This is a genomic window from Bradyrhizobium sp. CAR08 (genome assembly GCF_052871955.1).
This window is the reverse complement of record NZ_JBIXJX010000019.1, coordinates 1-53,186: the sequence shown is the minus strand read 5'-3', so window position 1 is coordinate 53,186 and position 53,186 is coordinate 1. Positions and strand designations below refer to the sequence as shown.

General features: G+C 64.3%; 58 protein-coding genes, 2 tRNA genes and 2 pseudogenes (1 of these 62 running past the window's edge). 45 read left to right on the top strand and 17 right to left on the bottom strand.

Translation table 11 applies throughout. The features are described 5' to 3' along the window. Positions 1–80, top strand: a pseudogene (locus ACIPUD_RS31580) (hypothetical protein); it begins 123 nt to the left of the window's first position. Here ACIPUD_RS31580 and ACIPUD_RS31575 read toward each other — a convergent pair. From ACIPUD_RS31575 to ACIPUD_RS31560, 4 genes are all read right to left on the bottom strand, one after another. Then, on the bottom strand, positions 81–584 hold the full coding sequence (locus ACIPUD_RS31575; protein WP_446482212.1) for a DUF6496 domain-containing protein: 504 nt from the start codon (positions 582–584) through the stop codon (positions 81–83). Between the two features lie 67 nt (positions 585–651). Continuing rightward, complete coding sequence (locus ACIPUD_RS31570) at positions 652–1,434, bottom strand: alpha/beta fold hydrolase (RefSeq protein WP_446482211.1); 783 nt, start codon at positions 1,432–1,434, stop codon at positions 652–654. A 4-nt stretch (positions 1,435–1,438) separates the two neighbouring features. Then, entirely contained in the window at positions 1,439–2,734 is a 1,296-nt protein-coding gene (locus ACIPUD_RS31565) for an O-acetylhomoserine aminocarboxypropyltransferase (protein ID WP_085351542.1), read from the bottom strand. 81 nt (positions 2,735–2,815) lie between these two features. Further along, on the bottom strand, positions 2,816–3,616 hold the full coding sequence (locus ACIPUD_RS31560) for an IclR family transcriptional regulator (RefSeq protein ID WP_446482210.1): 801 nt from the start codon (positions 3,614–3,616) through the stop codon (positions 2,816–2,818). 131 nt (positions 3,617–3,747) lie between these two features. Between ACIPUD_RS31560 and ACIPUD_RS31555 the strand changes: the two genes are divergently transcribed. The 6 genes from ACIPUD_RS31555 to ACIPUD_RS31530 are packed head-to-tail and all read left to right on the top strand — an operon-like array spanning position 3,748 to position 8,353. Next, the gene (locus ACIPUD_RS31555; protein ID WP_446482209.1) at positions 3,748–4,713 is read left to right on the top strand and encodes a Bug family tripartite tricarboxylate transporter substrate binding protein; all 966 of its coding nucleotides are present in this window, start codon (positions 3,748–3,750) and stop codon (positions 4,711–4,713) included. Positions 4,714–4,716: 3 nt separating this feature from the next. Next, the gene (locus ACIPUD_RS31550; RefSeq protein ID WP_018453091.1) at positions 4,717–5,334 is read left to right on the top strand and encodes a flavin reductase family protein; all 618 of its coding nucleotides are present in this window, start codon (positions 4,717–4,719) and stop codon (positions 5,332–5,334) included. Between the two features lie 44 nt (positions 5,335–5,378). After that, entirely contained in the window at positions 5,379–6,239 is an 861-nt protein-coding gene (locus tag ACIPUD_RS31545) for a fumarylacetoacetate hydrolase family protein (protein WP_446482208.1), read from the top strand. 3 nt (positions 6,240–6,242) lie between these two features. Beyond that, a complete protein-coding gene (gene hpaH / locus ACIPUD_RS31540) occupies positions 6,243–7,046 on the top strand; it encodes a 2-oxo-hept-4-ene-1,7-dioate hydratase (RefSeq protein WP_368506955.1) in 804 nt (267 codons plus the stop codon). Between the two features lie 25 nt (positions 7,047–7,071). Beyond that, a complete protein-coding gene (locus ACIPUD_RS31535; protein WP_018453094.1) occupies positions 7,072–7,464 on the top strand; it encodes a RidA family protein in 393 nt (130 codons plus the stop codon). A gap of 13 nt (positions 7,465–7,477) precedes the next feature. Next, positions 7,478–8,353, top strand: a complete 876-nt coding sequence (locus tag ACIPUD_RS31530; protein WP_018453095.1) for an amidohydrolase family protein — start codon at positions 7,478–7,480, stop codon at positions 8,351–8,353. A 54-nt stretch (positions 8,354–8,407) separates the two neighbouring features. On the opposite strand, the gene ACIPUD_RS31525 is transcribed toward ACIPUD_RS31530, so the two are convergent. Continuing rightward, complete coding sequence (locus ACIPUD_RS31525; RefSeq protein ID WP_026232460.1) at positions 8,408–9,403, bottom strand: LLM class flavin-dependent oxidoreductase; 996 nt, start codon at positions 9,401–9,403, stop codon at positions 8,408–8,410. Between the two features lie 232 nt (positions 9,404–9,635). Between ACIPUD_RS31525 and ACIPUD_RS31520 the strand changes: the two genes are divergently transcribed. The 5 genes from ACIPUD_RS31520 to ACIPUD_RS31500 all read left to right on the top strand — a co-directional run bounded on the left by ACIPUD_RS31520 (position 9,636) and on the right by ACIPUD_RS31500 (position 12,472). Further along, positions 9,636–10,058 carry an MgtC/SapB family protein gene (locus ACIPUD_RS31520; protein ID WP_018453097.1) on the top strand — a complete coding sequence of 141 codons (423 nt, stop codon included), beginning with the start codon at positions 9,636–9,638 and terminating at the stop codon, positions 10,056–10,058. Positions 10,059–10,193: 135 nt separating this feature from the next. Continuing rightward, the gene (locus ACIPUD_RS31515) at positions 10,194–10,697 is read left to right on the top strand and encodes a twin-arginine translocation pathway signal (RefSeq protein ID WP_018453098.1); all 504 of its coding nucleotides are present in this window, start codon (positions 10,194–10,196) and stop codon (positions 10,695–10,697) included. An 11-nt stretch (positions 10,698–10,708) separates the two neighbouring features. Next, positions 10,709–11,338: a ferric reductase-like transmembrane domain-containing protein gene (locus ACIPUD_RS31510; protein WP_446482207.1), complete on the top strand. Its 630-nt coding sequence runs from the start codon at positions 10,709–10,711 to the stop codon at positions 11,336–11,338. 195 nt (positions 11,339–11,533) lie between these two features. Further along, positions 11,534–12,010, top strand: coding sequence for a Crp/Fnr family transcriptional regulator (locus tag ACIPUD_RS31505; RefSeq protein ID WP_018453100.1), 477 nt, complete (start codon positions 11,534–11,536; stop codon positions 12,008–12,010). A gap of 132 nt (positions 12,011–12,142) precedes the next feature. Further along, a complete protein-coding gene (locus ACIPUD_RS31500) occupies positions 12,143–12,472 on the top strand; it encodes a hypothetical protein (RefSeq protein WP_377828930.1) in 330 nt (109 codons plus the stop codon). Between the two features lie 212 nt (positions 12,473–12,684). Here the strand turns inward: ACIPUD_RS31500 and ACIPUD_RS31495 are convergent, their stop codons facing one another. Continuing rightward, positions 12,685–13,596, bottom strand: coding sequence for a LysR family transcriptional regulator (locus ACIPUD_RS31495; RefSeq protein WP_317245511.1), 912 nt, complete (start codon positions 13,594–13,596; stop codon positions 12,685–12,687). Positions 13,597–13,711: 115 nt separating this feature from the next. Here ACIPUD_RS31495 and ACIPUD_RS31490 point away from each other — a divergent pair, with 115 nt between their 5' ends. Beyond that, positions 13,712–14,266, top strand: coding sequence for a YybH family protein (locus ACIPUD_RS31490; protein WP_240543314.1), 555 nt, complete (start codon positions 13,712–13,714; stop codon positions 14,264–14,266). 823 nt (positions 14,267–15,089) lie between these two features. Here ACIPUD_RS31490 and ACIPUD_RS31485 read toward each other — a convergent pair. Further along, positions 15,090–15,164, bottom strand: a tRNA-Thr gene (locus tag ACIPUD_RS31485). Between the two features lie 316 nt (positions 15,165–15,480). Between ACIPUD_RS31485 and ACIPUD_RS31480 the strand changes: the two genes are divergently transcribed. From ACIPUD_RS31480 to ACIPUD_RS31415, 14 genes are all read left to right on the top strand, one after another. Next, positions 15,481–15,693 carry a hypothetical protein gene (locus ACIPUD_RS31480; RefSeq protein ID WP_377828931.1) on the top strand — a complete coding sequence of 71 codons (213 nt, stop codon included), beginning with the start codon at positions 15,481–15,483 and terminating at the stop codon, positions 15,691–15,693. 26 nt (positions 15,694–15,719) lie between these two features. Then, entirely contained in the window at positions 15,720–17,426 is a 1,707-nt protein-coding gene (locus tag ACIPUD_RS31475; RefSeq protein WP_143273400.1) for an FAD-dependent oxidoreductase, read from the top strand. 237 nt (positions 17,427–17,663) lie between these two features. Next, complete coding sequence (locus ACIPUD_RS31470) at positions 17,664–17,972, top strand: EthD family reductase (RefSeq protein WP_007615494.1); 309 nt, start codon at positions 17,664–17,666, stop codon at positions 17,970–17,972. A gap of 269 nt (positions 17,973–18,241) precedes the next feature. Further along, positions 18,242–18,751: a hypothetical protein gene (locus tag ACIPUD_RS31465; protein WP_446482206.1), complete on the top strand. Its 510-nt coding sequence runs from the start codon at positions 18,242–18,244 to the stop codon at positions 18,749–18,751. Positions 18,752–18,770: 19 nt separating this feature from the next. Next, complete coding sequence (locus ACIPUD_RS31460) at positions 18,771–19,595, top strand: alpha/beta fold hydrolase (RefSeq protein WP_446482205.1); 825 nt, start codon at positions 18,771–18,773, stop codon at positions 19,593–19,595. 136 nt (positions 19,596–19,731) lie between these two features. Then, complete coding sequence (locus tag ACIPUD_RS31455) at positions 19,732–20,391, top strand: NAD(P)H-binding protein (RefSeq protein ID WP_018453108.1); 660 nt, start codon at positions 19,732–19,734, stop codon at positions 20,389–20,391. Between the two features lie 81 nt (positions 20,392–20,472). After that, complete coding sequence (locus ACIPUD_RS31450) at positions 20,473–20,910, top strand: DUF2948 family protein (protein ID WP_026232464.1); 438 nt, start codon at positions 20,473–20,475, stop codon at positions 20,908–20,910. A 152-nt stretch (positions 20,911–21,062) separates the two neighbouring features. Continuing rightward, positions 21,063–22,358, top strand: coding sequence for a histidinol dehydrogenase (gene hisD / locus ACIPUD_RS31445; protein WP_446482204.1), 1,296 nt, complete (start codon positions 21,063–21,065; stop codon positions 22,356–22,358). After that, positions 22,355–22,852 (top strand): UPF0262 family protein, encoded by a 498-nt coding sequence (locus tag ACIPUD_RS31440; protein WP_018453111.1) that lies wholly within the window; start codon positions 22,355–22,357, stop codon positions 22,850–22,852. The genes hisD and ACIPUD_RS31440 overlap by 4 nt, the downstream gene beginning before the upstream one ends. A gap of 5 nt (positions 22,853–22,857) precedes the next feature. Further along, positions 22,858–23,325 (top strand): arsenate-mycothiol transferase ArsC, encoded by a 468-nt coding sequence (locus ACIPUD_RS31435; protein WP_446482203.1) that lies wholly within the window; start codon positions 22,858–22,860, stop codon positions 23,323–23,325. A 156-nt stretch (positions 23,326–23,481) separates the two neighbouring features. Then, on the top strand, positions 23,482–24,111 hold the full coding sequence (locus tag ACIPUD_RS31430; protein ID WP_007597557.1) for a Maf-like protein: 630 nt from the start codon (positions 23,482–23,484) through the stop codon (positions 24,109–24,111). A gap of 155 nt (positions 24,112–24,266) precedes the next feature. Continuing rightward, positions 24,267–24,449, top strand: coding sequence for a DNA gyrase inhibitor YacG (yacG, locus tag ACIPUD_RS31425; RefSeq protein ID WP_446482202.1), 183 nt, complete (start codon positions 24,267–24,269; stop codon positions 24,447–24,449). A 185-nt stretch (positions 24,450–24,634) separates the two neighbouring features. Then, a tRNA-Phe gene (locus ACIPUD_RS31420) sits at positions 24,635–24,710 on the top strand. Between the two features lie 185 nt (positions 24,711–24,895). Beyond that, positions 24,896–25,144 carry a hypothetical protein gene (locus ACIPUD_RS31415; RefSeq protein WP_007615460.1) on the top strand — a complete coding sequence of 83 codons (249 nt, stop codon included), beginning with the start codon at positions 24,896–24,898 and terminating at the stop codon, positions 25,142–25,144. A 13-nt stretch (positions 25,145–25,157) separates the two neighbouring features. Here the strand turns inward: ACIPUD_RS31415 and ACIPUD_RS31410 are convergent, their stop codons facing one another. Further along, complete coding sequence (locus ACIPUD_RS31410) at positions 25,158–26,102, bottom strand: helix-turn-helix transcriptional regulator (RefSeq protein WP_446482201.1); 945 nt, start codon at positions 26,100–26,102, stop codon at positions 25,158–25,160. Between the two features lie 848 nt (positions 26,103–26,950). Here ACIPUD_RS31410 and ACIPUD_RS31405 point away from each other — a divergent pair. The 3 genes from ACIPUD_RS31405 to ACIPUD_RS31395 are packed head-to-tail and all read left to right on the top strand — an operon-like array spanning position 26,951 to position 29,637. Further along, positions 26,951–27,625: an FABP family protein gene (locus ACIPUD_RS31405; RefSeq protein ID WP_368506964.1), complete on the top strand. Its 675-nt coding sequence runs from the start codon at positions 26,951–26,953 to the stop codon at positions 27,623–27,625. Positions 27,626–27,644: 19 nt separating this feature from the next. After that, positions 27,645–28,355, top strand: coding sequence for a RibD family protein (locus ACIPUD_RS31400; RefSeq protein ID WP_377788602.1), 711 nt, complete (start codon positions 27,645–27,647; stop codon positions 28,353–28,355). Positions 28,356–28,365: 10 nt separating this feature from the next. Continuing rightward, positions 28,366–29,637 (top strand): flavin monoamine oxidase family protein, encoded by a 1,272-nt coding sequence (locus tag ACIPUD_RS31395; RefSeq protein WP_085348314.1) that lies wholly within the window; start codon positions 28,366–28,368, stop codon positions 29,635–29,637. 73 nt (positions 29,638–29,710) lie between these two features. On the opposite strand, the gene ACIPUD_RS31390 is transcribed toward ACIPUD_RS31395, so the two are convergent. Then, on the bottom strand, positions 29,711–30,031 hold the full coding sequence (locus ACIPUD_RS31390) for a hypothetical protein (RefSeq protein ID WP_018453118.1): 321 nt from the start codon (positions 30,029–30,031) through the stop codon (positions 29,711–29,713). 270 nt (positions 30,032–30,301) lie between these two features. On the opposite strand from ACIPUD_RS31390, the pseudogene ACIPUD_RS31385 reads away from it, so the two are divergent. Further along, positions 30,302–30,429: pseudogene (locus tag ACIPUD_RS31385) on the top strand (oleate hydratase); the annotation flags it as partial. 38 nt (positions 30,430–30,467) lie between these two features. On the opposite strand, the gene ACIPUD_RS31380 reads toward ACIPUD_RS31385, so the two are convergent. The 4 genes from ACIPUD_RS31380 to ACIPUD_RS31365 all read right to left on the bottom strand — a co-directional run bounded on the left by ACIPUD_RS31380 (position 30,468) and on the right by ACIPUD_RS31365 (position 34,299). Continuing rightward, positions 30,468–31,058 carry a hypothetical protein gene (locus ACIPUD_RS31380; RefSeq protein ID WP_204512526.1) on the bottom strand — a complete coding sequence of 197 codons (591 nt, stop codon included), beginning with the start codon at positions 31,056–31,058 and terminating at the stop codon, positions 30,468–30,470. A 197-nt stretch (positions 31,059–31,255) separates the two neighbouring features. Continuing rightward, positions 31,256–32,569, bottom strand: coding sequence for a tetratricopeptide repeat protein (locus ACIPUD_RS31375; RefSeq protein WP_446482200.1), 1,314 nt, complete (start codon positions 32,567–32,569; stop codon positions 31,256–31,258). Between the two features lie 13 nt (positions 32,570–32,582). Then, on the bottom strand, positions 32,583–33,593 hold the full coding sequence (locus ACIPUD_RS31370) for an aldo/keto reductase (RefSeq protein WP_018453120.1): 1,011 nt from the start codon (positions 33,591–33,593) through the stop codon (positions 32,583–32,585). A gap of 280 nt (positions 33,594–33,873) precedes the next feature. Beyond that, the gene (locus ACIPUD_RS31365; RefSeq protein WP_026232466.1) at positions 33,874–34,299 is read right to left on the bottom strand and encodes a PaaI family thioesterase; all 426 of its coding nucleotides are present in this window, start codon (positions 34,297–34,299) and stop codon (positions 33,874–33,876) included. A 66-nt stretch (positions 34,300–34,365) separates the two neighbouring features. Here ACIPUD_RS31365 and ACIPUD_RS31360 point away from each other — a divergent pair, with 66 nt between their 5' ends. Together ACIPUD_RS31360 and ACIPUD_RS31355 are read left to right on the top strand one after the other, a co-directional pair. After that, positions 34,366–34,995, top strand: a complete 630-nt coding sequence (locus tag ACIPUD_RS31360; protein ID WP_018453122.1) for an NUDIX hydrolase — start codon at positions 34,366–34,368, stop codon at positions 34,993–34,995. Positions 34,996–35,065: 70 nt separating this feature from the next. After that, a complete protein-coding gene (locus tag ACIPUD_RS31355; protein WP_018453123.1) occupies positions 35,066–36,280 on the top strand; it encodes a hypothetical protein in 1,215 nt (404 codons plus the stop codon). 159 nt (positions 36,281–36,439) lie between these two features. Here the strand turns inward: ACIPUD_RS31355 and ACIPUD_RS31350 are convergent, their stop codons facing one another. Beyond that, positions 36,440–36,742 carry a hypothetical protein gene (locus ACIPUD_RS31350; RefSeq protein WP_026232467.1) on the bottom strand — a complete coding sequence of 101 codons (303 nt, stop codon included), beginning with the start codon at positions 36,740–36,742 and terminating at the stop codon, positions 36,440–36,442. A gap of 194 nt (positions 36,743–36,936) precedes the next feature. On the opposite strand from ACIPUD_RS31350, the gene ACIPUD_RS31345 reads away from it, so the two are divergent. The 5 genes from ACIPUD_RS31345 to ACIPUD_RS31325 all read left to right on the top strand — a co-directional run bounded on the left by ACIPUD_RS31345 (position 36,937) and on the right by ACIPUD_RS31325 (position 41,995). Then, the gene (locus ACIPUD_RS31345) at positions 36,937–37,416 is read left to right on the top strand and encodes a hypothetical protein (RefSeq protein WP_018453125.1); all 480 of its coding nucleotides are present in this window, start codon (positions 36,937–36,939) and stop codon (positions 37,414–37,416) included. A 162-nt stretch (positions 37,417–37,578) separates the two neighbouring features. Continuing rightward, positions 37,579–38,526 (top strand): TAXI family TRAP transporter solute-binding subunit, encoded by a 948-nt coding sequence (locus tag ACIPUD_RS31340; protein ID WP_018453126.1) that lies wholly within the window; start codon positions 37,579–37,581, stop codon positions 38,524–38,526. Positions 38,527–38,687: 161 nt separating this feature from the next. Continuing rightward, on the top strand, positions 38,688–40,799 hold the full coding sequence (locus tag ACIPUD_RS31335) for a TRAP transporter permease (protein WP_018453127.1): 2,112 nt from the start codon (positions 38,688–38,690) through the stop codon (positions 40,797–40,799). After that, positions 40,796–41,173, top strand: a complete 378-nt coding sequence (locus ACIPUD_RS31330) for a DUF1850 domain-containing protein (RefSeq protein WP_198293337.1) — start codon at positions 40,796–40,798, stop codon at positions 41,171–41,173. Before ACIPUD_RS31335 ends, ACIPUD_RS31330 begins: the two co-directional genes overlap by 4 nt. Positions 41,174–41,188: 15 nt before the next feature. Beyond that, the gene (locus ACIPUD_RS31325; protein WP_446482199.1) at positions 41,189–41,995 is read left to right on the top strand and encodes an SDR family NAD(P)-dependent oxidoreductase; all 807 of its coding nucleotides are present in this window, start codon (positions 41,189–41,191) and stop codon (positions 41,993–41,995) included. Between the two features lie 159 nt (positions 41,996–42,154). Here ACIPUD_RS31325 and ACIPUD_RS31320 read toward each other — a convergent pair whose 3' ends face one another. After that, positions 42,155–42,925 (bottom strand): hypothetical protein, encoded by a 771-nt coding sequence (locus ACIPUD_RS31320; RefSeq protein WP_204512521.1) that lies wholly within the window; start codon positions 42,923–42,925, stop codon positions 42,155–42,157. A 78-nt stretch (positions 42,926–43,003) separates the two neighbouring features. Continuing rightward, positions 43,004–44,581: a cation:proton antiporter gene (locus ACIPUD_RS31315; RefSeq protein WP_446482198.1), complete on the bottom strand. Its 1,578-nt coding sequence runs from the start codon at positions 44,579–44,581 to the stop codon at positions 43,004–43,006. A gap of 94 nt (positions 44,582–44,675) precedes the next feature. On the opposite strand from ACIPUD_RS31315, the gene ACIPUD_RS31310 reads away from it, so the two are divergent. The 4 genes from ACIPUD_RS31310 to ACIPUD_RS31295 all read left to right on the top strand — a co-directional run bounded on the left by ACIPUD_RS31310 (position 44,676) and on the right by ACIPUD_RS31295 (position 49,449). Further along, the gene (locus ACIPUD_RS31310) at positions 44,676–45,434 is read left to right on the top strand and encodes a tetratricopeptide repeat protein (protein WP_204512519.1); all 759 of its coding nucleotides are present in this window, start codon (positions 44,676–44,678) and stop codon (positions 45,432–45,434) included. A 133-nt stretch (positions 45,435–45,567) separates the two neighbouring features. After that, a complete protein-coding gene (locus tag ACIPUD_RS31305) occupies positions 45,568–46,953 on the top strand; it encodes a tetratricopeptide repeat protein (RefSeq protein ID WP_446482197.1) in 1,386 nt (461 codons plus the stop codon). Positions 46,954–47,096: 143 nt separating this feature from the next. Then, the gene (locus tag ACIPUD_RS31300) at positions 47,097–49,019 is read left to right on the top strand and encodes a propionyl-CoA synthetase (protein ID WP_446482196.1); all 1,923 of its coding nucleotides are present in this window, start codon (positions 47,097–47,099) and stop codon (positions 49,017–49,019) included. A 169-nt stretch (positions 49,020–49,188) separates the two neighbouring features. Then, complete coding sequence (locus ACIPUD_RS31295) at positions 49,189–49,449, top strand: hypothetical protein (RefSeq protein WP_018453135.1); 261 nt, start codon at positions 49,189–49,191, stop codon at positions 49,447–49,449. Positions 49,450–49,571: 122 nt separating this feature from the next. On the opposite strand, the gene ACIPUD_RS31290 is transcribed toward ACIPUD_RS31295, so the two are convergent. After that, on the bottom strand, positions 49,572–50,267 hold the full coding sequence (locus tag ACIPUD_RS31290; RefSeq protein ID WP_027565675.1) for a DUF1013 domain-containing protein: 696 nt from the start codon (positions 50,265–50,267) through the stop codon (positions 49,572–49,574). A gap of 253 nt (positions 50,268–50,520) precedes the next feature. Between ACIPUD_RS31290 and ispH the strand changes: the two genes are divergently transcribed. From ispH to rnhA, 3 genes are read left to right on the top strand one after another with little or no spacing between them, the layout of a single operon-like run. Further along, positions 50,521–51,489, top strand: coding sequence for a 4-hydroxy-3-methylbut-2-enyl diphosphate reductase (gene ispH, locus ACIPUD_RS31285; protein WP_007597506.1), 969 nt, complete (start codon positions 50,521–50,523; stop codon positions 51,487–51,489). A gap of 6 nt (positions 51,490–51,495) precedes the next feature. Further along, a complete protein-coding gene (locus tag ACIPUD_RS31280) occupies positions 51,496–52,479 on the top strand; it encodes a homoserine kinase (protein WP_085350802.1) in 984 nt (327 codons plus the stop codon). Next, a complete protein-coding gene (gene rnhA, locus ACIPUD_RS31275; RefSeq protein WP_007597503.1) occupies positions 52,476–52,940 on the top strand; it encodes a ribonuclease HI in 465 nt (154 codons plus the stop codon). Before ACIPUD_RS31280 ends, rnhA begins: the two co-directional genes overlap by 4 nt. Positions 52,941–53,186: the final 246 nt, after the last annotated feature.

Here is a 53,186-nt window from a genome sequence, read left to right as displayed (position 1 = left end):
GGCCGCCAGTCCGCTCGGCGCACGAGGCGGAGCGCGCCGCCCGTGCGGTATTCTCCGAGCGGGGCCGGCGCGCGAACTGATCAGCTCCGGCGGCGCGCCCTGGTGCGTGCCGCCTTCTTTGCGGCGGTAGAGCGGGCCTTGGCGCCCTTGGTGCGGCTCGCCTTGCGCGCGGCGGCTGAACGCGACGCGGCCGTTCGCCGGCTCGCGGCACGTTTGCCCTGCTTCGACAGTGCACTGCGCGAGGCGGTCGAGCGCGGCTCCTTCTTCAAAACCTTTTCGACTGCTTGCGACACGCGCGGCCGGCGCTTCGGGGTGCGCTTGCCCTGACCGACCTCGTAGGCATATTTGGCGCTGCGTCGCGTCGATTTCTTGACGCTTCCCTTGCGCGGTGGCGGCAGATCGATGCCGGCGCGGCGCGCTTCGGAGAGACCGATGGCAATGGCCTGCTTCGTCGAGCGGGCGCCATGCTTGCCCTTGCGGATCTTGTCGATCTGGTCCTTGACGAATTCGCCGGCCTGCGTGCTTGCCGATTTACCGGCACGCTTGTCTTGCTTGGCTTTGCGAATGACTTCCTGTCTTGGCATGGGTCCTGTTCCCTCGATCTTCACAGGGATATCTGACCGCAACGCGCAAGATGGATGATTGATCCTGTCAGTTCCGGAGCGCAGCCAACAACTCATCCGGGCGTTCGGCCATGATCATGTGGCCCGCGCCGGGCACCACGACGGTCTTCGCATGCGGGATCGCGGCGGCAAGTGCCTTGCCGGCCTTCACCGGCGTCATCATGTCCCGTTCGCCGAGGATGAGCGTCGTGGGCACCTTCACGCTTGCGGCTGCTTGCAGCGCATTCGCGTAAGCATTGCAGGCCGACAAATCCCGGAACAGCACGCCCGGCTCGCAGTGTTTCAATACGGCCTGCGCGCCGCCATGCATCCACAGGCCCGGTGCGAGGCTGCCGCCGAGCTCGGCGTTGAAGCCGAGGCCCCAGATCGAGACCATGTCGTTGGCATCCTGCGAATTGGCTTCGGCCGCCTTCAGCAGATCCGGGCCGACCGTCATGGTCGCGGCCGTGCCGATCAGGCTGAGCGCGGAAACCTTGTCGGGGTGACGTGCGGCCGTCTCCAGCGAGATCAGCGATCCCATGGAATGGCCGATCAGATGCGCTTTCGTCGCTCCGGCCGCATCGAGCAGGGCCGCCGTCCAGTCGGCCATTTCGGCGATGCTGCCGAGCGAAGGTCCGGGCGAGCGGCCGTGGCCGGGCAGATCCGGCGCCAGCACGCCAAAGCCGTGATGCGCGAACCAGCGGGTGTGCAGTGCCCAGGTCGAACGGTCGAAACCGGCGCCGTGGAGGAAGACGACGGCGGGCAGGGATCTGTCGAAGTCGCGGCCGCCGGTTGCGACCAGCACCTCGGCGCCGTTGACGGAGAGCTTCATGGTGTCAGACCTTTTGCGAGATGCGCAGCGCTTGGGTGAGATCGTCGATGATGTCGCTTGCGGTCTCGATGCCGACCGAGAGTCGCACCAGCTCCTCGCCGATGCCCGAGGCCTTGAGCTGCTCGGCGTCCATCTGCTGGTGCGTGGTCGAGGCGGGGTGGATCACCAGCGTCTTGGCGTCGCCGACATTGGCGAGATGACTGATCATGCGCAGCGATTCGATGAATTTGCGGCCCGCGGGCCGGCCCCCCTTGATGCCGAAGGAGACGATCGAGCCGGCGCCGCGCGGCAGTAATTGTGTTGCGAGCTGGTAGTCCGCATGATCTTCGAGCGAGGGATGCAGCACCCAATCGACCGCCTTGTTGGCTTTCAGTGCTTCCAGCACGAGGTGCGTGTTCTGCATGTGGCGGTCCATGCGCACGCCGAGCGTCTCGACGCCCTGCAACAGCTGGAAGGCGTTGGTCGGCGATAGACAAGCGCCGAAATCGCGCAGGCCTTCGGTGCGCGCGCGCATGATGAAGGCGGCGGTGCCGAACTGCTCGTCGAAGACGATCCCGTGATAGCCGCCATAGGGCTCGGTCAGCACGCCGAATTTTCCGGATGAACGCCAGTCGAAACGACCGCCGTCGACGATGGCGCCGCCGATCGCGATGCCGTGGCCGCCGATCCATTTGGTCGCCGAATGCATGACGATGTCGGCGCCGAGCTCGATCGGACGGCTGAGATAGGGCGTGGCAAAGGTGTTGTCGATCAGCAGCGGAATCTTCGCGTCATGCGCGATCGAAGCGACGTTCGGAATGTCCAGCACCTCGAGCCCGGGATTGCCGATGGTCTCGCCGATCATCAGCTTCGTGTTCGGCTTGATCGCCGCGCGGAACGCGTCGAGATCGCGCGGCTTGACGAACGTTGTGGTGATGCCGAAGCGCGGCAGCGTGTGCGCCAGCAAATTGATGGTGCCGCCATAGAGCGAGCTCGATGCCACGATATGGTCGCCGGCGTTCAGAAGCGTGGCGATGGCCAGATGCAGCGCCGCCATGCCGCTCGCGGTGCAGATCGCGCCGACGCCGCCTTCCAGCGCCGCAAGCCGTTCTTCCAGCACGCCGGTGGTCGGATTGGAGATGCGCGTATAGATGTGGCCGGCGCGTTCGAGATTGAACAGCGCGGCGGCGTGATCGGAATCCTGGAACACGTAGGACGTGGTCTGGTAGATCGGCACCGCGCGGGCGCCGGTCGCGGGATCCGGATGCTGGCCCGCATGCAGGCTCAGGGTCTCGAAGGCAGGCGGTTTTGGCGCGGGCATGCGGGGCCTCGTTGCTCGGTCGGCGGAGGCGGCTCTTGTGCCATAAAATGGCGCGCGGCGTTAGCCCATTGACAGCGTTGTCTAACCCCGGATCGCCTGCTCGATGATCCGCGCCTCCCGCAGCAGGATCTCCGCGACCTCCTGTTCGCGTCGTGGGCCGAGCCTGGTGCGAACGGCGGAGACGGTCATGGCGGCAGCGGGACGGCCGTCCGGGGTCTTGATCCAGGTCGAGATCGACTTCGTGCCCTGCACGAGACCAATTTCCCTCATGCCGTATCCCAGCCGTCTTGCGGCGGTGACCTGGCCCAGCACCGTCGCAACATCGGTCCGGTAGGCCTCCAGTCTCTTCTCGTTGGCTGCGACGATTTTTCGCGCGTCCTGCGCCGGCATCGCGGCGAGGATGGCGACGCCTGCGCTGGAGACGCCGAGCGGTCGGCGCGCGCCGACCTCAATCGACAGCACCTGGATCGGATAGACGCCAATCCGGCGATCGACGCACAGCGTGTCATTGCCGGTCCGCACCGTCAGGAACAGCGTGTCGCCGATCTCGGCCGAGGCACGTTGCAGCGACGGATTTGCCGCGATCAGCAGCCGCGACGGCCGAGGCCGTGCGAGCGCGAGCTCCGGCACCTGGTTGCCGACCGCGTAGCGGCCGGTCCGGTCATGCCGTTCGACGATGCCTTCCTCGATCAGCACGTGGACGATGCGGTGCACGGTCGGGCGGGTGAGGCCGGTCGCCCGCACCACCTCGGCCAGCAGCACGCCGTCTTCGCGGCCTGCGGCAAGGATGCGCAGCACCGCGAGGGCGCGCCGGATCGCCTGCGCGCCCTGTCGCGGTCCCGTGATGCGGCGGGTGGATTTCGCGGAAGTCGTCTTGTCCATAATATGGACGAGAACGCCACAATTCACTCGACAGGTAAAGCGCCCATCTGGAGATTGCGCTCCGAATCGACATGCCGTGTACGACGTCAGGCAAATCGACGTAAAATTGGAAGCGCCGCCGGGAGGTTAACATGCGATTAATCTGGATTGCCCTAGCTGCCGCAGCGGCGATGTTGACGGGACCGGCGTCGGGCCAGCAATGGCCGGCGCGCAACGTCAAGCTGATCGTGCCCTATCCGGCCGGCGGCAATGTCGATAGCGCCGCGCGCATCATCGCGGACAAGCTCCAGGAAAAGCTCGGCCAGCCCTTCATCATCGAGAACAAGGCGGGCGCCGGCGGCATGATCGCGGGCGAGGCGTTCGCGAAATCCGCGCCCGACGGCTACACGCTGTTCGTCGGCGCCAACGGCCCGGTGCTGTTCGCGACCGAAATCAACAAGCGCGACGCCTACAATTGGAAGAAGGACTTCCTGCCGATCACGACGATCTCGATGACGCCGTTGGTGCTCGAGGTGTATCCGTCGGTGCAGGCGACCACCTTCAAGGAATTCATCGACCTCGCCAAGCGCGAGCCGGGCAAGCTGACGATGGCCTCGCCCGGCCCCGGCACCACCAATCATCTGCTCAGCGAGCTGATGCAGTCCAGCCTCGACCTGCAATGGGTCACCGCGCATTATCGCGGCAATGCGCCTGCCGTCAACGATCTCTTGGGCGGGCAGGTGCAGTTCGCGTTCGACCAGCTCACGGTCAGCCTGCAGCACATCAAGGCCGGTCTGTTCCGGGCGCTGGCCGTCACCAGCCCGCACCGCCTGAAGTCGCTGCCCGACGTGCCGACCTTCGCCGAGCTTGGTTACAAGGATTTTGACGGCCAGACCTTCACCGGCCTGTTCGCACCGGCAGGCACGCCGGCGCCCGTGATCGACAAGCTGCACGAGGCACTGACCGCGATCCTGAAGGACCCCGCCGTGGTCGACAAGTTCGAGAAGCTCGGCGGTGAAGCCGTCGCGATGACGCCCGACGAATTCAAGGCCTATCTCGCGCGCGAGGACGCCAAATGGATTCCGATCGTGCGCAAGGCCAACATCAAGGCGGATTGATCGATGCGGATCGACCCCAGCGAGCTCGGCGCCGAGCGCATCTACCGGCTGATGACCGGCATCGTGGTGCCGCGTCCGATCGCCTGGGTGACGAGCCTGTCGCGCGCAGGCGTGCTCAACCTCGCGCCGTTCAGCGCCTTCACCTTCGTCTCGCAGAAGCCGCCGATGCTTGCCATCAGCGTCGGCCGCAAGGGCGCGGACTACAAGGACACCGCGCATAACATCCTCGATACCGAGGAATACGTGATCCACATCGCCGATACCCCGCTGATGCAGGCGGTGCACGACTCATCGGTCGAGCATCCGCCCGAGATCAGCGAGGTCGCGGAGCTCGGCCTTGAGACGCTCCCGAGCGAGCGCATCAAGGTGCCGCGGCTCAGCGTTGCACCCGTTGCGATGGAGTGCCGCTTTCGGCAGTGCCTCGAATTCGGCGACGCCCGCAGCCGTCTCATCGTGGGCGAAGTCGTGATGTTCCACCTCCGCGACGGCCTCGTGAACGACGGCAAGGTCGAAACCGTCGCGCTCGATCCGATCGCGCGCATCGGCGGGCCGCGCTACGCCCGGCTCGGCGAGATCGTGACGCTGCACGGCGTGTTCCAGACTCCCAAATCGAAAGACTGAGCGCGCCGCCCCCGCGCGCGCCCCAAAACCATTGGAGAACGACCATGCGACTCCTAAGCTATCTCGTGGACGGAGAGCCGCGCTACGGTGCCGTCATGGAAGGCGGTGTCGTCGATCTGACCCGGCGGATCGGCCGCGACTTCTCCGACGTCAGGGCGCTGATCGCAGCCAACGCGCTGGCCGACGCGCAGGAAGCCGTCGCCGGACAAAAGCCGGACTACGCGCTGGAAGAGCTCGTGCTGCTTCCGCCGGTGCTGGCGCCGGAAAAGCTCTGGTGCATCGGAGTCAATTACGCCGAGCGCAATGCGGAGTATAAGGACAGCTCTGACCTGCCCAAATATCCCAGTCTGTTCGTGCGCAGCATGTCCTCGATGACGGGCTCAGGCCAGCCGCTGGAGAAGCCTCACGTCTCCGAGCAGCTCGACTATGAAGGCGAGCTCGTCATCGTGATTGGCCAGGGCGGCCGCCACATTCCGCGCGAAAAGGCCTGGGCGCACATCTTCGGCATGACGCTGTGCAACGAGGGCACGATCCGCGACTGGCTCCGCCACGGCAAGTTCAACGTCACGCAGGGCAAGAATTTCGACCGCTCCGGCAGCGTCGGTCCGTGGATCGTCACCGCGGACGAGCTCGACCCGCGCGGGACTCACGACATCGTCACCCGCGTCAACGGCGAGGTGCGGCAGCAGGACACCACCGAACGGCTGATGTTTCCGTTCGATTTCCTGATCTCCTATCTCTCGACCTTCGCAACCCTCAAGCCCGGCGACATGATCGTGACGGGCACGCCGACCGGCGCCGGCGCGCGCTTCGACCCACCGCGCTGGCTCAAAGTCGGTGATGTCGTCGAGGTCGAATCCAGCCGCATCGGCGTGCTGTGCAACACCGTCGCGGCGGAGCAGTAGGTCATGCTGGACACTGCCACGATCGAACGCCTTGCCGCGCGGCTGGACGAAGCCGAGCGCACCAAGTCGCTGATCACGATGTTCACCAAAGACTATCCCGATTTCAGCATCGAGGATGCCTATGCCGTTCAGCGCGCCTGGACCAAGCTCCAGCTCGGTCGCGGCCGGGTCATCAAGGGCCACAAGATCGGCCTGACCTCGAAAGCGATGCAGAACGCGGTCGGCATTTCCGAACCCGATTACGGCGTGCTGTTCGCCGACATGTTCTATGCCGACGCCACGCCGATTGCGTTCGACCGCTTCCAGGCGCCGCGGATCGAGGTCGAGCTCGCCTTCGTGCTGAAGGCGCCGCTGCGCGGGCCCGATTGCACCATCTTCGACGTGCTCAACGCCACCGACTACGTCACCCCGGCGCTGGAGATCCTGGAGACGCGCATGCACCGCGTCGATCCCGAAACGGGCAAGGCGCGAAAGGTCATGGACACGATCTCGGACAACGCGGCGAACGCCGCGCTGGTGCTTGGCGGCCGGCCTTTCCGTCCGATGGACGCGGACATGCGCTGGATAGGCGCGCTGTTGTTCCGCAACGGCGAGGTCGAGGAAACCGGGCTTGCCGCCGGCGTGCTCAACCATCCCGCCAACGGCATTGCCTGGCTCGCCAACCGCCTCGCGCCGCATGACGAGCATCTGGCCGCCGGCGAGGTGGTGCTGGCGGGATCGTTCACGCGTCCGGTCGACATTCGCCGCGGCGACACGTTTCATGCCGATTATGGCGCGTTCGGCTCGGTGTCGTGCCAGTTCGTCTGAATCAACACATGAAAGGGAGCGCATCATGACCGGTCACACGCGGCGCAAGAGCATCCATATCGGCGGCTTCAAGCATGCCAACCCGATTCCGAACGCCTGCCGCATCGGCAATCTCGTGATGTCGGGCGTCATTCTCGGCCGCGATGCGACTGGTGCGATGCCCGAGAGCCTGGAGGCGCAATGTGCCAACATGTTCGCGCATATGAAGGCGACGGTCGAGGCTGCCGGCGGCACCACCGACGACATCATCAAGATGACGGTGTGGCTGAAGGACCGTACGCAGCGCGGCCCGGTCAATGTCGAGTGGCTGAAGATGTTTCCGGACGAGCATTCGCGCCCGGCGCGCCACGCGCTGCCGATGGACAACATGGACGGCGGCGCGCTGGTGCAGTGCGACTTCACCGCCGTAATCGACTGAGGGAGTTTTGCGCATGCCGACCTATCTTCCGTTCGACCCGAACCCGCGCCGCCCGGTCAAGGGGCCGCCGCCCAAATCCCTCGACAGCCAGTTTCACGTGCTCGGCCCCCTCGACAAATATCCGGAGCGTCCCGGTGCTGCCTATCGGATGCCGACCGCGACCTGGGAGGCGGCGCTGCGCGTGCACAAGACGCTCGGCATCGAGCGCGGCATCATCGTGCAGACCACGACGTATGGCGCCGACCATGCCGTCGTGCTCGACGGTCTCGCCGCGATGGGCCCGAACTATCGCGGCTGCGCCAACGCGCTGGTGTTCGCCGAGGCGAACGATTCGTATCTTGCCAAGCTGCATGATGCTGGGGTCCGCGGCGCGCGCTTCAGCTTCCGCCAGGAGCTCGGCGCTGTGCTGTCGGATGCCGATTTTGCCCGCGCGATTGCGCGCATCCGCGAGCTCGGCTGGTACGTCAAGATCCAGCCCGAGAAGGACGGCATCGTCTCCAGCGTCGCCAAATACGAGAATCTCGACGTGCCCGTGCTGATCGACCACATGGCACGGCCCGATCCTGAAGCCGGCAGGAACGATCCGAACCTGCGCAAGATGCTGGAGCTGCTCGGCAAGGGCAATTTCTGGGTGATGCTGTCGCTCGGCGAGAAGTCCTCGAAGCTCGGGCCGCCCTACGACGACGTCATCCCGATCGCGCGTGCCTATATCGAGGCAGCAGTCGACCGCTGCGTCTGGGCCAGCGACTGGCCGCACCCGGTCTCGGTCAAGCAGCCGCCCAACGACGCCGATCTGCTGGAGTTGATGTACCGCTACGCGCCCGACCAGTCGACGCTGGAGAAGATCCTGGTGCACAATCCGGCCAAGCTGTTCGGCTTTCCGGATTAGGGCGCTCACGGCCTGCCACGAGCGCAGCTTCACCGTCGCAACAATCGCACCCGCTCACCCCGCCAACCGGTCCCTTACCCCGGCTGCGATCTCGAACGAGCGCAGCCGTGCGGCGTGGTCGTAGATCTGCCCCGTCGTCATCAGCTCGTCCGCGCCGGTGTCGGCGATCAGCGCCTTCAGCTTCGCTTCGACCATGTCAGGCGTGCCGACCGCCGAGCACGACAGCGACTGGCCGACCATCGCCTTCTCGGCTGGCGACCACAGCGCGTCCATGTCGTCGACCGGCGGCGGCAGCGGGCCGGGCGTGCCGCGGCGCAGATTGATGAACTGCTGCTGCAGCGAGGAGAACATGCGCTGCGCGTCCGCGTCGCTGTCGGCGGCGAACACGTTGACGCCGACCATCGCATAGGGCTTGTCGAGCTGCGTCGAGGGTTCGAACCGCGCCCGATACTCCCGCAGCGCCGGCATCATCATTTGCGGTGCGAAGTGTGAAGCGAACGCGAACGGCAGGCCGAGCATCCCTGCGAGCTGCGCGCCAAAGGTGCTGGATCCCAGGATCCACAGCGGCACCTTCGTCCCCATGCCCGGCACGGCCCGGATGGCCTGGTTCGGCTGCACGTCGCCGAGCAGCGCCTGCAACTCCAGCACGTCCTGCGGAAAGTTTTCCGAACTCGTCGCGAGGTCGCGCCGCAGGGCGCGTGCGGTAAATTGGTCGGTGCCCGGTGCCCGCCCGAGCCCGAGATCGATCCGCCCGGGATAGAGCGAAGCCAGCGTGCCGAACTGCTCGGCGATGACGAGCGGCGAATGGTTCGGCAGCATGATCCCGCCGGACCCGACCCGGATCGTCTTCGTCCCGCCCGCGATATGCCCGATCACCACCGACGTCGCCGCGCTCGCGATCCCCGTCATGTTGTGATGCTCGGCCAGCCAGAACCGCTTGTATCCCCAGCCCTCCGCATGCTGCGCGAGATCGAGCGAATTGCGGAACGCTTGTGACGCATCGCCGCCTTGGCGGATGGGCGCGAGGTCGAGCACGGAGAAGGGGATCATGGAAGGGTCCGGATGGAGCGTGCGGTGGTAACGTGGACTCGACATGTAGGAGCCGGTCGCAGGAATACCAGCCGAAACGATCATGGTGCTGCGCCGGCGGCTCCATCGCGCGGAGACGGGGCCATCGCTGCGCTGCATGCGGCAAATTCGCCTGTATGGAAACCGCGGGCCGCATTGCCGCGTTGCCGGCCGGTTTGATCAACGGCGACGATTTTCATTTCGGGGGCTTTCTTTGGACAGATTCAACATTGGTGTTCATGTCGTTGCGCTGGCTGCGGCCTTCGCACTCGCCGTTCCCATTGGCTGGGACCGCGAGAAGCGGGCGCGAAGCGCGGGCTTGCGCACCTTTCCACTGGTCGCAATGGCAAGCTGCGGCTTCGTGCAGGCCAGCGAAAGCCTGCTCGTGCATTCGCCTGACGGAATGGCGAAGGTGATCGAGGGCCTCATCACCGGCATCGGCTTCATCGGCGGTGGCGCAATTCTCAAGCAGGGGAATTCGGTGCAGGGGACCGCGACGGCCGCGAGCCTCTGGGCGACCGGCGCCATCGGCGTCTCCGTCGGGCTCGGCGCTTTTGATGTCGCGGTGACGGTCGCCGTATTCACGTTCCTGACGCTTCGCTTGTTGACGCTGGTCAAGGAAGAAGACGATCACTGATGCATGTGCGAGCGGCCTGCACCCCGTTCACAACAACGTCATCGCGACCCGCTGCGTCCCCCGGCCCAACTGTGCGTCTGGCGCGTTTTCTTGTACACTCACTGAGCCTTTGGACGCTCGCCAGGAGGAACCGACATGACCACGGTCGTACTCAATCGCCGGAGCCTCCTCGCCGCGGGCGGCTCGATCCTCGCAACCGGGCTCTTGGCGACCGGCGTCCCCGGCCTGCTGTTGCCTGCACGCGCGGACGGCCTCGCACCGACCGAGACGATGTCTGGCGGGGCGAACAACTACCGCAAGGGCGCGGCGATCGTGGAGCGGATCGGAAAGGGTGGCTTCTGGATGAGCGGCACCGTGCGCCGCGCCGGCGACGGGACTCCCTTGGCCGGGCAGCGCATCCAGATCTGGGCGCACACGGTCGAAGGCCAGGAGCACGAGCCGCAGAGTCATGGCGCCACGCTCACCGACAAGGACGGCAAGTTCCGGCTCGAAATGCCGCAGATCATTCCCATCTTCGGCCAGCCGCATGGCCACCTCGCCTATGACAGCGGTGAATTCAAAACCGTCTTCCTGCGGCCGATAATGCGGAGCGCAAAGGAAACCAGCCTCGAGGCGCACTTCGTCCTGCAGCCGGCCTGATCGCATTGGAGATGAAGGGGCGGAGATCGGCCCGGGCGCCCCTGATCTGGATCGCCCTTGCCTTGGCCATCGGCGTGCCGATCGCGCTCGCTGCGGGAAGCGAACAGCTCACATGGCGCGGCCCGGTCTACATCCTCGCCGGCTTCGCTGGCATCATTGCGCTCGGTCTCGTGCTCGCTCAGCCCCTGCTGATCGGCGGATACCTGCCGGGCTTGTCGGCCTATCGCGGCCGGCGCGCCCACCGCTGGATCGGCGGCGCGCTTGCTCTGGCGGTGGTGATCCACGTCGCCGGCCTCTGGATCACCAGCCCGCCCGACATGATCGACGCCCTGACTTATACGTCACCGACACCGTTCTCCCCCTTCGGCGTGACCGCCATGTGGGCCATCTTCATTGTTGCGCTCCTGGCTCTGCTGCGCCGGCGGCTGGGATTGCGGTTGCGCACGTGGCGCATCGTCCATATTCCCCTCGCGATCGTCATCGTCGCAGGCAGCGTCGCCCATTGCCTGCTGATCGAGGGGACGATGGAGACGATCTCGAAGGCTGCGCTTTGCGCAGCTGTGCTGGCGGCGACCGTCAAGGTGATGGTTGATCTCTGGAGAAGGCGGACGTTGCGCGATAGCAGCATTGCGCGACCGTAAGCGTAGGGTGGGCAAAGGCGCGTAGCGCCGTGCCCACCATCTATCTATCAATGGTGGTTGGTGGGCACGCTTCGCTTCGCCCAGCCTACGAGCTCCGAAACTTTCGCTGACCCCCTTGTTCCAACACGTTCGGCGTCGTTACCGCTGGTATCGGCTCCGCTTGCCCGGGAAGGCGGTCAAGATTATCCTCGCGCGATGGCCGTCAGTGTCCCCGACCTGAGAGCATTCCTGCTCGCCACACCGTTCTTCGGCGGTATCCCGGATCAAAGTCTCGACCTCCTGATGTCGATGCTGGTTGAGTGCCGATTTGATACCGGAGCAACCGTCGTGACGGAGGGCGAGCCCGGACGCTCGCTGTTCATCGTCAAATCCGGCCGGCTGGCGGTGAGCAAGCGGGCGAATGCGGGCAACGTCATCCCGATTTCCGTTCTGGAGCCCGGCGATTTCTTCGGTGAGATGACGCTGATTGAAATGCAAAATCGATCCGCCACGGTGGTCGCGGAGAGTCCGACCGTGCTTTACGAGCTGACCGCCCAGAAGCTCTACGCTTGCTACAAGGCCGATATCCACACCTATGTGATCGTCCTGCAAAACATCAATCGCGAGCTATGCCGACGGCTGCGCCGTTCAGACGATCGGTTAGCGGGGCATCAGGTGGGTGACGAGAGTTGACATGCGTAGCATGGGTAGAGCGAAGCGAAACCCATCATGTCTCGTCACCGCGCAAATCTTCCATGGATTTTCGTTTCGCTGTACCCATCCTACGAACTCCCCGGCACCGTAGGCTTCGAATAGGAAACTAACATGGCTCGAGCCGGAGATAATGGACGGTTCGCGGCGTTCAAGCACCACGCCAAGGTGCACTCCTTCAGAGTCAGCACTGCTTTTCTGACTTGGATTCTGCTCGGCGCGACGCTCTTTTACAAGCCTGAGTGGGTCCGATGGGCCCTGCGAACAGGCACGCACGCTATTGAAGCTGTCGGCGATGCGCTTCCTGGTTATTGGGGCGCTCAGGCCGAAATTGTCTTGCGCGAACTCGGTGGTTTCCTTTGGATCCAGATGACGGCCGCGATCCTGTTTGTCCGGTTCGTGTTCTGGCTGATCGGGGCCTCGTGGCGCCGTGGTCGGCGGTAGATCCAGTCAGCTCGCGTAGGATGGGTAGAGCACTTGCGAAACCCATCATGCTTCGTAACCGAGCAATGCTATGCAATTCCTGGCCAAAACTGACTGGAGCTCTCGCTCGGGCGATGCCCGCAAGTGACCCCGAAGCGGCGGTCGCGGGGAAGTTGAGGTTCGCTAAGGCCCCACAGGCCTAAAATGTGCTCTAAGGAATATAAGAGACATCCTCAGCTGAGGGAGCCAACCTCAGCGGCGATTTCTTCCGTCAACCACGCAATGCCCGCATCCATCATTGCTGCCTTGGTCGTAATGGCCATGATTGCATCGGACTTCCGCTTCAAAGGAAGCTCAACCAATTGCAGCGCGAAACGAGCCGCGTATCTCTCGACGAGACGGCGCGGCAATGTTGCTATCAAGTCCGAGTTTGAAATTTGCGTGAGTGCCATCATAAAGGTGGGCACGGTCAGGACAATGCGGCGCTGGAGGCCGCGCTTCTCCAGGAGTTGGTCGACAAAACCTCGCGGATCGCCGTCGAGCGACACAAGAAGATGCTGTGCTCTGCAGAATGCAGCAATCGTTGGTGCGCGGGCGAATCCGTTTCCCTTGCGCATTGCGACCACGAAACACTCATCGTAAAGCTTTCTTGCCTGGAAGCGGGTTGGCACTGTGCCCAGGGGCAGGATGGCCAAGTCGATTTCGCGCTTCTCCAGCTTCTCCAGGCTTGACCGCCAAGGGTGCTCCACAGCGCTTGCATGCCGCCCTGGCATCAGATGGATCAAGCTCAGGTCGGCACGGGGTGCCTTTCTCCTGAGCCGCCCCGCAAATGGTCCCATCACCGTGTCCATGATCGCATCAGGAGCGCCAATGGAAAAACGGCGGCTACTTGTAGTCGCGTCGAAGGGCGTAGCTGAAGCAAATACGCGCCCTACGCGAGAAAGGATATCTCCTACTGGCTCGCCGAGTTCCAGCGCACGCTCCGTCGGCACAACACCCTTCGGCGTCCGTAAGAACAGGGGGTCATTAAATAGATGCCGTAGCCGCCCAAGTGAATGACTTACGGCAGAAGGGGTGATGTTCAAGCGGCTAGCCGCTCGCGCCACGTGGCTCTCCTCCAGCACAGTGTGGAAGACCAGCAGCAAGTTAAGATCGACTTTTGACAAGGAAATGTGGTTCAGCATATTGCTGAGGTTATATCACTGGATTCATGTCCCTGAAAGCTCCATGGATTGCGCAACGTTAGCCACAGGAGCTGAAATGACCAAACACCATGCAAACTGGCCAGGAACGCTGTCACGGCGGTCCGCGATCACGACAGTCGCTGCGGCATCGTTGACCCCTCGATTTTGCGCTAGTGTGGCTGCCAGTGACGACGTCGCTCACCTTATCGAGCGCGCCGCTGCGAAAAACGCGGCCTTCATGCGCGGGGACATGGATCGTTGGCTGGCCCTTGTTCGCATCGCCAGTGACTTCACGTTAATGCAACCATTCGGCGGCCCAACTAGCCACGGGTTCGACGCAAGTCCTGAACGTTTGGCGAAGCTATCCCGGTTTTTCAAGAACGGTGAGACGACCTTGGAGGTCGTGCAAACCTATGCATCGGACAAGCTCGTCGTTCTCGTCATGGTCGAGCGGCAATATGCCGAAGTCGGGAGCTTACCAAAACAAGACTGGTCGCTCCGAGTTACGGAAATCTATCGCAAGGACGGTTCTGAATGGCAGTTAGTCCATCGCCACGCAGACCCGCTGGTTCATGGCGTTACGTTGCAGGAGGCGGCGACGATTGCTCGCGGCGGACGTAAGGATGAATGACCGCGGCAACTGGCGTCTTCAGAAGAAGGATCGATTGCGCCGAAGACTGCATTACATGCAGGTCCACTTCCCCTTTTGGCCCCATAGTGGAAGTCTGCTCGACGTCGGCTTGTATCCCCTTCCATAGGTGGGGCGATATACGTGCTTAGGCGCGCGCTAGGCAGGCAAATCTGACCCGTCGGGCAAAACACCTCTCTCCTGCAAAATCTCGTCAACCCTCCTCCACAAAAATATTCCACTTTACCGAAATTCGGAATCGCAGTATCAATCCGCCATCCCGGTCCAGGGAGAGGGGCGATCGTCCGTCGTAACGTACGTGGATCGGGGGGCGGTGGACGCGGCAGTGTCGGGCACGCGAAGGCGGAACCAGGGCGAGATGAACCTCGTGAGGTCCTGTTGCGTGCGGACGAACGGCGCCTGTGTCCGGCGAAGCCTTTTGGCGAAGCCGGATCGCTGCGTACGGCAAAATCGTGTGGTCCTGGCCGTCGTTGCTACGGTCAAGCCTTGCGGAGATGGATCGAGGCTCAACCGGGTCTCAATGCATCGTCAATTCGCAAGGCGACGGTGACAAAAAGGAACTCGTCGCCGGGGAGAGCGCGGCATAAGCCGTCAACCCACTGCGCAGGGAAGGCCGAGTGTTCGGCGTCACCTGTATGCTGCTGTGCGGTCTCTTTGCGCTACATCTTTGCGCAGCGGACCGCGGGTGCCAGCCGGCACCCGGTCTTCCCTGCGCCCTCTTCACAGAGGAGGGTCAAGGTAGAAGCAAAACTCGGGCATCTCATGCCGCGAGAAGGCTGCTTCACGTGTGATTTGAGCCAGGGAATGGTGCTGCCAGACAGGATTGAACTGTCGACCTCTCCATTACCAATGGAGTGCTCTACCACTGAGCTACGGCAGCATGTGCTGGGGTAAGAATCGGCCGCCACGAGGGGCCTACCAAGCGGGCCGATATCTGCCACAAGCCCCCCTCCTGTGCAAGCTTGCTAGCTCCGCCAAAGCGATAAAATCGGGCCGATATCGGGGCCAAAATTCCTGTTTTGGCTCGAAACGGCCGACTTTCCGCGGATTTGGTTCCGATGTGCCCACCCAACTGGCCAGTTGCCCGATGCGCCGGATTCGATCCATTTCGATTTTCGCACGATCGGATCGCGCGGCCCTCTTGAGCTGCCTTGTTCCTCGGGCATGTTATCGCCGATCGCTGTAATGGACCGTGGATGGCAGACGAGAACGACAAGAGCACGAAGCAGGACGCCAGACAGGCGAGGGCGTCCCGCGACGACCGGCTCAAATCGGCGCTGCGCGAAAACCTGAAGCGGCGAAAGATGCAGGCGCGCGAACGGGCCGCAAGTGGCGGCCCCTCGCAGAACGAAGATGATTCCCTAGATGAGGGGACCGCCGGCGAGATAGCCGGCAAGACCGGCGACTAGAATTTTTGGAGTGCATGGACGTGGCAATGGGGCAGGACGAATCGCAACGACCCGAGAGTGACGCGCAGATGTCGCGGTTCACCCGCCCTGAACAGACCTTTCCGACGCTGACATCAGCGGAGATCGAGCGTGTCAGGCATTTCGGCGAGGTCCGCAACTATGCCGATGGGGAATTCCTGTTCGAGACCGGCAAGCCGGGGCCGGGCATGTTCGTCGTGCTCAAGGGCCATGTCGCCATCACCCAGCGCGACGGCCTTGGCCATGTCACCCCGTTGATCGATCAGGGACCCGGGCAATTTTTGGCCGAGCTGAGCCAGCTCTCCGGACGGCCGGCGCTGGTCGACGGCCGTGCCGAAGGCGATGTCGAGACGCTGCTGTTGCCGCCGGAGCGGCTGCGCGCGCTGCTGGTCGCCGAGGCCGAGCTCGGCGAGCGCATCATGCGCGCGCTGATTCTGCGCCGGGTCAATCTGCTCCAGGGCGGCGTCGGCGGCGTGGTGCTGATCGGTCCGTCGCATTCGGCAGGCGTGGTGCGGTTGCAGGGCTTCCTCACCCGCAACGGCCAGCCGCATCATCTGCTCGATCCCGCGCGCGATCGCGACGCCGCCGATGTCATCGCGCGTTATTCGCCCAAGCCGGACGACTGGCCGCTGGTCGTCACCCCCGATGGTGCGGTGCTGCGCAATCCCGGCGAAACCGAGCTTGCGCGCGCGATCGGCATGATCGGCGGTCCCCGCAACGACCGTATCTACGACGTCGCGATCGTCGGCTCCGGACCGGCCGGGCTCGCCACCGCCGTGTATGCCGCGTCCGAAGGCCTCTCGGTCGCCGTGCTCGACACCCGCGCCTTCGGCGGCCAGGCCGGCGCCAGCGCGCGCATCGAAAACTATCTCGGCTTTCCGACCGGAATTTCCGGCCAGGCCCTGACCGCGCGCGCCTTCAACCAGGCGCAAAAGTTCGGCGCGGAAATCATGATCCCGGTGACGGTGAAGTCGCTCGACTGCACGCGCAAGGACGGCGCGTTTTCGGTTGCGCTTGACGGCTGCGACCCGCTGCATTCGCGCGCGGTGGTGGTCGCCAGCGGGGCGCGCTATCGCCGGCCCGAGATCGAGAACCTCGACAAGTTCGAGGGCCGCGGCGTCTGGTATTGGGCCTCGCCGGTCGAGGCGAAGCTCTGCGCCGGCGAGGAGGTGGCGCTGGTCGGCGCCGGAAACTCGGCGGGGCAGGCCGCTGTGTTCCTGTCGGGGCACGCCAAAAAAGTGCTGATGATCATCCGCGGCGGCGGCCTCGGCGCCAGCATGTCGCGCTATCTCATCGAGCGCATCGAAGCCACGCCGAACATCGAACTGATGTTCAACACCGAGATCACGGCGCTGGAAGGCGACGAGGCCTCGCTGCTGCGGCGCATCCGCTGGAAGAGCCGGCTCTCGGCCGACGAGGATTTCGCCGACATCCGCAATCTCTTCCTGTTCGTCGGCGCCGATCCCGCCACCAACTGGCTCGACGGCTGCGGCATCACGCTCGATCGCGGCGGCTTCGTCGTCACAGGCGCGCAGTCCGAGCAGAACCAGGGCCGGCTGGTCGCGCCGCTGGAGACGTCGGTGCCCGGCGTGTACGCCGTCGGCGACGTCCGCTCCGGCTCGGTCAAGCGCGTCGGCGGCGCCATCGGCGAAGGCGCCCAGGTCGTGGCCTCCCTGCACGGCTTCCTCGGCGACGCCGCAAAACCGGCGCTTTAGTCAAGGACAAGGCAAGTAAATGGCAAGTCGAATGAGGCTTGCCATCTTGCGGTGTGATGCGTGACTATCTCCTCATCCTGAGGAGCGCGCATTGCGCGCGTCTCGAAGGATGAAGGCCCAGCTGCCAAAGCCGGGCCTGCATGGTTCGCGCGGCGATGCGCAAGCATTGTCCGCAGGGGCGCTCGCGCGCCTCCTCACCATGAGGGTCGACAAAGAAGCGCTTAACGGGAGGACTAAATGGCTGAAATCGTCGTGCTGTATAAAACGCCCACGGATGCTGCGGCCTTCGACAAATACTATGCCGAGACCCACATTCCGCTCGCCAAGAAACTTCCAGGCTTGAAGAAGTACGCCATCAGCAAGGGGCCGGTCGGCTCCCCCGCTGGACCTTCCGGAATCCATCTCGTCGCCATTCTCACCTTCGACAGCACGGCCGACATCCAGGCGGCATTCGCTAGCCCGGAAGGCAAGGCGACCGGCGCTGACGTGCCGAAATTCGCCAGTGGCGGCGCCGACCTGTTGATCTTCGACACCAAGGAAGTGTGAACCGCGACTTTCGTCGGTTCGTAGCCCGGATGGAGCAAAGCGCAATCCGGGACGGTGCTTGTGACTGACACCCCGGATTTCGCTGCGCTCCATCCGGGCTACAAACTGCCGTCGTTTGTGACAGCGGTGCAAATAATTCAGCCATGCGTTTTCGATTCGCACGATGACGCATGGCTGCGCACGCATGTGTGACGCCAGCGCGTGTGGCAATCTGATGAGGGCCGTAATATCAATCTCCCGAACTCGATGCAGAGAATAGGAGAGATGTCATGGTTCTTGGGTTGAGCTTGCCCGCCTTCACGCTGGTTCATGTCATCATCAGCCTGATCGGCATCGCCGCCGGCCTTGTCGTGATGTTCGGCCTGCTCGGCTCGAAGTCGATGCGGGGCCTCACCGCGATTTTCTTAGCGTTCACGATCCTCACCAGTGCCACCGGCTTCCTGTTTCCGTTCAAGGAGCTGCTGCCGTCGCATATCATCGGCATCATCTCGCTGGTGCTGCTCGCGATCGCCTGCGTCGCGCTCTACGGCATGAAGCTCGCTGGGGTGTGGCGCCCGGTCTACATCGTGACCGCGATGATCTCGCTCTATTTCAACGTCTTCGTGCTGGTGATCCAGTCGTTCCTGAAGGTGCCGGCGCTCGCCGCGCTCGCTCCCGCCGTGGCGCCCGCGCCGCCCGGAGGTCCGGTGTTCGCCGTGGTGCAGGGCCTCGTGCTGGTGTTCTTCGTGGTGCTCACCGTCGGCGCCTGGCGCCGCTTCAAACCGATGGCGTTCGCCTGAACATACAAGGAGCCTGACAATGCCCACCATCACCACCAAGGACGGCGTCGAGATCTTCTACAAGGACTGGGGCTCGGGCCAGCCGATCGTGTTCAGCCATGGCTGGCCGCTGTCGGCCGACGACTGGGACGCCCAGATGATGTTCTTCGTGACGCGCGGCTATCGCGTCATCGCGCATGACCGTCGCGGCCATGGCCGTTCGTCGCAGGTCGCCGACGGCCATGACATGGATCATTATGCCGATGATCTTGCGGCGGTGACCGCCCATCTCGATCTCAAGAACGCAATCCACGTCGGCCACTCCACGGGCGGCGGCGAAGTGGTGCATTACATCGCGCGCCACGGCGAGAGCCGGGTGGCGAAGGCCGCGATCCTCTCCGCAGTGCCGCCGCTGATGGTGAAGACGGAGGCCAATCCCGGCGGCCTGCCGAAGAGCGTGTTCGACGATTTCCAGGTGCAGCTCGCTGCCGGCCGTTCCAGCTTCTACCGCGACATCGCGGCCGGCCCCTTCTATGGCTACAACCGTCCCGGCGCAAAGCCCTCGGAAGCGGTGATCCAGAACTGGTGGCGCCAGGGCATGATGGGCGGCGCGAAAGCCCATTACGACGGCATCGTCGCGTTTTCGCAGACCGACTTCACCGAGGATCTGAAGAAGATCAATGTGCCTGTGCTGGTGATGCACGGCGACGACGACCAGATCGTGCCTTACGCCGACTCCGCGCCGCTGTCGGCCAAGCTCTTGAAGAACGGCACGCTGAAGACCTACAAGGGTTTCCCGCACGGCATGCCGACAACGCACGCCGAGACCATCAACGCGGACCTGCTTGCGTTCTTCAAGGAGTGAGCGGCCTCAGTCCACGCGCGGACCGATCTGATTTCGAACGGGCCGGGTGCGAACACGTTCCAGTCGCGTGTGAGCCGGTGGTTGCAGCCTTTCATTAGTCAGTCTGCCGCGGAAGGCGCGCTGCGGGGAGGTCCCGATGCAGATCATCATCTTCGGCGCGACCGGCATGGTCGGGCAGGGCGTTTTGCGCGAATGCCTGATCGATGCCCGCATCGATCGCGTGCTCGTGGTCGGCCGCAGCCCGACCGGCGTGCGCCACGCCAAGCTCACCGAGATCACACACGGCGAGTTCACGGACTATTCGGCGATCGAAGCGCAGCTCACCGGCTTCGATGCCTGCTTCTTCTGCCTCGGCGTCTCCTCGATCGGCATGAGCGAGGAGCGCTACCGCCATCTGACCTATGACATCACGCTCGCAGCGGCGACCGCGCTGGCACGGCTCAATCCGCAGATGACATTCGTCTATGTCACGGGCGCCGGCACTGATTCCACCGAGCAGGGTTCGCGGATGTGGGCGCGGATCAAGGGCAAGACCGAGAACGACCTGCTCAAGCTGCCATTCAAGGCGGCCTACATGTTCCGGCCCGGTGCGATCCAACCGCTCCACGGTGCCCGCTCCAAGACTGCGTGGGTGCAGGCCGTGTATGCAGCAAGTTGGCCGCTGTGGTCGGTGCTGCGCCGGCTCTCGCCGCGGCTCGTTACCTCGACCGAGCAGATCGGCCGCGCCATGATCCGGGTTGCGCGGGAGGGGTATCCGCGAAAGGTGCTGGAGATGGAGGATATCAATAGCCTCTAGTCCCGTAGGGCATTAGTTCTAGGGAAATTTCGCCGCCCGCGCGCGTTGAGCCCTATCCGCCCGAAGGAGAAAGCGCCGTCGATGTCTCCCCAGCTCAAACTGATCGCGCTCGACGCCGACGACCTCTCCGTGATCTCGGCCCACGTCCAGGACGCCCGCGTGCAGCCCTCGGACATCATCTGGCGGCAAAGTGAAAAGCGGCTGGTCGTCGGCATGAGCCGGTTGGACTGGGAGCAGACGCTGGACGGCGAAGCCGAGCCGCGCAGGCTGGTGGCGGCTCTCCGGTTCGACCGCGTGCTCGCCTGCAAGTCGCGCGACATCGACCTCGACGCGCCGGACACTGTCCTGGACCTTGTCGGCATCGAATTCCACGGCCAGGACGCCCCCGGCGGGAGCGCCCTGCTGCTGTTTGCCCAAGGCGGCGCCATCCGCCTCGACGTCGAATGCCTGGAATGCGAGCTGACTGATCTGGGGGCGGATCAGCTGGGGACGGGGTTGGAGGCTGAAGGCGAGGGGTGAGGTGGCATGCCAACGCCACGCCTTCCGGTTTCGCCAGGACGACGCCGGAGGGGAGCGGCCCGGCTCAAGGGTTGACGCAGCTTCCCCGCCGCGCCATTGAGCAGGGGCCTGGTGAGCCAAACCGCGCCCCCAAAAACCAGTTAGAAGCCAAGATGCCCGTTCGTCTCGACCGCAGCAGCGCCGATTTTGACCAGCGATTCGGGGCCTTCCTCGCCGCCAAGCGCGAGGCCTCGGCCGATGTCGAGGCGGCCGCGCGTGCCATCGTCGACGACGTGGCGAAGCGGGGCGATGCCGCCTTGCTCGAGGCCACGGCAAAGTTCGACCGGTTGACGCTCGATGCATCCGACCTGCGCGTCACCGCCGCCGAGATCGAGGCCGCGGTGAAAGCCTGTGATGCAGCGACGCTGGATGCGCTCAAGCTCGCGCGCGATCGCATCGAGACCTATCACCGCCGCCAACTGCCGAAGGACGAGCGCTTCACCGATCAGCTCGGCGTCGAGCTCGGCTGGCGCTACACCGCGATCGAATCCGCCGGCCTCTACGTGCCCGGCGGCACCGCGGCCTATCCGTCCTCGGTGCTGATGAATGCGGTGCCGGCAAAGGTCGCCGGCGTGACGCGTCTCGTCATGGTGGTGCCCTCGCCCGACGGCAAGCTCAATCCGCTGGTGCTGGCGGCGGCAAAGCTTGGCGGCGTCACCGAGATCTATCGCGTCGGCGGTGCGCAGGCGGTGGCCGCGCTCGCCCATGGCACCGCGACGATCGCGCCCGTCGCCAAGATCGTCGGCCCCGGCAATGCATATGTCGCCGCGGCAAAGCGGCTGGTCTTCGGCAAGGTCGGCATCGACATGATCGCCGGTCCCTCCGAGGTGCTCGTCATCGCCGATGACACCGGCAATGCCGACTGGATTGCCGCCGACCTGCTGGCCCAGGCTGAGCACGATGCCAGCGCGCAGTCGATCCTGATTACCGATTCCGCGCGCCTTGCCGACGATGTCGAAAAAGCCGTCGAGGCGCAGTTGAAGACGCTGCCGCGCGCCGTGATCGCCAGCGCCTCGTGGGCCGATTTCGGCGCCATCATCATGGTGAAGAACCTCAACGACGCCATTCCGCTCGCGGATGCGATTGCCGCCGAACATCTCGAGATCATGACGCAAGATCCCGACGCGCTCGCCGCAAAAATCCGCAACGCCGGCGCCGTGTTCCTCGGGCCGCATACGCCGGAGGCGATCGGGGACTATGTCGGCGGCTCCAACCATGTGCTGCCGACGGCGCGCTCGGCACGATTCTCGTCGGGGCTCTCGGTGCACGATTTCCTCAAGCGCACCTCGATCCTGAAATGCGGCCCGGATCAGCTGCGTGCGCTGGGACCAGCCGCGATGATTCTCGGCAAGGCGGAGGGGCTAGATGCCCATTCGCGCTCGATTGGATTGCGTCTCAATTTGTCATGACCCAGCCGCCCGAACAGGACGACTCGACCAATCGCATCGTCGGCGTCACGCTCGACGAGGACTCGATCGGCCGTTCCGGGCCTGACATCGAGCATGAGCGCGCGATCGCGATCTACGATTTGATCGAGCAGAACCTGTTCGCGCCGGAGGGCGCGGACGGGAAGGGGCCGTTCACGCTGCATATCGGGATCACCGGCAGCCGGCTGATGTTCGACATCCGTCGCGAGGACGGCACGCCCGTGGTCGCGCATCTGTTGTCGCTGACGCCGTTCCGGCGGATCGTGAAGGACTATTTCATGATCTGCGACAGCTACTATCAGGCGATCCGCACAGCGACGCCGGACAAGATCGAGGCCATCGACATGGGCCGCCGCGGCATCCATGACGAGGGCTCGCGCACGCTGCAGGAGCGGCTGAAGGGCAAGGTGCGGGTCGATTTCGAGACCTCGCGCCGGCTGTTCACGCTCATTACCGTTCTGCACTGGAAGGGTTAAGCGCGATGGCGGGTCCGCCACGCGCACGCGATCCGCAATCGGTGCTGTTCGCTTGCGCCATGAACAGCGTGCGCTCGCCGATGGCCGAGAGCCTGCTGCGGCACATGTTTCCGCAAGGGCTCTACGTGAAATCGGCCGGCGCCAGGCGCGGCGAACTCGATCCGTTCGCGGTGTCCGTGATGGCCGAGCTCGGCCAGGACATCTCCGCCCACAAGCCTCAGACCTTCGAGGAACTGGAGGATTGGGAGGGGTTGAATTTCGACCTGATCATCACGCTGTCGCCGGAGGCGCATCACAAGGCGCTGGAGCTGACCCGCACGCTTGCCGCCGACGTCGAATATTGGCCGACGCATGATCCCACCACCATGGAAGGCAGCCGCGACCAGAAGTTGGCTGCCTATCGCGACGTCTGCGACCAGCTCCTGCTGCGCATCCGCTGGCGGTTTTCGAAGGTGGGCGCGGCGAACGGGTAGCATTCGGCGCCCGTAACACCCGCGTCACAGACTGCAGGCACACGCATCCTGTACCCGTCGAATCAGTAAAGTCCGGGTTCCCGGGTTGTGAAATCAGCCCCCGTCCGATAGGTTCCGCGCGCAATTCACCCCCTGCTTCATTCCCCAAATCACCTGATGCTCGGCCGCCCCAAATTCGTTCTCGCCTCCGGTTCGCCGCGGCGCCTGTCGCTGCTCAACCAGGCCGGCATCGAGCCGGACGCGCTCCGGCCCGCCGACGTCGACGAGACGCCGAAGCGGGGCGAGCTGCCGCGCGCCTGCGCCAACCGGCTCGCGCGGGCCAAGGCGGATGCGGCGCTCAAATCGGTGCAGCTTGACGACGAGCTGCGCGGCGCCTTCATCCTCTCCGCCGACACGGTGGTGGCGGTCGGCCGCCGCATCTTGCCCAAAGCCAACCTCGTCGACGAGGCCGCGCAGTGCCTGCGGCTGCTGTCGGGTCGCAACCACCGCGTCTACACCGCGATCACCCTGGTGACGCCGCGCGAGGCCTTCCGCCAGCGCCTGGTCGAGACCCGCGTCCGCTTCAAGCGCCTCTCGGAGGACGACATCCAGGCCTATATCGGCTCCGGCGAATGGCGCGGCAAAGCCGGCGGCTACGCGGTGCAGGGCATCGCCGGCTCCTTCGTGGTCAAGATGGTGGGGTCCTACACCAACGTGGTCGGCCTGCCGCTCTACGAGACCACCACGCTGCTCGGCGGCGAAGGTTTCCCGATCCGCTTCGGCTGGCTCAACGCCACCGCCGTCTGAGCCGAAAAGCCGCTCCTGCAAAAATCGCGAAAACAACCCCATGCACAGTAGAATTGCCGCGCGGAAATCTGGCCGGGACGCCTGCGCTTCCGCCGGAGGAACCCCTTTGGCGACGGGCTCTTGAACTCTCTCACCTCGTGTAAGCTGAGCACCCTATGGACGACCAGGTGAAAAAGCCCGCAAGGCCCCTCAAAACCTGTCCGATCTGCGGCAAGCCGCAGTCCGAGGCCACCCGCCCGTTCTGCTCCTGGCGCTGCCGCGACGTCGATCTGAACCGCTGGCTGAAAGGCTCCTATGTCATTCCCGGCCGGGATGACGAGGCAGACGGAGAGGAATAACCCTGTTCTATCAAGTATTTAAATTGTCGATGCACCGCTACGCGGCGTTGCCTCCGAGCCACGTCCTGCCTTGTGCACAGCCTGGCCACGCCCCGCGAAGCCATCGGCGAAGCGTGGGTGGACAGGCAGCCTTCAGCCCACTATAAACCGCCCGCTCGATGGGCTTTGGCCCCTCTTTGGAGCACGCCCAGGTAGCTCAGTTGGTAGAGCATGCGACTGAAAATCGCAGTGTCGGTGGTTCGATTCCGCCCCTGGGCACCATTTTCGCTCTCCACGGGCAACATCTTCCCCAGCGCCAAGCCTTGAGCGCCAAGCCTTGACCAGCCGGCTCGCGCAGCAATCCGTTCCGGAACCAGATCGCGCCCGCCCATTGCTGACACTCTGCTTGCTCGGCCAGGACCAAAGTCTGGCCTTGGAAGAGAGGCCGTTTCAGGTTGAGGCAAGTGATGCAAGAAATGTCCCGTTCTGGTGCTGCCGGCGAACTCCGGCTCGATGCGTTGGTCGCCGATTTGTGGTGGCGCGTTAGACTCATCAACACCGACATTCTCGAGGAAGAGGCGAGAGCAGGGGTGTTTGACGTGCTTCAGCCGACCTATCCGCTTCTTGCGCTGAATCTTCGCGCGCGACGCGACAATTTGGTCTCGACGATCGGCGTGCTCGAGCAGCGTGCGCGATCAACGTCGGAAGCGGCTTGAGCGGGGTCTTCTGTTACACCGGGAACGTCAGCGATTTCGCGAGCCTGACCAGATCGACCTGGCGCCGGCAGCCCGTCTTTTCGAAGACGTGAATGAGGTGGCTCTTCACGGTGCTGACGGAAACGCCGAGCAAGGCCGAGATCGCGTCTCGCGTGTGTCCCTCGCAAATGAGCTCGAAGATGCGAATCTCGGCCGGCGTCAGGTCATAGAGCTGGTTGAGCGCATCGTGAGGCAATCGCGGCGGCCCGGAGGCTGACGTCACGAACACGGCGGCAGCGGCGCTCTGGATCAGACCGGATCGTGTGTGGCTGCGTCGCAGCGGCAGAACGTGGATGACGAGAGGCTCACCGCTTTGGCGAGGGATCGGGATGCCGATGCCTTTTTCCCCGAGCGTCGCCTCGTCCTTTGCCGCCTGCGCGACGGCTGATTGCAATGTGGCTGTGGTCGCCACGGATTGAACCGCGATCCGGCCATGCCTTGTCACGATCGGATCGCCGGCCGCGAGCATGGCCGCGGCTGCGGCGTTGGTGTGAACGATCTTCGAATCCTCGTCGGCCAGGACGACGCCCACCGTCAGGGCCTCCACCGTCGCCGCGAATGTGTTGGCTTCCACCGCCTTCATGTCGAACAGATTGCTGATCGTCACGGCGCGGCGGATGTGAGGCGCCAGAAGGCGCAATCCGTCGACCTGCGCATCGTCGATCCGGCCCGCCGACTCATGCTGGCTGAATATCGCATTTCCAACCATCGTCCTGTCGCGAACGAGGCCGACGGCAACGGCGTCGAACAAGCCCTTAGGCAGGGCCCATTCGCGATAGTAGCGGTTGCTGGAAATAACGTCCGGCCGGACGGCTTGGGATTGAACGATCGGCTCGCCGAGCGGGTATTGCCGAATGCGTTCGGCGCCGCCCCAGAGCTCGATGATGTCGGGGCCGTAGCCGACCCCGTTCTGGGCCATCTGGGCCAGGTCGGACCCGGAGAACGTTTGACGACGGCCTTCATGTTGGTGAGGCTGGCGACCGAGAGCGCGCCGGCGGCAAAGCCGAACTCGGCGCAGATCTGATCCAGAACTTCGGTCCAGCCTTCCGGCGCGATCACACAATCATAGACACTGCCGATGAGGTCCGAGAACTTCTCGACCCAAGCCTGCTGCATTCCAAACCACTCACTTGAAAATAAGGACGTCACGTGAACGCTAGTTTAGGAGTGGCTTCATCGCCTATGGTGTATTTCACAATCCTGAGGTGATCTTATCATCGTGATTCCGTGGCGCAAACGGGAACACCGAACACAAATGCTTATGACGCTCTCTTGGGCAGCTGCCATGATTTTCACAAATTCCGGAACGTCAACGCCTTGGCTGCATAAGCCCGACGCTCGGGTGCCTGATTAAAACTGCGGCAGATTCGACGTCGATTGCAAAATCTACCTTGTTGTCAGGTAGCTCGCAGCGATCCACCAAGCGAAAGGCAGAACTCCATGCACAACTCCATCCAGCGATCGCATTGGCGACGTGGTGACACCCTCGAGCGCGACGACGCATCGTCTGCGACCATCGCGACCAGCCCATCGTGCGCGACCATCGCAATCAACCCATCGTCCGGGACCACCGCAATCAACCTAAGGTCCGCGACCACCGCCACTAAGCGCACTGGCGACGGAGCCGAACTGAGGAGGTTCGGCTCCGCTTCGCGTGATGGATCGTCTGCGCGTGACGCCTATGTCCATTCGCGATTGTGAGGCTGGAGAACGAGCCACGCCCGCGCTCTCATGCTATTGCTGCCTCGCAACGACACGAGGACACCCATGCTCCCCCTTCCCGCCGATATCTTCACCGAGCCCGAGGACGTCTCGCCCGACGGGCTTGCCAATCTCGGCCCGCTCCGCCGTCTCGCCGGTGTCTGGCAGGCCGACAAGGGTATCGACATCAATCCGAAGGCCCAGGGGCCGGAGCGGCGGACCTTCATCGAGCGCATCCGGATGGACCCGATCGATCCGCAGGCCAACGGGCCGCAGCTGCTCTATGGGCTGCGCTATCACATCCACATCAACACGCCCGAGGAAGACATCACCTTCCACGACCAGGTCGGCTACTGGTTGTGGGAGCCCGCGACCGGGTTGATCATGCAGACGCTGGCGATCCCGCGCGGGCAGGTGCTGCTGGCGTCGGGCAAGGCCGGGCCGGGCGACAAGGAGATCTCCGTGACCGCCAAGCGCGGCGACACCGCTTACGGGATCTGCTCGACTGATTTTCTGGAACAAGCGTTCCGCACCGATGCTTACCGCTGCGACATCACCTTCAACGACGACGGCAGTTGGACCTATCTGATCCAGACCGAGTTGTTCGTGCGCGGCGCGCCGTTCAACCATCGCGACACCAACACGCTGAAACTCATCGCGCCGCCAAAGCTCAATCCCCTCGCTTTGATCGTGAACGATCGCGCCACTGGGAATGAGAAGGGCAATGAGCCGGCTGCCTGAGCGCGGCCCGGAGATACGCATGAAGCCTTACGTCATCTGCCTGATGCATTCGAGTCTGGACGGCCGCACCCATCCGAGCCGCTGGCGCCCGAAGGGGGCAGGAACGGACTGGTTCGAGAAGATCCACGACGAGCTCGGCGGCGACGCCTGGGTGATCGGCCGCATCACCGGCTCGGAGTTCGCCAAGGGCGAGCCCTATCCCACGACGGCGGACGCGAAATTTCCGCGCGAAAACTGGTTCGCGCGACGCGACGCGAAAACCTATGGCGTCGTGCTCGATGCGCAGGGCAAGATCGGCTGGGGCCGCTCCGATATCGGCGGCGATCCGATCGTCGTCGTGTTGACCGAGAGCGTCGCAGATTCGCATCTCGCGGGGCTCCGCGGCGAGGGCGTGTCCTATATCTTTGCCGGCAAGTCCGAGATCGACCTCGCGCTGACGCTGGACATCCTCAACCGCGAGCTCGGCGTGAAGCGCCTGCTGGTGGAGGGCGGCGGCGTCGCCAACGGCGCGTTCCTGCGTGCCGGCCTGATCGACGAGTTCAACCTGATCCTCAGTCCCGCGATCGACGGCGCCAAGGGCGCGCCATTCGTGTTCGATTCCACGGACTCCGACGGCGACCGGCGCGCACCACTGAGCGCGATGACGCTGGAGAGCACGCGGGATGTCGGTGGCGGCGTCCTGCTGCTGCGCTATCTGATCCAGAACGATCCGCAGGCCGTGGGCAAGTAACAGCACCGAGATGTCGGCAACATCCGAGCATATCGTCATTGTCGGTGCCGGCGCGGCCGGTCTGATGGCGGCGCGCGAGCTGGCGCGCGCGGGCAGGACCGTGACAATCCTGGAGGCGCGCGAGCGCTGCGGCGGCCGCATCCATCCGCTGCCTGCTTCGGAGTTCGGCTACCCCGCCGACGGCGGCGCCGAATTCGTCCACGGCGAGGCGCCGGTCACGCGCGCGTTGCTGCGTGAAGCCGGGCTGTCCCTTCAGGAGATCGAGGGCGAGCGATGGGGCTTTGACGGCGCTGACATCGTGCGCGAGGATCGCCACGATCCGCATCAGGCTGAGCTGCACGCCGTGGTTCGGGAATTGAACGACGACCTCACCGTCGCCGATTTCCTGCGCCGGCATTTTGCCGGGGATGAGCATGCGCGGCTGCGCCATTCGATCGAGCGAATGGTTGAGGGCTATGATGCGGCCGATCCCGAGTCCGCCTCCACGCTGGCGCTGCGCGAGGAATGGATGGCTGGCGGGCACTCTCCGCAGGCGCGCATCAAGGGCGGCTATGGTGGGATGATCGACTTCCTGGCAGCCGAGTGCCGCAAGCTTGGCGTGACGTTTCGCTTCGGCTGCGTGGTGTCGGCGATCGAGGAGGAGGGCGGCGCGATCGCCGTTCGCTGTGTCGGCGGCGACGTGCAGGGCTGCGATCGCGTGATCATCACCGTTCCGTTGCCGTTGTTGCGCGAGATCGGGCTGCCGAGCCGCGCGCGCGCGAAGGCGGCGGCGGCCGACGATATCGGCTTCGGTAACGTGATAAAAATCCTGCTGCGCTTCAGGCGGCCATGGTGGCGTGAGCGCAAGGAAGAGCTCGCGGACATGGCCTTCCTTTTGTCCGACCAGGCCATCCCGGTGTGGTGGACGCAATATCCGAACCGGCATCCCGTGCTGACCGGATGGTTCGGCGGCCCGCGCACGGCAGCGCTGTCGCGTCTCGACCCGCAAGCGCTGATCGATACCGGGCTCGATTCGCTTGCGATCGTCTTTGGCCTGTCGCGCGAGGACCTCGCACGCGAACTCGTCATCGCGGTCGCGACAAACTGGGCGCACGATCCCTACGCCCGCGGCGCTTATTCCTGGGCGACGCCGCGAACGCGCGAGGCGCAAACGATCCTTGCGCGCGCCGACGGTCCGGTGCTGTTCTCCGGCGAGGCGCTCTATCGCGGAGCCGACATGGGTACAGTCGAAGCGGCGCTGGCGAGCGGTCAACAGACGGCGGGCATAATCTTGCGGGAATAGGCTGACGAGCAAAGAAAGGCCCGCGTTTCGCGAGCCTTTCGTCTTGCTGCCTTTCGTCTTGCTGCCTTTCGTCTTACCAGCGGCTACCGCCGAAGCCGAACGTCACGCTGGGACCGCCGCCGCCGTAATACCCGTACGGTCCACCGCCGTAATAGCCGTGGTGCCGCGGATAATAGCCGTAGCTCCGGTAGTGCGGACGATGAAATCCATGATGGTGGTGAGGACGCCAGTGATGGCGATAGCCGTGATGGTGGTGCCTGTGCTGCGCGCTGATATCGGTTGACTGGGCGGCTGGCGCGTTCTGTTTCGCACTTGAATGATTGGCTGCGTTCGCCGCGGATCCGCCGACAAGCGCCGCAGCACCGACGGCCATCGCGACAAAGAGATACTTCATGTCATCACTCCGGTTGAATGTCGTGTGACAACACATGGTCATCCGGCACGTTCCGGCCAGTGCGGGCGTCGAAACGACGCAGTTACATTGGTCCGGTTCGCGCGGCTGCGTGCGTCTCGTGAGATCTATTGTCGCATCACCGGCGTGATCGCAACTCTGCCATCACTCTGCCGCGAATGACGCAATCACGTCATCGGTGGTGACGATGCGCGCGAATTCGTCGGTGAGCAATCTCGGCTTCGACACACAGCTGGTGCGCGGCCATCTGAATTCGACCCTGGCGTCTTCGAGGATGCGATCTGCATTCCCTGCCGCATGCCCTACATCACCAGCATGTTCATGCCGCGCAGCGCGGCCGACCGCTGCCGGTGCCCAGGAATTCCGTCAATCTCGCCTTCTTCGCGACGCTGGAAAGGCGTTCACGTAACGGATGGAGCTATTTGAACGGATCCTGGATCGACGGCGCCGACTGCCTGATGCGGCGCACGCTCACCGGCGTGCCGTCGGAGACGAACAGGAGTTCATACTTCCGGCCCTCGCTGTCGGTCGCGGAGCAGGTGACGTCGTTCACCTTCTTGGCGGCGAAATTGCCGGTCTGGCGGCAGAGGCCGGTGGAGGTCTGCTCGGCCGGCACCGGCAGCCCGTCGACCTTGGGGCGGTCCTTGGAGTTGAGCAGCATGCGGTCGATCGGCAGCTCGTAGGAATTGTCGTCGGCGCGCTTGCCGTTCTCGCCGGAGAACGACACGACGTGATTGTCATCAGCGGGATCGTCGACCGCGACCGTGAAATTGACCCGGCCCTTGTCACCATGAGCGTAGGCGACCGTCTTGCAGGGGAAGGTGCGGCCGGCAACCTTCAACGTCTTGCAGTGGCCGGACATCAGCGCCAGCAAGTCGATAAAGGCGGTCTGTTGCCCGGGCGGATTGTTGACGGGAATCGGCGCGGAAGACTCGGCAAAACAAGGGCTTGCCAAGAGGACCAAGGTGGGGACGAGGGCAGCAGCGAGGATGGGGCGGCAGAGGCGCATCGGAAGGCTCACATGCCAGGGAACGACCGAAAAGTCCCGTCGGATAACCAGCGAACCGTAAATTGGTTGCGATCCCGTTTGTTCTGCCGGACTCGTCTGAAATACCACCGCGCCACCCCAACGGCAATTCGCCCATATCGCCCAACCCATTCCCGGCCAGCACTTGCCGTCAGGCCAGTGTTTTTTTCGTGGCGGGGCTACCCCATAGCCGCCCGCCAGCGCGTATCGCGCAAGGATGGGCGGCGGTGCAGGCGGGCGTCGAGCAGGGCGCGGGCGCGCGGCAGGTCGCCGCTGCGCATGAGGGCAACGACAAAAGTGTCCTCGATCAACTCGCGCTGGGCGTGGCTGCCGCCGAGACGCACGACCTCGTCGAGGACCGGCGCGAGCATTTGCACGCATGCCGCGTAATCCTCGTCCGCAAAGGCTGCCAGCGCGCGGCAGACCGCCGGCACGACGGGGCCGGCCGGCAGCTTGCCATCGGCGAGCCGCTGCTCGATCGCGGTCAACCGCGCGACAAGCGCCTCGCGATTTTGCGTTGCGGCTGCGAACAGTGCCATGTGGATATCGGCGAAGGGCAGGCTCGATTTCGGAAACAGTCTTTGCGCGGTGGCATCGGCTTCGACCCAGAGCGCTCTCGGCACGGCGTGGCCGTAAGCCGACAGGCGCCAGAGCAGTGACGCACCGTCGGTGACGAGATTGAGCGGCGGCGCCTGTGTGGCCTCTGGCTGCAGCACATCGGCATAGATCGCGAGCGCCCGCGCGGCATCGCCATGCTCCAGCGCGCCGAGCGCCTGATGCCAGCGGATGTGGCCGTGCAAGATCCCGGCGCGGTCGTAACAGGGGATCCAGTCGTCGACGAGCCGGTCGGCCGCTTCGATCGAACCGTCCTCGAACATCGCATGCAGCACGGCGTGCACAGCATGGGCATTCTGCCGGCGCAGCTCGAAGCCGCGCTCGGTGACACCGCGGCCGCGACCGACATTGCCGTTCTCGGTCATCGCCCAGCCGTACATGGTGAGGAACCACCAATCCTCGCCATAGTCATGCGCGACGCGCTCGCACAGCTCCTGCCGCGCGCGGTCGTGATCGGCCATGCCGGAGAACGCGAACAGGCCGAAGGCGCCGAGCGGCAGCGACAGCACCAATGCATCGCGCGGCCACGCCTCGACGTGCTTCATCGTCGCCGCGATTGCCTCGGGCAGCCGGCCCTCAATTGAAAGCGCCAGCGTCTCGACATGCGAACGCTCGCGTTCCGTGCCGCGTGTCGCCACGAGCTCACGGGCGAGTGCCGCCTTCTGCCGTGCCAGATCGCCTTGCTGATAGAAGCCATGCAGGCGGGCGCGGGCGATATGGGCCAGCGCAAAATCCGGATCGGCCGCAATCGCGCACTCCAAGGTTTCCGCCGTGCCGGTCCAGCCCGCGAGCATGAGGTCGACGCCTTCGCGATAAGCGGACGCCGCCTTGGGCGAAGAGGTAGAGAGCGGCAGGCCGTAGCGATCTTCGAGGGCCATTCTTGTCTCCGGCTCAGGCCGTCCGCGCGCGACGTCCTTCAATCGGATAGGCCGGGTCGTTGTAGCCTGGCGTCGAGGGATGACCCGGCACGACCAGTCTGTCGATCAGCGCCTCGTCCTCGGCGGTGAAGCGATAGTCGAGCGCGCCGGTATAGCCGTCCCATTGCTCCTCGGTGCGCGGGCCGGCAACGATCGAGGAGACAAAGGCGGAGTTCAGCACCCAGGCGACCGCGAACTGGCCTGCGGTGATGCCATTTTTCTCGGCGTGGGCCTTGATCTCCTGCGCCAGCTGGAGCGATTCCGGCCGCCATTCGGTCTGCATCATGCGGGTGTCATTGCGGCCCGCGCGCGTCTCCTTGTCGGGAGCCGCGTCGGGCGTGTATTTGCCGGTCAGCACGCCGCGCGCCAGGGGGCTATAGGGCACGATGCCGAGGCCGTAATAGGAGCAGGCCGGGAAGTGCTCGACTTCGGGCATGCGATTCATGGCGTTGTAATAGGGTTGGCTCACCGCGGGCCGGTCGATGCCGAGCCGGTCGCAGATGTTGCAGATTTCGGCGACGCGCCAGGCGCGGTAGTTCGAGACGCCGAAATAGCGCACCTTGCCGGCGCGGATCAAATCGCCCATCGCGCGCACCGTCTCCTCCAGCGGCGTCGAATGGTCTTCCTTGTGCAGATAATAGATGTCGATGTGGTCGGTGCCGAGCCGCTTCAGGCTCTCATCCGCCGCTTGCAAGACCCAGCGTCGCGACAGGCCGACACGGTTGGGATCGTCGCCCATGGGATTGGCGAGTTTCGTGGCCAGCACCCAGGCGTGACGGTTGTTGCCGATGGCGCGTCCCACGACCTGTTCGGATGCGCCCTTGGAATAGGCGTCGGCGGTGTCGATGAAATTGACCCCGGCCTCGTGCGCCTTCGCGATGATCCGCTTTGAGGTGGCTTCATCGGTCGGCCCGCCGAACATCATGGTGCCCAAGCAGATCGGCGACACTTTCAGGCCGCTGCGGCCGAGTTGGCGGTATTGCATGGGCGCGTCCTTGCTGCTTCTTCTGGCGACAGCATAACCGTCTCACTCCGTCATTGCGAGCGCAGCGAAGCAATCCAGAGATGCGTCTGCGGCGGCAGTCTGGATTGCTTCGCTGCGCTCGCAATGACGCGGTTGGCGGAGATGCTTGCTACGCTCTCAGCTGTCATCGCCCGGCTTGACCGGGCGATCCAGTATTCCGAGAGGGCTGTAGTTCAATCGAGAAGCCGCGGCGTACTGGATTCCCCGCCTGCGCGGGGAATGACAGCGGTGGGTATCGCTCCTACCCCGGCCCCTTCAAGATCTTGAACACACCATTGGCCATCACCACGCAGCGGCCGTCCACCGTCACCTCGGTGCTCATGAAGATCAGGCTGCGGGTCGAGCGCACCACGCGCGGGCGGGAGATCAGGATGTCGCCGATCTGGCCGGCTTCGACGAAATGTGTGTCGAGCTGCACCGTCGCCATGAACTCCTTGCCCGAGACATAGCGGGCAGTCATGCCGCAGGTACGGTCCGCGAACGTCATCATCACGCCGCCCTGGACCATGCCGCGGCGATTGTGGTGCTTGTCCTCGGTCGCAAGTGCGAATTCGTACTGGCCGTCGACCTTGCGCTCCCACAATGGGCCGATCAGGTGCATGAAGCCCGTGGTCTCCAGGATGGTCCAGCCGTCTGCTTTCAGCCTCGCGGCGGTCTTGTTGGTCATGTCGTCCATTTCCTGAGCGGGTCGTGCGATCTCGTTTCATCGGGGCCGGACGTGGTGTAGTCAAGCATGATGAGACCGTTCGACGATGCCACACGGCGGAATATCGCGGCTGCCTGTGCGGCCTTCACGCGGCTGCCGGAGGATGAGGCGCCGGCGGCGTTGAAGCGTGCCGCTGTGGTGATTGCGCTGACCGCAGCCAGCGAGCGCGATGACACGGCGTTCCTGCTCACGCTGCGCGCATCGCATCTGCGCGCCCATCGCGGCCAATGGGCTCTTCCCGGCGGACGCTGCGATGCCGGCGAGACGCCGGTCCAGGCGGCACTGCGCGAGCTCGACGAGGAGCTTGGCCTGCGCCTCACCGGCGCGGAGGTGCTCGGCACGCTCGATGACTATCCGACCCGCTCCGGTTATCTGATCACGCCGGTCGTGGTCTGGGCCGCCGATAGTGCCGCGATCAAACCAAACCCGGACGAGGTCGCCTCCGTCCATCGCATCGCGCTTGCGACGGTCGAGCGCGCCGACGCCTTCGATTTCGTCGCGATCCCCGAGAGCACGCGCCGTGTGATCCGTTTCCATCATCAGTCGAGCTTGATTCACGCACCGACGGCGGCCCTGATCTACCAGTTCCGCGAAGTGCTGGCAGGACGGCACACCCGCGTCACCGAGCTGGAACAGCCGGTATTCGCCTGGAAATGATGCGAGGGGCGAAAACGAGGTAAACGGCGCGTTAACGTGACAGTTACCGGATGCCTGCTAAGAGGGCAGCATGCATCAATCGATTCGAAATGCCGTGAGACTGGTTCCACTCGCGCTCGTCCTGCTCGCGCCTGCCGTGCGCGGCGGCGAATCCGACGCGCTGCCGCCGGCCGTCCGCAATGCCAATGCCCAGCTGTTGTCGCAGTTCTTTGCGCAAGGCGGCGTGTCGCCCGCCGTGCTGGAATATCGCCGCAAGCTGCAGGAGTATCAGGCGGCGCGCGCGGCCTTTGACGAGGAAGCCGGCGCCTATTGGAGTCAGATCTCCGAGAAGCGGAAAGGCCGTAATGCCAAGCGGCGCAGCGGGCAGCAGGTCACGCTCGACGATTACGTGCTGGAGCATCCGCCGCTCTATAACGGGCCGAAACGGCCGGTGAATCCGGAGCCGGAGGAAACCCCGGACCGCCCGACGAAAAAGCCGATCCCGGTGGTCGCCGATCTGCTGCGCGCGGCGCAGGAGCTTTATCAGTTCACGCCACAGCGGCCGGCCAACGAAGTCGAATTCAAGCGCGTCTATGCACGCTACGCGCTGGCCTCGGGGCTGACGCGCGAGCAGGCGGTGCGGGTCTACGCGTTCGAGACCGGCGGCACCGGCAGTTACGACGTGCAGGCGGGAATCGAACATGGCGGCAAGCGCGCCATTTCGACCGCGATGGGCTACAACCAGCTGCTGACGACCAACAGCGTCGAGCTGCTGGCCGAGCAAGGCCATGAATTCATCCGCGCTCTCTCTGACAAGGTGGCGCGGACCTCAGGCCCGGCGCGTCAGTCGCTCGAGCACAAGCTCACTGTGCTCAAGAAAATGGTGGCGCACGCCAAGTCGGTGCCCGACACCTGGTCGGAGCACGAGAAGATCGGCAACACCGCGCAGGGCTGGGCCATGCATGCCATGGTGCTCGACATCGATATCGGGCCGATGCTGCAGACTCACAAGCTGCTCACCTCGGTGCTGTTCGCGCGTGCCAAGGGCTACAACCGCCCGCTCAGCGCGGCCGAGCTCGAGATGATGAACCTCACCGGCGACGGCACCGGCCTCGACATGGTGACAATGCCGCAGGTAATGCGCGAGCAGGTGCCGACTTCGAACTTCTTCCAGCGCGGCGGCTACGAGCGTAACCCGGTCGCGATCCGCCACAACACGGTGGCGAAGCTGCTGGCGGTGACGGATACGAGGATGGACAGCAACAGCAACAACGCCGGCGCGCGCGAGCTGGCGGGGGCGTTTTAGGCGGCGTCGTCCGGCGAAGGCCGGGACCCATTACCACAGGGCATAGTTTGGGAGGACGGTCGTTCGGTACTGCGGCCGTACGCAATCGAGGGATCACGCGGTATGGGTCGCGGCCTTCGCCGGGACGACAGCAGTGTGTGGCGTCGCCGCGACCTCGCCCTACTGATCCGACCCGAACTTGAACTTGCCGTCGCCTTCCAGATACGGGCCGCTGCGCATGTAGAGCTGGCCGTTGTGGCCGAGGAAGAACAGCGTGCCCTTCGGCACCTTCTTGGCGCCCTTCAGAAGTTCGCCGGCATTGCTGGTGCCCATCTTGTAGGAGAAGGTCTTGCCGTCCTTGTCATAGGCGTAGCCGGTGTCGGGCTTGAGCTCCCAAGGTGTTGCAGCGGTCTGCGCCAATGCGGGTGCAGCGAACGCGCCGAGCACGGCCGTCACCAAAAATATCCTTGTCGAAAATGCCATCACCCTATCCTCCCCATCGAGGCTCCCGGCTTGAACAAATCACGAACGGCGCTTCCAGGTCAATTTGCGAAAGCGCCGCAGCGCATCACGTCTTGCCGAGCAGTTTGTGATTTTCCCTTCGTCCCCGCGCGACTATGTTCCGCTTTCCGTCTAGAACGCAATTCGACAAAAACATTGGGTAGGGGATGATTCGAATGAACCTCGTCATTAAAGCTTGCTGGGCCGCCGGCCTGTTGCTGACGGTGCTCGCGCCGGCCGCCCGTGCCGATGATTACCAGCTCAGCCACAACCAGAGGATCTCGTGCAGCCGCGGCCTGGCCCCGGGCAAGCTGAACACCGCGACCTGCAAGTCATACACCTACCTCTTCAACACCAAGACCTCGGAATATTTCCGTTGTCAGGTCTCGCTGGCGCTGACCCGGGACAACAAGGAAGTCATCAACGTCCAGACCGACGGCGGCTGTACCAAGAAGCCGCGCATCTTCGACACCGACGGCCATTACGATTTCGACGCGACCGAGACCGAGCCGCCGAACACCAATTCGTTCTTCGGCCCCGGCGGCTACTCGGTGTGGGCCGCCGACGTCGGCGCGCAGAAGGTGCGCGGCTGCATCATCATCTCCTCCGGCCTCGGCTCCGACATCTCCAAATGCCTGGACATGACCTTCCAGTGAGGGGCTGACCAGACCTGGCTGCGCCACCTCGCCGCACCTGGCGAGTTCCCCAAAAATCGAACCAGCACAGCCATTTACTGCAGTCCTGTTTTGACTTTTGGATGGGTTGACCCGCCCCCCTCATCCGGCCAACTTCCGGCCGGTTTGGGGAGTAGAAAGATCATGAAACGAACGATTTTCGGCGTGGCCGCGGCTCTTGCTCTGGCGGCCTCGGCACCTTGCGCGCAGGCGCAATCCTTTATCAATGTGCTGACCGGTGGCACCTCCGGCGTCTACTATCCGCTCGGGGTCGCGATCGGGAAGATCTACGGCGACAAGATTCCTAACGTGAAGACGCAGGTGCAGGCCACCAAGGCGTCGGTCGAGAATCTGATCCTGCTCCAGCAGGGTCGCGGCGAGATCGCGTTCACGCTGGGTGACTCGCTGAAAGCGGCCTGGGATGGCGACGAGGAAGCAGGCTTCAAGTCCAAGCTCGACAAGCTGCGCACGATCGGCGCGATCTATCCGAACTACATCCAGATCGTCGCGACTGCCGAGAGCGGCATCAAGACGCTTGCGGATCTCAAGGGCAAGAGCCTGTCGGTCGGCGCGCCGAAATCGGGCACGGAGCTGAATTCGCGCGCCATCCTGGCGGCGGCCGGCATGAGCTACAAGGATCTTGGCAAGGTCGAGTATCTGCCGTTTGCCGAATCCGTCGACCTCATGAAGAACCGCCAGCTCGGCGCGACGCTGCAATCGGCCGGGCTCGGCGTGGCCTCGCTGAAGGATCTGTCGACCTCGAGCCCGATCGTGGTGGTGTCGGTGCCGAAGGAGACCGTCGACAAGATCGGCCTGCCCTTCATCGCGGCGACCATTCCCGCCAACACCTACACCGGGCAGGACAAGGACGTGCCGACTGCGGCGGTGGTCAACTACCTCGTCACCAGCTCGGCGGTGTCGGACGATCTCGCCTACCAGATGACAAAACTGGTCTACGAGTCGCTGCCCGAACTCGCCAACGCGCATGCGGCCGGCAAGGAGATCAAGCTCGAGACGGCCGCCAGCGGCAGCCCGGTTCCGCTGCACCCCGGCGCGATCCGCTATTACAAGGAAAAGGGGCTGATCAAGTAACGTCGGCCTCGTTATCGGACGTCATGGCCGGGCTTGTCCCGGCCATCCACGTTCTAAGGCCAGGCGAGAAAGATCGTGGATGCCCGGGACAAGCCCGGGCATGACGGCGCGGATGGACCGTGCCAATGCTATAAGCGCTCGACGATTGGGGATGGGTTGAAATGCTGGAGAAGGCAGAGGGCGCTCAAGAGCCCATCAAGGTCGAGTTCGACAATTTCGAGCACGGTTTTCCGGAAGGCTTTGGCCCGGGCTGGTGGGGCACGCTCGCCTACTGGATCGGCATCGCCTTCGCGATCTTCCAGCTTTATGTCGCGGCCTTCAATTATCTGCCGAGCCAGGTGGTGCGCGGCGTCCATGTCGGCTTCCTCATTCTCCTCACCTTCGGCCTGATCGGCAACTTCACCGCCAAAAGCGATTTCGGCCGCGCGATCGGCTGGCTGATCGGCGGCATGGGCTTTCTGTGCGGGCTCTATCAATGGATCTTCTATGCGGATCTGATCGCACGTGACGGCGATCCGACGCGCCTCGATCTGGTGGTCGGCACGCTGCTCGCCGTCCTGATCTTCGAGGGCACGCGGCGGCTGATGGGCGCAGCGCTCCCGCTGATGTGCGGCGCCTGTCTCGTCTACTGGTTCTTCGGCCAGTATCTGCCGTCACCGCTCAACCATCGCGGCTATGATTTCGACCAGATCGTCACGCATCTGTCGTTCGGCACCGAAGGTTTTTACGGCGTGCCGATCTACGTCTCGGCGACCTACATCTTCCTGTTCATCCTGTTCGGCTCGTTCCTGGAGCGCGCCGGCATGATCCAGCTCTTCACCGACGTTTCTCTTGGGTTATTCGGCAGGACCCGCGGCGGCCCGGCCAAGGTCGCGGTGTTCGCCTCGGGCATGATGGGCACGATCTCCGGCTCCGGCGTCGCCAACGTCGTCACCGTCGGCCAGTTCACGATTCCGCTGATGATCAGGTTCGGCTATCGCCGCGCGTTCGCGGCCGGCGTCGAGGCGACAGCGTCGATGGGTGGGCAGATCATGCCGCCGGTGATGGGCGCGGTTGCCTTCATCATGGCAGAGACGCTCGGCGTCCAATATTCTGAGATCGTGAAGGCGGCCGCGATTCCCGCGATGCTCTATTTCGCCTCCGCCTTCTGGATGGTGCATCTGGAGGCCGGCAAGCACGGGCTCACCGGCATGAAGCGCTCGGAGATTCCGAGCGCCTGGAAGGCCCTGGTGACGCGCTGGTATCTCGTGCTGCCGCTCGCGGCGCTGGTCTACATGCTGTTCGAAGGTTTTACGCCGCTCTATGCCGGCAGCATGGGCCTCGCGCTCACAGTGGCGCTGATCCTTGGCACCGCCATCACGACAGGCGCGTCTTCGATGGCGATCCGCTATGTCTTCTGGATCGGGCTCGCGCTCGTCGTCGCGGCGCTCTCGCGCGACGGCCTTCAGATCGTGCCGGTCGCAGGCGTCGTCGTCGCGCTGATCGTGATCACTGCGTTCGTGCGTGGCGGATTTTCCGCCCTGCGCGCCTGCCGCGATGCCTTGGCTGAAAGCGCCAAATCCGCGATCACCGTCGGCATGGCCTGCGCCATCGTCGGGGTCATCATCGGCATGATGTCGCAGACCGGCGTCGGCACCATCTTCGGCGGCTGGGTGATCGGTCTCGGCGAGAAGAGCCTGTTCCTGGCGCTGATCATGACCATGCTGCTGTCGATCCTGCTCGGCACCGGCATCCCGACCATCCCGACCTACATCATCACGGCAGCGCTCGCGGCGCCCGCGTTGGCCAAACTGGGTGTGCCCCTGATCGCAAGCCACATGTTCGCGTTCTATTACGGCATCATGGCGGACCTCTCGCCGCCGGTGGCGCTGGCCGCGCTTGCCGCAGCACCGATCGCGAAGGAGAATCCGGACAAGATCGGCTGGGAGGCGATGCGCATCGCGCTCGCCGGCTACGTCATCCCCTTCATCTTCGTCTATTCGCCGGCGCTGATGCTGCAGGGCGGCGATCCCATGGCGGCCAAGCTCGGCTTCTACGGCGCGGTGGCATTGGCGACTGTCAAGGCGCTGGTGGCGATCGCGCTGTTCGGCATGGTCGCGATCGGATTCCTGTTCACGCGCCTGACGTTCCTCGAACGTTTGGTCGCGCTCGGTGCCGCGCTGTGCCTGCTCGGCGACTTCCCGTTCAGCGACACCGCGGGCTTCCTGCTCGCCGCTGCGATCGTGCTGTGGCAGTGGCGGCGGCGTCCGCCGGCGCCGGTCGAGGCGGTGTGAGCCTCTGCCTCGTCACAGCCTCAGGCCTGAAGGCGCTGGCGCTGTCCGCGTTCACACTGGTGTGGACGCATTCGATCGCGAAGGTCGACTGGCAGGAAGACTGGCGCGTCACCCCCGCCGGGCTCGAACTGGTGCAGGCACGCGTGAAGGGCACCGGCCCCGGCATGGAGCCGCCGCCCGAGGCGCGCCTCGTTGACGGCTGGTTTCAATGGAGGCCCGCGCGCGCGCCGATGCCGGAGGTCGTGCTGGGCAATTCGGACGCGGCTGGCGAATGGCGGCTATGCCATGACGGCAAGTGCCGGACGTTGTCCGAGATTGTCGGTCATCCCATTGGTGCTAACGTCACAAAGATGATCGTCTGCAAAGAACAATAATAAGGGAGACACGCGATGGGTCGGCTCGACGGCAAGGTTGCGATGGTGGTGGGTGCCGGCTCGATCGGGCCTGGTTGGGGCAACGGCAAGGCCACCGCGGTCACCTTTGCCCGCCAGGGTGCGCAGGTGTTTTGCGTCGATCGCAACGGCGCGGCCGCCGAGGAGACCGTGAAGATCATCGCGGACGAAGGCGGCCAGGCGAGCGCGTTCACGGCCGACGTCTCGCATGCGCGCGAGGTCGAGGCGATGGTCGCGGCATGCCTCAAGGCCTACGGCCGCATCGACGTGCTCGACAACAATGTCGGCATCGCCGAGATGGGCAGCGTGGTCGAAGTGACCGAGGAAAGCTGGGACCGGGTCTTCAGCGTCAACCTCAAGAGCGCCTATTTCGCCATGAAGCACGTCATCCCCGTGATGGTGAAACAGGGCGGTGGCTCGATCATCAACATCTCCTCGATCGCTTCGATCCGCCACATGGGCATCTCCTACGTCACGTACGGCACCTCGAAGGCGGCGATGAACCAGATGACCCGCACCACCGCGATCGAGTTCGCGCGCCACCATGTCCGCGTCAACGCGATCCTGCCCGGCCTGATGAAGACGCCGATGGTGGAACATTCCGCAGGTCTTGCGAACAGCTATGCCAAGGGCGATGTTGAAGCGATGTGGCGGGCGCGCGATGCGCAAGTGCCGATGGGCCACATGGGCGACGCTTTCGACGTCGCCAACGCCGCGCTGTTCCTGGCCTCGGACGAAGCGAAATATGTGACGGGCATCGAGCTCGTGGTGGACGGCGGGATCACGTGCAAGGCGGGGGCCTAGGCGTCGTTCCGTGTTCGCCGTCGTCCTGGACAAGCGAGCGTAACGAGCGCTGATCTAGGACCCATAACCCCAGGGAGAAGTTTGACAAAGGTTGGCGGCTCCGGCTTCTTCAACATTCGGCATTCGGGGTAATGGGTCCTGGCTTTCGCCAGGACGACATCATTGCGCCAGCGCCAGAATCCCGCCGGCGAATGAATGCCATGCCGCCGTTTCGCTGATCGGCCAGTTCAGCACCTTCACCGCCAGCAGCGCGAGCGTGCCGGTGATGTAGACTGGATGCACTCGGCCCGCGGTACGCCAGTCGCGTACCATGGCGACGACGAGCAGCAGCGAAGCGACCATCGCGGGCGCGATGGTGACGGGCACCGGCGGCGGCCCTGGCGGTCCCGAAGGCGCGAGGAAAGTGAGAAACCAGCGCGCGATCGCGGCATCGAGGATGGAGACCGCCGCGAGCAGCATCAGGCGTCTGTGAATCTCCGGCTTTCGCGTGTTCATGATCGCGAGCACGAATACACCAGCGAAGAACGCGATCCCGCTCATCGGCACGATCGAGAAGGCGATGCCGGCCTCTTTCTGGCCGAGCGCCGCGGAATGCTGCATCACATGGACGGAGGCGAGGAAGCCGAAGATCGTCATCGCGGTCGCGAGCGAAACGCCGGCGATGCCGAGCGCACGGTGATTGACCATGCGGCCTGAGGCGGCGAGCCACGTCTGGATCACGAAATAGAGAGACCAGGTGAAGAACAACAGGCCGTGGAAATGAATGACGGGGCTTGCGGACAATGTCCGGTTGGCGAGCGGCACAAAATAGGTCGGTGCGAAGCCGAGAAAGGCGGTGGCCGCGCAGGCCAGTGCCATGTGGAGATAGAAATATCGTGCGGGCGACGCATCTCGCGCGCGCACACGACGGTCGTCGATCAGGGTCGTCATGAGGGATGAGTCTGGAGAGGCGGCGTTTGGTTCAAACCCCTAGCCACCTGTGCAGGGCGCTTGTCGGGATGACGAAATCTAACCCCCCGCGCTCAGTTCCGCGCGATCGAGCTCCTCCTCGATCCTGTGAAACGCGTCGTCACCGATCACCTCGGTGGCCCGGAGGTCGAAGATCGGTTTTCGCGCGGCTTCGATGGCGCGGCGGCGCAGCGGATCGGCGGGCAATTCGCCGTTGGTGATGCCACCATGGGGATCGTCGTCGGCCTGCATCAGGATGGCACGATATTCGAGCCGCAGGATTTCGGCTTCCTCCGACGGATCGTCCTCGATCGCGTCGAGCGCCGCGCGATAGGCGACGGCGCGGGCGCGCGCGACCTCGATGCCGACGGGATTGTCGTCCTTGAGGCCGAACGCCAGGATCAGCGGCCGCAAGGTCAGGCCCTGCACGACCAGCGTGCCGAGCACGACCGCAAACGCCGAGAAGACGATGAAGTCACGATGCGGAAAGTTTTCCGGCAAGGCAAAGGCGGTGGCGAGCGTGACGAGGCCGCGCATGCCGCACCAGGAGATGATGAGGCCGCCCTTGGCGGAGGCGACCTGCTTTGGATCCTTGGGGTGATAGATCCCGTGCGCCACCAGCGTGCGTAGCGTCGTGCGGTAGAACGTGACCCAGGCCAGCCGGACCAGGACTACAGTGAGAAGGATCCAGGCGGCGGCCAGGCAATAGTCCCAGCGCACGTCCGCGTCCAGCCGCGTCCAGATCGGCCGCATCTGCATGCCGATCAGCATGAACGCGAGCACGTTGAGCACGAACACCATCGTATCCCACACCGCGTAGGACGGTACCCGCAACCGCGCCGGCATACGGGCGGGTGCAGCGCGTGCCATCGTGATGGCGTACACGACGATGGTGAGGATGCCGGAGAGGCCGAGATGTTCAGCGCCGATCCAGACCATGAAGGTGGTGGCGAATTGCATGATGATCGAACTGGGAGCCTCCGTGATCCGCACGATCACCAGTGGCATGACTCGCGCGGCGAGATAGCCGGCAACGACGCTGCCGACCAGCGCCAGAGCCATGGTTGGCGCGACCTGGCTCCATGCCAGATGCTCGGTGGCGATCGCTCCGACGGCGATGCGATAGATCAGGAGCGCGGTCGCGTCGTTGAGCAGGCTCTCGCCTTCCAGGACCTTCACCATCCGGTGAGGCAGCTTCACCTGGCTCAGGATCGCGACCGCGGCGGCCGCGTCCGGCGGGGCCACGATGGCGCCGAGCGCAACCGCGGCGGCCCAGGGCATATCAGGCATCAGCCGGTGCGCGACGTAGGCCACAGCGGCCGTTGTCAGGCCGACCGCGGCGACGACGAGGGTGGAGACCGGAACCCAATTGTTGCGGAGATCGCGCAGCGAGGTGTCGAAGGCGGCATCGAGCAGGACCGGTGCGACAAAAAGAGCCAACGCCAGGTCGGGCTCCAGCGCCCAGGACGGGCTGGACGGCACAAAGGCGATCAGCGCGCCCCCGATTGCGAGAAAGGTTGGATAGGGGACCTTGATCCGTCGCGCCAGCGCCGATAATGCAACGGCGCCGAGCAGAAGCACGATGATCCATTCGAATGTCGACACGTTGATCCCCGAAGCCGATTTGAGCGGCGCCACAAGCTAGCACCAATCCGGCCGTTTGATGGATAGTGCGGCCCCAAGGCAAGACCTCAAGGGGACCTTAACTCAAGACTTTCCAACTGTGGCGAGCATGCGTTTTCTCATTCAATGGTCCGGCGTCGGGTTGCTCTTTGCGCTCTCGTTCGTTGCGGCTCATGCTGCGACCGGCGGCGAGCCGGCCGCGGTGCCGCAGGTCGACATCGCGCCGTGCCTCGCGGCTGCCGCAGCCGACGACATCGACAAGGCCGCCACGGCCTGCGCCGCCGTGATCGACAACGAGAAGACGGCGAAAGGGGACCTGATCAAGGCGCTGATCGCGCGCGGCGGGCTTTATGCGCGGCACGACCAAGTCGACCGCGCGATCGCCGACGACAGCCGCGCGCTGGAGCTCGATTCCGGTCTCGCCGATATCTTCAACGCGCGGGGCGAACTCTGGCTAAGGAAGGGCGACAAGCCCAAGGCGGTGCAGGATTTCGGCGCGGCGTTGAAAATCGATCCGAACCACGAGAAGGCCAAGCCCAATCACAAGGCGATGGCGCGCGAGATCGAGCGGATCGGCGCGCAGATGGCAGTCGCGGGCAAGCCCAGTTTCATTTGCAAGGGTGTGCGCCGTCCCGTCGAGAAGGCGATCTGCGCCAACCGCGAGCTCGCAGATCTCGACCGCGAGATCTTTGCCGCCAACGCGCGCGTGTTGCGCGAAGCCCGCAATGCAGGCGAAGCGAAGGCGCTTCAACGCGAGCAGGACGATTTCATCGCCCGCCGCAACGCCGGGTTCGGCCGGCCGGGGTACGATTTGAAGAAGGCGATGCAGGAGCGGCTGCAGCGGCTCAACGGGGTGGACGGGTATTGAGGCTCCTCGTCTCGCTCGTAAGAGCGGGACGAAGGAGGGAAGGGATCGGTGCGCCGCTGGCACGCCTCGATTTGAACCGATTCTTTGGCTGCCGCGACAATGGTGAAAGCCTGATGTCCCGGAGCCCTATGCCATGTGCGGCACGCATCCTTCCGCGCAAATGCTCTCGTTTGCAAAAATCTCGTTTCGCTCGCTCCTGCTCAGCGCGGCAATGAGCGTCGTTCTCGTCGCCCCTGCTTCGGCCGGCGTCGATTGCGTAATCGGGAGCAAGGCCGCTCCGGCTGAGCTGATCCCGGCCTGCAGCGCCATCATCGACCAGGCCTCGAATCCATCCCTCGATCGCGCCGCGGCATTGCTGGTGCGCGCCGACGCCAATGCGCGAACCTCGGGCGGCCTCACGCAGGCGCTGCGAGATATCGATCGCGCCATCGCACTCGATGGCAAGAACGCAAAAGCCTGGCGCCTGCGCGGCGATCTCCTGCGCGAGGCCGGCGGCGATCTCAACCGCGCCGCGGCGGACCTCAGCAAGGCCATCGAGCTCGATCCGCAGGATTCGGAATCTTACGAGCTGCGCGGCGTCGTCTACACCAACCAGCACCGGCTCGACCGCGCGCTTGCCGATTACGACCAGGCGATCAGGCTGAAGCCTGACAATGCACAGGCCTGGTCCGACCGCGGCGTGACCTATTATCTCGGCGGCGACAACGAGAAGGCGATCCGCGATCTCAGCGAGGCGTTGCGCCTCGATCCGAACCGGCCGCGCAGCTACACCAATCGTGGCGCCGCCTACAAGAAGCTCGGCCAGCTCGACAAGTCGGTTGCCGACGACGGCGAGGCGATCCGGCTCGATCCGAAAGTGCCCGAATATTACGACAATCGCGGGCTGGCGCTGGCCGCGATGGGGGAGTACGACAAGGCGATTGCCGATTACGATCAGGCGCTCCGGCTGGCACCGCGGCCGAATTTCTTCACAAACCGCGGCGATTCCTACCACCTGAAGGGCGAGCTTGGCGCGGCGCTGAGCGATTACGAGGCCGCGCTGAAACTGGATCCGAATTTCGCGCAGACCTACAATAACCGCGCCGTGCTCTACAAGAAGATGGGCGAACGCAGGAAGGCGCTGGCCGACTATGAGACCGCGCTGCGGCTCGATCCCGGCAACGACAACGCCGCCGCCGGCCGCCGTGCCATGATCGCGGAGATTGCGAAATTCGGCGGCGAGCCGCTGCGGCCACTCGCGGCGAATTCCGACAATGGCCCGTCGTTCGATTGTGCCACTGCGAAGCGCGAGGTTGAGAAGGTGATTTGTGCCGATCCGCTGCTGGGGGTGCTCGATCGCCATATCGCCGAGACCTACGAGCGCGTGCTGAAATCGGCCGGGTCCCGCTTCGCCGGCGGCCTCCGTCGCACCCAGCGCGATTTCCTCACCACCCGCAATACGAGCTTCGGCCGCCCCGGCTATGATCTCAGGAAGGTCATGCAGGAGCGGCTGCAGCGGCTGAATGCGATGGATAGCTGAGCATTGTTCTTTTCAGCTTGAACCGCGGCCCGTTCCCGGGAAAATACCCCTCAAACAAGGCCGGTACTTGATCCCTGTCATGGCGGGACGTCTGTCCTGCAACAAGGTCAAGGCCAGGCGAATAAGGGAACGGGAGCGCGGGAATGAACGTCCGAGGAAACATCGACGGAAAAAGTCTCTATCACGAGGTTTATGCGCGCTCGCTGGCTGACCCCAAGGGCTTTTGGGCCGAGGTGGCCAAGGAGATCGACTGGATCGAGCCACCGAAAAAGATATTCGATCCCTCGCAAGGCGTCTACGGCCGCTGGTTCAGCGGTGGCGTCGTCAACACCTGCTACAACGCGCTTGACCGTCAGGTCGAACGCGGCCGCGCCGACCAGGTCGCGCTGATCCATGATTCGCCGCTGGCAAATAGCGTCACCAAATTCACCTACGCCGAACTGCTGGCCGAAGTGCAGGCGCTTGCCGCCATCATGCAGGATTTTGGTGTCGCCAAGGGCGATCGCGTCATCCTGTATATGCCGATGGTCCCCGAGGCCGTCGTCGCGATGCTCGCCTGCGCGCGCATTGGCGCGGTGCACTCCGTGGTGTTCGGTGGCTTTGCCGCGAAAGAGCTCGCCACCCGCATCGACGATGCGCAGCCAAAGTTGATTCTGTCGGCGAGTTGCGGCATCGAGCCCGGCCGGATCGTGCAGTACAAGCCGCTGCTCGACGAGGCGATCAGGCTTGCGGGGGCAAAGCCGAAGGCCTGCATCGTGCTGCAACGTCCGCAGCTCGTCTGCGCCCTCACGCCCGGCCGCGACTATGATTGGGCGGGCCTGCGCCGCAAGGCGATGAACGACTGCAAGAAGGCGCCTTGTGTGCCCGTCGCCGCTACCGATCCGCTCTACATCCTCTATACGTCAGGCACGACCGGCATTCCCAAGGGTGTCGTGCGCGACAATGGCGGCCATCTCGTCGCGGTGAAATGGTCCATGTTCAACATTTATGGCGTCAAGCCGGGCGAGGTCTGGTGGTGCGGCTCCGACATCGGCTGGGTGGTCGGCCACAGCTACATCGTCTACGGCCCGCTGCTGCATGGCGCGACCTCGATCATGTATGAGGGCAAGCCGGTCGGCACGCCCGATGCCGGCGCGTTCTGGCGCGTGATCAGCGAGCACAAGGCCGTCGCCTTCTTTACTGCGCCGACCGCGTTCCGCGCGATCCGGAAAGAAGATCCGGAAGGAAAATTCATCCGGCAATACGACCTCTCGACGTTCCGCACGCTGTTCCTGGCCGGCGAGCGCGCCGATCCGCCGACGGTGGAATGGGCGGAGCAGCAGTTGAAAGTGCCTGTGATCGACCATTGGTGGCAGACCGAAACCGGCTGGTGCATCGCCGGCAATCCGGTTGGCTTAGGTCAGCTGCCGGTGAAGCACGGGTCGCCGACGGTGCCGATGCCGGGCTATCAGGTCGACGTGGTCGACGAAGCGGCAAAGCCGGTCGGTCCGAACACCATGGGTTCGATCGTCATCAAGCTTCCGATGCCGCCGGGCTGTCTGCCGACGCTGTGGAATCAGGACGAACGGTTCAAGGAAGCCTATCTCACCGAATTCCCCGGCTACTACAAAACGTCGGATGCCGGCTACAAGGACGACGACGGCTATGTCTTCGTCATGGGCCGCACCGACGACATCATCAACGTCGCCGGCCATCGGCTCTCCACCGGCGGCATGGAGGAGATCCTGGCTTCGCATCCCGATGTCGCTGAATGCGCCGTGCTCGGCGTCAAGGACGCGATCAAGGGCGAGGTGCCCTGCGGCTTCCTGGTGCTCAAGGCGGGTGTGAAACGGGCCCCGGCCGAGATCGAGAAGGAGATCGTCGCGCTGGTGCGCGACAAGCTCGGTCCCGTTGCCGCGTTCAAGCTCGCCATCACCGTCGGCCGCCTGCCCAAGACGCGATCCGGAAAGATCTTGCGCGGCACGATCAAGAAGATCGCAGATGGTGAAGCTTGGACCATGCCGGCGACGATCGAGGACCCCAAGGTGCTGGACGAGATCGGCGATGCGCTGAAGGGGCGGGTGTGAGGTTTGCAATGGGGCTTGAATAGGCCGCATTTTTCCGCTCAATCCTCATCCTGAGGAGCGCGCCTGGCGCGCGTCTCGAAGGATGAAAGGCCCCGCTGCGGCAGCTTGGCCTGCATGGTTCGAGACGCCCGCTGCGCGGGCTCCTCACCATGAGGATGAAGGGCCTGCCATGAATTCGAAGCCGTTTCTAGCGATTGCATTTGCGGGCCTCATTCTCTCCGCCTGCTCCGCGCGCTACCAGACGCCGGTGGCGATGGGCGGCGATGATGACGATGCGGTCTGCCAGAGCCGCGGCTATGCGGCCGGATCGCCCGAATACGTGGCCTGCCGCAAGGACCGCGACGTCCAGCGCAGTTCCGCGACCACCCGCGCCGACCGCCGCCAGCGCGACCTCGGCGAATACATGCTGAACCATCCGGACCGGCCATAAAGGCTGCGCTGCGCCGGTGCGCTCGCAATGACGAGGTTGCTGAAGCTTCTTGCGTCAGACTAAAAAACGCGGCGGGTTTCCCCGCCGCGCTTGCATTCGATGACGACTGAAGAGCGGAAGGATTACTCCTCCTCCTGGTCCTGCTTCTTGCCGCCGAGCGTCTTCAGCTTGGCGAATACGGCATCGACGTTGAGATCGTCGCTGGACCTCTCCGCGGGTTCGTACTCGTCCTTCTTGGTGGTTTCGGAGGCCGGCAGCAAAGTGGCGCCGCCATAGGCCGCGTCGATCGGCTTTTCCTTGGCCGCGCGCGCGACCTCGAAATCAAGCTCGATCTGCGAGCAGAGGCCAAGGGTGACGGGATCAATCGGCGTCAGCTGGGAGGTGTTCCAGTGGGTGCGATCGCGGACACTGGCGATCGTGCTCTTGGTCGTGCCGACCAAGCGCATGATCTGGGCGTCCTTGAGCTCGGCATGGTTGCGCAGCAGCCAGAGGATGGCGCTCGGGCGTTCGTGGCGGCGCGAGACCGGGGTGTAGCGCGGGCCCTTGCGCTTGGGCTGCGGCGGCAGCACCACCTTGCTCTCCTGGAGGCGGAGCCGGTAGTCCGGGTTGTTCTCGCCCTTCTCGATTTCCTCGCGGGTCAACTGGCCATTGGAAAGGGGATCCATGCCCTTGATGCCCTGGGCGGCGTCGCCATCGGCGATCGCGCGCACCTCGAGGGGGTGCATTTTGGTGAAATCGGCGACCTGATCGAAGGTCAGCGCGGTGTTGTCGAGCAGCCAGACGGCGGTCGCCTTGGGCATCAGAGGTGCGTTGCTCATGGCAAATCTCCTTTGTGCTTCGCCCACCCCTTTGGAGGCGAAACCGGTGGTCATCAGCGATGACTGGGAATTCGCGCTATATAAGCCCGGAGGGGCTAGCCACGCAATGGTTCTGCTATAGATAGTGCCTTGACAGCGCCCGAAAGGGGGCCCAATTCCCTCTGAAGTCTCTGTAAGCCCGTACCCAAGCCCTGTTCATCCATCGACCGCTTCCCTCCCATTTGGCGAGGTGATTCGGTCCCGAGATCGCTCAATGTCAGCCAAACCAGACCTCAAGATCGTGCTTTGTTCTCCCCGTGGCTTCTGCGCCGGGGTGGTCCGGGCGATCGACACCGTGGAACGGGCGCTCGATAAATACGGCGCCCCCGTCTATGTTCGCCACGAGATTGTGCACAATAAGTATGTCGTCGATGGGTTGAAGAAGAAGGGCGCGATCTTTGTCGAGGAACTCGCCGAGATCCCGGAAAACACCACCGCGCCGGTGGTGTTCTCGGCCCATGGCGTACCGAAATCGGTTCCCGCCGACGCCACGTCCCGCAATTTGTTCTCGCTGGATGCGACTTGCCCCCTGGTCACCAAGGTGCACCGCGAGGCCGCGATCCATTTCAAGCGCGGCCGCGAGATCTTCCTGATCGGGCATTCCCATCATCCGGAGGTGGTGGGCACGCTCGGCCAGCTCCCGACCGGCGCCGTGACCCTGATCGAGACTGCCGAGGACGCCAAGACCATCGCCCCGAAGGACCCGAACAACCTCGCCTTCGTGACCCAGACCACGTTGTCGATCGACGACACCGCGGAGATCGTGGCGCTCCTGAAGGAACGCTTCCCGAACATCAACGGGCCGCACAAGGAAGACATCTGCTACGCCACCACCAACCGCCAGCTCGCGGTGAAGAAAGTGGCGCCGGTGGTCGACGCCCTGATCGTGGTCGGTGCGCCGAACTCGTCGAACTCGCAGCGCCTGCGCGAAGTCGCCGAACGCGAGGGTTGCCCGATCGCCGTGCTGGCGCAGCGCGCCACCGAAATCGACTGGAAGCGGTTCGAGAACATCACCAGCCTCGGCATCACCGCGGGTGCCTCGGCACCGGAAGTGATCGTCGAGGAGATCATGGACGCGTTCGCCGAACGCTTCACGCTGCATGTGGAGACGGTCTCGGCCGCGGAAGAGAACGAGTTCTTCCCGCTGCCGCGCCAGGTGCGCCCCGAAGCCGCCGCCGAGTAGACCTTCATGGCGGTCTACACCGACGTTGCCGCCGACGAGCTTGCGGACTTCCTCAATCAATACGATCTCGGTGAACTGCTCTCCTACAAGGGCATCGCCGAGGGCGTCGAAAATTCCAACTTCCTGCTGCATACGACCAAGGGGTCGTTCATCCTCACGCTCTATGAGAAGCGCGTGGCGAAGAACGATCTGCCGTTCTTCCTCGCGCTGATGACGCATCTGGCCGAGCACGGCGTCAACTGCCCGCTGCCGGTGAAGGGAACGGACGGCGAGGCGTTGCGCGAGCTGTCGGGCCGGTCGGCCGCGATCATCACCTTTCTCGAAGGCGTCTGGCCGCGCAAGCCGAACGCGGTCCATTGCGCCGGCGTCGGCGAGGGGCTCGCCAGGATGCATCTGGCCGGCGCGAATTTCGCGATCAGGCGCGCGAACGCGCTGTCGGTCCCGGGCTGGCGGCCGCTGTTCGATGCCGCGTCACAGCGGGCCGACGAGGTGCAGCCCGGCCTGCGCGCGTTCCTGAGCCACGAGCTCGACTACCTCGAGAGCGGGGTCTGGCCGACGCAGCTGCCCGAAGGCGTGATCCACGCCGACCTCTTCAACGACAACGTCTTCTTTCTCGGCGACAAGCTCTCGGGGATCATCGACTTCACTTTCGCCTGCAATGACTGGCTCGCCTATGATGTCGCGATCTGCCTCAACGCCTGGTGCTTCGAGCCGGATCATTCCTTCAACGTGACCAAGGCCCGGGCCTTCCTCAATGCCTATGGCCGGGTGAGAAAGCTGTCCGAGGCGGAAGAGACCGCGCTGCCGCTGCTCGCGCGCGGCGCCGCGATGCGCTTCCTGCTGACGCGGCTGGTCGACTGGCTCAACGTTCCGCCCGGCGCGCTGGTTCGGCCGAAGGATCCGCTGGAATATGTCCGCAAGCTGCGCTTCCACCAGAGCGTTTCCAGCGTGCGCGACTACGGGCTGATGCCGTCGGGGCTGGTGGCGTGAGCGAGCTTCCGATTGTCACGATCTACACCGACGGCGCCTGCTCGGGAAATCCGGGGCCCGGCGGCTGGGGCGCGATCCTGAAGTTCGGCGACAAGGAAAAAGAACTGAACGGTGGTGAGCGCCACACCACCAACAATCAGATGGAATTGATGGCGGCGATCTCCGCGTTGGAAGCGCTGAAGAAGCCGTGCACGGTCGATCTCTATACCGACAGCCAATATGTCCGTCAGGGCATCACCGGCTGGATCCACGGCTGGAAGCGCAACGGCTGGCGCACCGCCGACAAGAAGCCGGTGAAGAATGTCGAGCTATGGCAGCGCCTGGATGCCGCGCTGAAGGCCCATGACGTGCGCTGGCACTGGGTCAAAGGTCACGCAGGCCATCCCGAGAACGAACGCGCCGACCAGCTCGCGCGCGACGGGATCGTGAAGGCGCGGTTACAGGCGCGGGTGGCGGAGTAGCGCGGATCGGCGCTCTTGCTCATGCTCCGCCGTCATCGCCCGGCTTGATGTTTAGACCGGACAGATCACTGACAGGTGTTCGGAGACATAGCTGACACTTCAAACTGGGCTGGAATGGTCGATTCGGGAGGCCTTCCATGCCCTGGAACGAGGTGTCGGTGATGGATCAGCGACGGGAGTTTGTGCGGCTTGCGTTGCAGGAAGGGGCGAACCGGCGGGAGTTGTGCCGGCGGTTCGGGATCAGTC

What these genes read in the sequence shown, in the direction of transcription:
- ACIPUD_RS31575 (WP_446482212.1), bottom strand. Translation starts at nt 584, where the DNA reads ATGCCAAGACAGGAAGTCATTCGCAAAGCCAAGCAAGACAAGCGTGCC.
- ACIPUD_RS31570 (WP_446482211.1), bottom strand. Translation starts at nt 1,434, where the DNA reads ATGAAGCTCTCCGTCAACGGCGCCGAGGTGCTGGTCGCAACCGGCGGC.
- ACIPUD_RS31565 (WP_085351542.1), bottom strand. Translation starts at nt 2,734, where the DNA reads ATGCCCGCGCCAAAACCGCCTGCCTTCGAGACCCTGAGCCTGCATGCG.
- ACIPUD_RS31560 (WP_446482210.1), bottom strand. Translation starts at nt 3,616, where the DNA reads ATGGACAAGACGACTTCCGCGAAATCCACCCGCCGCATCACGGGACCG.
- ACIPUD_RS31555 (WP_446482209.1), top strand. Translation starts at nt 3,748, where the DNA reads ATGCGATTAATCTGGATTGCCCTAGCTGCCGCAGCGGCGATGTTGACG.
- ACIPUD_RS31550 (WP_018453091.1), top strand. Translation starts at nt 4,717, where the DNA reads ATGCGGATCGACCCCAGCGAGCTCGGCGCCGAGCGCATCTACCGGCTG.
- ACIPUD_RS31545 (WP_446482208.1), top strand. Translation starts at nt 5,379, where the DNA reads ATGCGACTCCTAAGCTATCTCGTGGACGGAGAGCCGCGCTACGGTGCC.
- hpaH (WP_368506955.1), top strand. Translation starts at nt 6,243, where the DNA reads ATGCTGGACACTGCCACGATCGAACGCCTTGCCGCGCGGCTGGACGAA.
- ACIPUD_RS31535 (WP_018453094.1), top strand. Translation starts at nt 7,072, where the DNA reads ATGACCGGTCACACGCGGCGCAAGAGCATCCATATCGGCGGCTTCAAG.
- ACIPUD_RS31530 (WP_018453095.1), top strand. Translation starts at nt 7,478, where the DNA reads ATGCCGACCTATCTTCCGTTCGACCCGAACCCGCGCCGCCCGGTCAAG.
- ACIPUD_RS31525 (WP_026232460.1), bottom strand. Translation starts at nt 9,403, where the DNA reads ATGATCCCCTTCTCCGTGCTCGACCTCGCGCCCATCCGCCAAGGCGGC.
- ACIPUD_RS31515 (WP_018453098.1), top strand. Translation starts at nt 10,194, where the DNA reads ATGACCACGGTCGTACTCAATCGCCGGAGCCTCCTCGCCGCGGGCGGC.
- ACIPUD_RS31510 (WP_446482207.1), top strand. Translation starts at nt 10,709, where the DNA reads ATGAAGGGGCGGAGATCGGCCCGGGCGCCCCTGATCTGGATCGCCCTT.
- ACIPUD_RS31505 (WP_018453100.1), top strand. Translation starts at nt 11,534, where the DNA reads ATGGCCGTCAGTGTCCCCGACCTGAGAGCATTCCTGCTCGCCACACCG.
- ACIPUD_RS31500 (WP_377828930.1), top strand. Translation starts at nt 12,143, where the DNA reads ATGGCTCGAGCCGGAGATAATGGACGGTTCGCGGCGTTCAAGCACCAC.
- ACIPUD_RS31490 (WP_240543314.1), top strand. Translation starts at nt 13,712, where the DNA reads ATGACCAAACACCATGCAAACTGGCCAGGAACGCTGTCACGGCGGTCC.
- ACIPUD_RS31480 (WP_377828931.1), top strand. Translation starts at nt 15,481, where the DNA reads ATGGCAGACGAGAACGACAAGAGCACGAAGCAGGACGCCAGACAGGCG.
- ACIPUD_RS31475 (WP_143273400.1), top strand. Translation starts at nt 15,720, where the DNA reads ATGGGGCAGGACGAATCGCAACGACCCGAGAGTGACGCGCAGATGTCG.
- ACIPUD_RS31470 (WP_007615494.1), top strand. Translation starts at nt 17,664, where the DNA reads ATGGCTGAAATCGTCGTGCTGTATAAAACGCCCACGGATGCTGCGGCC.
- ACIPUD_RS31465 (WP_446482206.1), top strand. Translation starts at nt 18,242, where the DNA reads ATGGTTCTTGGGTTGAGCTTGCCCGCCTTCACGCTGGTTCATGTCATC.
- ACIPUD_RS31460 (WP_446482205.1), top strand. Translation starts at nt 18,771, where the DNA reads ATGCCCACCATCACCACCAAGGACGGCGTCGAGATCTTCTACAAGGAC.
- ACIPUD_RS31455 (WP_018453108.1), top strand. Translation starts at nt 19,732, where the DNA reads ATGCAGATCATCATCTTCGGCGCGACCGGCATGGTCGGGCAGGGCGTT.
- ACIPUD_RS31450 (WP_026232464.1), top strand. Translation starts at nt 20,473, where the DNA reads ATGTCTCCCCAGCTCAAACTGATCGCGCTCGACGCCGACGACCTCTCC.
- hisD (WP_446482204.1), top strand. Translation starts at nt 21,063, where the DNA reads ATGCCCGTTCGTCTCGACCGCAGCAGCGCCGATTTTGACCAGCGATTC.
- ACIPUD_RS31440 (WP_018453111.1), top strand. Translation starts at nt 22,355, where the DNA reads ATGACCCAGCCGCCCGAACAGGACGACTCGACCAATCGCATCGTCGGC.
- ACIPUD_RS31435 (WP_446482203.1), top strand. Translation starts at nt 22,858, where the DNA reads ATGGCGGGTCCGCCACGCGCACGCGATCCGCAATCGGTGCTGTTCGCT.
- ACIPUD_RS31430 (WP_007597557.1), top strand. Translation starts at nt 23,482, where the DNA reads ATGCTCGGCCGCCCCAAATTCGTTCTCGCCTCCGGTTCGCCGCGGCGC.
- yacG (WP_446482202.1), top strand. Translation starts at nt 24,267, where the DNA reads ATGGACGACCAGGTGAAAAAGCCCGCAAGGCCCCTCAAAACCTGTCCG.
- ACIPUD_RS31415 (WP_007615460.1), top strand. Translation starts at nt 24,896, where the DNA reads ATGCAAGAAATGTCCCGTTCTGGTGCTGCCGGCGAACTCCGGCTCGAT.
- ACIPUD_RS31410 (WP_446482201.1), bottom strand. Translation starts at nt 26,102, where the DNA reads ATGGCCCAGAACGGGGTCGGCTACGGCCCCGACATCATCGAGCTCTGG.
- ACIPUD_RS31405 (WP_368506964.1), top strand. Translation starts at nt 26,951, where the DNA reads ATGCTCCCCCTTCCCGCCGATATCTTCACCGAGCCCGAGGACGTCTCG.
- ACIPUD_RS31400 (WP_377788602.1), top strand. Translation starts at nt 27,645, where the DNA reads ATGAAGCCTTACGTCATCTGCCTGATGCATTCGAGTCTGGACGGCCGC.
- ACIPUD_RS31395 (WP_085348314.1), top strand. Translation starts at nt 28,366, where the DNA reads ATGTCGGCAACATCCGAGCATATCGTCATTGTCGGTGCCGGCGCGGCC.
- ACIPUD_RS31390 (WP_018453118.1), bottom strand. Translation starts at nt 30,031, where the DNA reads ATGAAGTATCTCTTTGTCGCGATGGCCGTCGGTGCTGCGGCGCTTGTC.
- ACIPUD_RS31380 (WP_204512526.1), bottom strand. Translation starts at nt 31,058, where the DNA reads ATGCGCCTCTGCCGCCCCATCCTCGCTGCTGCCCTCGTCCCCACCTTG.
- ACIPUD_RS31375 (WP_446482200.1), bottom strand. Translation starts at nt 32,569, where the DNA reads ATGGCCCTCGAAGATCGCTACGGCCTGCCGCTCTCTACCTCTTCGCCC.
- ACIPUD_RS31370 (WP_018453120.1), bottom strand. Translation starts at nt 33,593, where the DNA reads ATGCAATACCGCCAACTCGGCCGCAGCGGCCTGAAAGTGTCGCCGATC.
- ACIPUD_RS31365 (WP_026232466.1), bottom strand. Translation starts at nt 34,299, where the DNA reads ATGACCAACAAGACCGCCGCGAGGCTGAAAGCAGACGGCTGGACCATC.
- ACIPUD_RS31360 (WP_018453122.1), top strand. Translation starts at nt 34,366, where the DNA reads ATGATGAGACCGTTCGACGATGCCACACGGCGGAATATCGCGGCTGCC.
- ACIPUD_RS31355 (WP_018453123.1), top strand. Translation starts at nt 35,066, where the DNA reads ATGCATCAATCGATTCGAAATGCCGTGAGACTGGTTCCACTCGCGCTC.
- ACIPUD_RS31350 (WP_026232467.1), bottom strand. Translation starts at nt 36,742, where the DNA reads ATGGCATTTTCGACAAGGATATTTTTGGTGACGGCCGTGCTCGGCGCG.
- ACIPUD_RS31345 (WP_018453125.1), top strand. Translation starts at nt 36,937, where the DNA reads ATGAACCTCGTCATTAAAGCTTGCTGGGCCGCCGGCCTGTTGCTGACG.
- ACIPUD_RS31340 (WP_018453126.1), top strand. Translation starts at nt 37,579, where the DNA reads ATGAAACGAACGATTTTCGGCGTGGCCGCGGCTCTTGCTCTGGCGGCC.
- ACIPUD_RS31335 (WP_018453127.1), top strand. Translation starts at nt 38,688, where the DNA reads ATGCTGGAGAAGGCAGAGGGCGCTCAAGAGCCCATCAAGGTCGAGTTC.
- ACIPUD_RS31325 (WP_446482199.1), top strand. Translation starts at nt 41,189, where the DNA reads ATGGGTCGGCTCGACGGCAAGGTTGCGATGGTGGTGGGTGCCGGCTCG.
- ACIPUD_RS31320 (WP_204512521.1), bottom strand. Translation starts at nt 42,925, where the DNA reads ATGACGACCCTGATCGACGACCGTCGTGTGCGCGCGCGAGATGCGTCG.
- ACIPUD_RS31310 (WP_204512519.1), top strand. Translation starts at nt 44,676, where the DNA reads ATGCGTTTTCTCATTCAATGGTCCGGCGTCGGGTTGCTCTTTGCGCTC.
- ACIPUD_RS31305 (WP_446482197.1), top strand. Translation starts at nt 45,568, where the DNA reads ATGTGCGGCACGCATCCTTCCGCGCAAATGCTCTCGTTTGCAAAAATC.
- ACIPUD_RS31300 (WP_446482196.1), top strand. Translation starts at nt 47,097, where the DNA reads ATGAACGTCCGAGGAAACATCGACGGAAAAAGTCTCTATCACGAGGTT.
- ACIPUD_RS31295 (WP_018453135.1), top strand. Translation starts at nt 49,189, where the DNA reads ATGAATTCGAAGCCGTTTCTAGCGATTGCATTTGCGGGCCTCATTCTC.
- ACIPUD_RS31290 (WP_027565675.1), bottom strand. Translation starts at nt 50,267, where the DNA reads ATGAGCAACGCACCTCTGATGCCCAAGGCGACCGCCGTCTGGCTGCTC.
- ispH (WP_007597506.1), top strand. Translation starts at nt 50,521, where the DNA reads ATGTCAGCCAAACCAGACCTCAAGATCGTGCTTTGTTCTCCCCGTGGC.
- ACIPUD_RS31280 (WP_085350802.1), top strand. Translation starts at nt 51,496, where the DNA reads ATGGCGGTCTACACCGACGTTGCCGCCGACGAGCTTGCGGACTTCCTC.